Here is a 57,671-nt window from a genome sequence, read left to right as displayed (position 1 = left end):
TACCGGCAAGATAAGCACATACGCCCAGCGCTGCCGCCACCATCACGGTTGGCATAATGGCTAAGCCATCTAAGCCGTCGGTTAAGTTCACTGCATTACTGGAACCCACAATCACAAAATAGGTTAATACCACAAACATCAAACCCAGTTGCGGCATCACATCCTTAAAGAAAGGCACCACCAGCTGTGTTTCTTGCGGGCTTTGTGCGGAATAAAATAAATACGCTGCGGCCACCAGGGCAAACATTGATTGCCAGAAATATTTCCAGCGACCTGGCAGGCCTCGTGAGTTTTTCTCCACCACTTTGCGATAGTCGTCGACCCAACCAATAGCACCAAAAAACAATGTGACTAATAACACAACCCAGACAAAACGATTTTCCAGGTCACCCCACAACAGAGTACTGACAGCAATCGACAATAAAATCAGCACACCACCCATGGTTGGTGTACCAGCTTTACTTAAGTGTGATTTTGGGCCAACTTCACGAATTGCCTGACCAATCTGGTATTCGCGTAACTTACGAATCACCACAGGTCCCAATAACATGGACACAATTAAAGCGGTAATTACCGACAAAATCGCCCGTAATGTCAGGTAGTTAATCACACCAAAACCTGTGTGAAATTGTGCTAACCAGTCTCCCAGCCATAGCAACATATCAGTCTTCCTCTTCCCCAATACACAGCGCTTTAACGACTTGATCCATACCAGCGCTACGCGACCCTTTAATCAGCAATACATCGCTTGCCGAGGTCTGTTGTTGTAAATACGTTATCAGCTCATCACGGCTGTTAAACCAGATTCCGTTGGCTTGTGTATCATCCTGATTGATTTCGTCTTGACTGCGGTTAAACCGGGCAACGGTTTTTTTATTGTAATGACCCGTTGCGATCAGGTTTTTAATACCCGCTTGCTGTGCGTAAGCACCAACATCAGCATGAATGTTTTCAGCATCATCACCCAGCTCTGCCATATCCCCCAGTACCAGCCAGCTGTGTTCAGCATTAGCGAGTACATCAACAGCAGCAAAAACAGATGCTGGGCTGGCGTTGTAGCTGTCATCCAGAATACGTTGTTGCTGAGCACCATCACACCAGCGTAAACGACCCGAAAAAGCCTCCGCACTTTCCAGTCCGGCAATAATTTTTTCCATAGGCATAGCCAGCGCAACCGCGGCAGCAACAACCGCCAATGCATTACGCACGTTATGTTCACCTAATAACGGCAAACGCACAGTGTAAGATTCACCCTGCAAACACAGGTTGAATTCGCTGCCATTCAAACCAGTGCGCACGTTATCGGCACGCACATCCGCCTCTGTAGCAAAACCAAAGGTCAGAATATTCAACCCACGCTGTTGTGCTCGTTGGTGCCAGTCAGAGAAATACACATCATCACGATTCAGAATCGCGCAGCCACCCGGTTGAATAAAATCAATTAATTCACCCTTGGTTTTTACAATGCCTTCCAGGCTGCCAAAACCATCGAGGTGCGCTGCACTGGCATTGGTGATAATACCAACCTGCGGTAAAACAAATTGTGCGGTATAGCCAATTTCTTTTAAGCCACTGGCACCCAGCTCAATCATGGCCGCCTGATGTTGCGGCTGAAGCGCCAGTAATGTCAGTGGTGCACCAATGTGATTATTCAGGTTGCCTTGTGTCATCCAGGTATTAAATTGCTGGCTTAACACATTGGCCATTAATTGTTTCACGCTGGTTTTACCGGCACTGCCAGTCACCGCCACCACCGGGCCGGTAAACTGCTGACGCTGATATTGTGCAATTTGACCCAGCGCGAATAAACATTCCGGCACGTTAACCAATGGCAAATCCGGAAAATCGGCACTATCGATGTCTTCGTCTACCAATGCAGCGACTGCACCCGCCGCTTGAGCCTGAGCAATAAAGTGATGGCCGTTAAAACGCTCACCTTTTAATGGAATGTATAAGTCACCGGGCTGAATGGTACGGGTATCAGTGGAAACACCAGATATTTCACAATCGGCTCCCTGAATCAGGCTGCCATTCAGCAAAGCCATCACGTCGGATAAATAAAACGGCTTAAGCATCTTGACCTCCGGCTTTTTGAAACCCGAGGTTCAGCAAGACAGCTTCATCAGAATATGGATGTTTCACACCAGCCACATCCTGATAGTTTTCATGGCCTTTGCCAGCAATAACAACCAATTCAGCGTCGGAATTAACCGCCTCAGCAATGGCCTGAGCTCGATCATGTTGCGTGTGAAATTGCTCACTGCCCTTTGCTGTTAATACATCGGCAAAGATCTGCTGTGGATCTTCTGTGCGAGGGTTATCATCAGTCAGCCAAACATCAGCTCCTGAATTCACTGCCACGTCGGCCATTAAAGAACGCTTACTGCGATCACGATCTCCGCCACAACCAAATACCAAAGCCTGCTGTGCGGCTACACTCTTAAGTGCCTGCATTACATTGGCTAACGCATCCGGTGTATGGGCAAAATCCACGACGGCTAGCTGCGTTACTGCCGACGGAGTGCCGTTATTGATTACACGACGGTATAACGCCATGCGACCATCAACGGCATTCAATGTGGCGGCAGCTGCTAATAGCTCAGAAAAATCAAAACCCTGCAGACACAAGGCAGCAATCGCAGCAACCGCATTTGCCATATTAAAATCACCAATTAATGGCAACTTCACCATACCCTGCCCCCAGGGTGTGGTTAATTCAGACGTCAACCAGCCGGATTGATACACAGGCTGAGAATAAAAAATATCCGAGCCTTCTTTACGACCGTAGGAGTAGACTTTTTCAGCAGCATTTTCTGATTCATTTAATAACCGCTGACCATATTCATCATCGCTATTAATCAGTGCATATTGCAGTGGATAATCACGGAATAATTTGGCTTTTGCGGCAAAGTAACCATCCATATCACCATGATAATCCAGATGATCCTGAGTCAGGTTGGTCATGATAGCGGTATGAAATTCCAGCCCGGTAACCCGGCCTTGCTCTAACCCATGTGACGATACTTCTAACGCGACTAACTCTGCATTCTGTTCAGCCATGGCATACAAAGAACGCTTAACCACAGTAATATCCGGGGTGGTATTACGGGTGGCTTCTAAATCCGGCCAAATACCATTACCCAAGGTACCTATTACACCCGCGTTTTTATTTAACGTCGTGGTTAACTGAGCAATATATTGAGTGACAGAACTTTTGCCATTGGTACCGGTAACCGCAATTAAAGGCATCTGTTTATTTTGTGAGTAGCGTTGCTCCGATAAGGCAACAATTTGCTGTGATAATCCCGGTGCCGAAAAAACCGGAACACCACCATCAACTAACTCATAACCAACACATTCAAACGCAATTTCACCGTCAGCCAGTACCGCAGCCGCACCGTTTTTAACGGCATCCAGAATATGAACCCGACCGTCTTGCTGGCTGCCATGACGGGCAATAAAGACATCCCCGGCAGTCACATCACGGCTATCAATACGAATGTGTTTTATTTCTCGATCCCACTCCGGCGGAATGTAAGGATTCCCCTGAGTTAACTGCGATAATTTCATTGCCACGATGGTCATGCGGCGCCCCCTTTAGCAATCAATTGAGGGGCTGCTTTTTTCTTATTTACCACGATTGTTTTTGTCTTCTGATCATCCGGAGCAACCTGACGCAAACGCAATGCCTGCTCCATAATTCTGGAAAAAACCGGCGCTGCGACTTCACCGCCATAATATTCACGCCCTTGTGGCTCATCGACTACCACTACCAGCACCAGCTCTGGGTCTGAAACCGGCGCAACACCGGCAAAAATGGCGGTGTAAGCAGAATCTTCATAACCGTCACGGCCAACTTTATGCGCGGTACCGGTTTTACCCGCGACCCGGTAGCCTTTAACCATGGCACGACGACCGGTACCTTTTACCGAAATCACCGTTTCCATCATATCCAATACCTGGCGTGCGGTTTTTGCCTTCATCACCCGCTGACATCCCGGGGTATTTTCAGCCGCTTCAAGCATTAATAAACGCACCGCCTGACGACAGCCTTGCTGACTGAAGCTGGTATAAGCCTGCGCCAATTGCAACGGTGTTAATGACAAACCATAACCGTATGACATGGTGGCTAAACGCAAATCATCCATTTGCTCCGGGTACGGTAACGTACCCACCGCTTCGCCCGGAAAACCCAGTACTGATGCGGTACCCATGCCGGCATCGTGGAAAAAACGCCAAATTTTTTCCGCACCCAGGTTATGCGCCAGTTTTGTCACACCCACATTGGAAGATTTGGTAATTACACCGGTAATATCCAGCTCGCCATAATTACGATGGTCACGAATGGTTTTATGTTTAACCCGCATATAACCCGGCGCTGTATTCAGTACCGTCGACGGCGCATAACGGCCAGAATCTAATGCTGCGGCTACCGTAAATGGCTTCATGGTTGAACCCGGCTCAATTAAATCCGCCAGCGCCCGGTTTCGCATATGATTGGCTTTTAATTGTGAGCGGTTATTCGGGTTATAGGATGGCTGGTTCACCAACGCCAACACTTCACCATTACGTGCATCCAGCAACACTGCTGAACCGGATTTGGCATTGTGTGACGTCACTGCGGCTTTTAATTCACGGTACGCCAGATATTGCAAACGAAGATCCAGCGTTAGGTGTAAATCCTTGCCCGGCTGCGGCACATCATTCGCTTCGAGCTGTTTAATAACGTTACCGTATAAATCCTTAACAACCCGGCGCGAACCATTTTGTCCGGATAAATACTCATTAAAAGCCAGCTCAAGCCCCTCTTGTCCCTGACCGTCGATATTCACAATGCCCAGAGTGTGCGCAGTGACTTCAGAGGCCGGGTAATAACGGCGAAAATCATGATCACCGTATACACCACTAACGCCTAAATTTAACACCCGCTGAGCCAGTTCAGGTTCAACCTGACGTTTTAAATAAATAAAAGAGCGGCCTTTTCCGGCCGCTCTCTCTACTTTTTTCAGCAGATTTTTTTTATTAAGCCCGAGCGATTTAGCAAGCTGCGGTACTTGCTGTAAATTAATTTGCTGTGGATTAATCCATAAGGTAACAACCGGCGTGCTAACAGCCAGTGGCCGACCATGACGATCAACAATTTTTCCCCGGCTGGCAGGTTGTAATTCTGAACGTACAGTACGCTTTTCGCCCTGCTCAAATAAGAACGGCTGGTCAACCGTATGCAGCATGACCAACCGAACCAGCACCGCCAACAACAACGCGGCAAACACTGCCATCACCAGCGCAAAGCGCCAGCGGGCAATTCCGCTTGTTGTGGGTTGGGGTTCGGTTGTCATGCTTGCAAAAACCTCTTAAATAAATGGAACGTTTCTGTTTTAAAGTTGCCAGACTTGTACGTCTTGCGCTTCTGTCATATTGAGTTGCTTACGTGCTTGCTGATCAATTCGTCCGTGTGCGGTTAACGTGCTGATTTCCAGCAATAAACGCGTGTGTTCCTGTAACAACTCCAGGCGCTGCTGATCCAGCTGTTGCCACTGCGCTAATAAACCGCGGTGTTTATGTACCTGAGAAATCTGCAAAGCCGCAATAACCACAACCAGCAACCACAACATCCAGGGCAACACAGACAAACTTCGCTTTAGCCAGATATCCTGATCGGCCATTTGTTCAGCATCCATGCTTGCGCCTATTGTTTGTTTAAACGCTCAGCCACCCGCAATACCGCACTACGGGAGCGGGCATTGCGCTCAATTTCTTCTTTGGTTGGCATAATCGCTTTACCAACTCGCTTCATGGTTTTGCCCAACTGATCATCCGTTAGGGGAATACCCACCGGGACATCCTTGCCTTTTTCCTGGGCACGAATGAATCGCTTCACCATACGATCTTCCAGCGAATGGAAACTGATCACTGCCAGATGACCGCCAGAAGCCAATAATTCGACCGATTCACCCAGTACATTTTCCAGATCACCCAGCTCATTATTCACCGCGATTCGAATCGCCTGAAACGCACGGGTTGCCGGATGCTTATGACGCTCCCAGTTCGGGTTCGCCGCTTTTACAATTTCAGCCAATCGTAAGGTAGTGGTAATCGGTTCTTCGGCTTGTGCTTTTTTCAACCAATTAGCAATGCGTTTACCGTAACGCTCCTCGCCGTATTCTTTTAATACCCGGGCGATTTCCTTTTCCGGGGTTTGCTCTAGCCATTCAGCGGCGCTGATTCCGGCATCCGGATTCATACGCATATCCAAAGGGCCGTCACGTAAAAAGCTGAAACCACGTTCAGCATCGTCAAGCTGGGGAGAGGACACTCCCAGATCGAGCAAAATCCCGTCTACCTCAGAAATACCTAAGCGCGCTAATTCGGTTTTCATCTCGGCGAAACTGGACTGCACAATCTGAAAGCGACTGTCTTCCTGCTCTAACGCTTTGCCCGACTCAATCGCCAATGGATCTTTATCAAACCCAATCAAACGACCGTTATCGGATAACTTGCTTAACAACAAACGGCTGTGACCACCACGGCCAAAGGTTCCGTCAACATACACACCATCTGGATTGGTCACGCAACCGTCGACGGTTTCTTCCAGCAATACCGTGGTATGTAAAAAATCTTCTAAATTTGTGCCTTGTAAACTCATAACGACAAGCTCTGTAATTCATCCGGTAGCTGATCTGGCTGGCTCACCATATCCAGGTAGTCATCTCGACGGCTTTCCCATTGAGCTTTGCTCCACAGTTCCAGCTTTTTGCCCTGACCAACCAGCACACTTTCTTTTTCTAAACCGGCGTATTCCCGCAAAGGTTGCGGTAACAGCACTCGTCCACTGCCGTCCAGTTCCAGATCCGTTGCATGACCAATCAGCAAACGCTGAATACGACGGGCAACCGGGTTAAAACTGGGCAGCGCTTCAATTTTTTTCTGAATCTCTTCCCACTCATTAATGGGATACACCAACAAACAGCGCTCTTCGGTATCAATGGTGGCTACCAAACGGGCACCACAGAGCTCGGCCAGCGGTTCCCGATATTTGGTCGGGATCGCCAGACGCCCTTTAGCATCCAGATTGATCGTATGTAGCCCCCGAAACATATGCCTTCCGTTGTGACCTTCTGTTTATAAATTGGGTAATTCTTATTTTGCAGCGATAGTAAGCACTAACACCAGGTGTTTTACCCCGGTAATTCCATGAATCTCCACTGCAGCTTAAAGAGACTCCACAATTACCCACTATCATCCACATAACTACACTATAGGAAGCACCTATGCCTTTTGCAAGCCAGCTACCATGCTGTTATTGCAGAATTTTGCTTTATTTCACAATGACTTAGCTAAGTGGGAGAGAATGGTGGGAATTTGTGGAGGGTAAAATCTGAACAGACTGTTCCATCTAAGACGCAAAGTTAAAGTAACTTCTTAAGTTAGTGACCACCAACTCGATGATATATAAAATTTTGCTATATGAAGTGAATACTAACTTTACGATCGAGCATTTATGTAAGTAATTACCAACAACCAAGCCATAACACGGCTCTGCACGGGCATCCCCTCCTCCGACTTCCGCCGATCCACCAAGCTGGTTTATGATGCCGTTCACGCTAACTCTCGACCTCCGAGCAACTTTATACAACTTACCCTCAGACTATGAATATTCAGGCAATTCAGGCGGCCTCTCAAAAGCTGCGCGATAACAAACTCTTCGAACTGTTTGTGGTGTCCGTCATCATCATTTCAGCATTGCTGATTGGCGCCAAAACCTACGTCATCCCAGAGAAGATACTGCAAGTCGTGCTATGGCTGGATGCCAGTATCACCGTGATCTTCCTGTTTGAGATCATCGTGCGGTTTATTGCCGAGCCAAATAAAAAGCGCTTCTTCCATAATGGCTGGAACGTGTTTGACACTCTGGTAGTGGTGGTCAGCCTGATTCCGATTGAAAACAGCGATATGGCACTGATTGGCCGATTGGTACGGATATTCCGGGTATTGCGGATGGTATCGATCATTCCGGAGCTGCGCACCCTGCTGAACTCACTGCTGCGGGCGCTGCCGCAACTGGGTTATGTCCTGCTGCTGATGTTTATCATCTTCTATATCTACGCCGCCGTAGGCTCGACCTTCTTTGCTCAGATCAATCCTGAGCTATGGGGCGATATCTCTATTTCATTACTGACGCTGTTCCGGGTGATGACCTTTGAAGATTGGACCGATGTGATGTACGAAACCATGGGCACCTACCCGCTATCGTGGATTTATTACCTCACCTTTATCTTTCTGACCGCATTCGCCTTCCTCAATATGGTGATTGGTATCGTCGTGAATGTGCTGGAAGATGAACACGCCCGCGAGCGTGCGGAACAAGAGGAGGCCGAAGGCAAAGCGACCATTGAAGACTTACAGGCTGAAATTCAGGAGTTGAAGCAGCTGATTATTCAGCAGCAGAAGTAAGCAAGGTACTCGTATAGCGATTTCTTCTTTACTGGCCTCAGCGGTCAAAAATATTGGCCGCTAAAGTCACTACCGCTGCGCACTGATCGGGTATAGTGAGTACCATCACTCTAATAATAAAACCTACAAGGTACTCCTATGAAGCTGATCAAATGCGCTCTGGCGGTGGCATTAACCGCCAGTTTTTCTTTCTCTCAAGCGGCTGACATTGTCAATCCTCAAATCACCGATGGTGCTGACCAACATACTGCACATAATCCTCATGCCAAGCCAAAACCCGACGGTGCCCGTGATGTGATTGTGGTGGGCAACAACTGGGATGGCACCATTGATATTTACGACCCCCACACCTTTCAGCGTATTAAAAAACTCAATGCCGTACCGGATAAAGCCGAACGTCTGGAGGAACTGAATGGCAGCATCAAGCGCTGGATCACTTCAACCTTTATTAAAGAAGTGATTGGTGAAGGCAATCATCAGATGGTTGACGATATGTTTACCTCCAACGATGGCCGCTATCTGTTTATTTCCCGCCCCAGCTTTGCCGATGTGGTTGCTCTGGATGTGAACAGCGGTGAAATCAAATGGCGCACGCCCATCGAAGGCTCCCGCTCCGATCATGCAGCGATTTCACCCGATGGCAAAACCTTTCTGGTGTCTGCATCCACCGCACGTAAAGTCCACGCGATTGATACTGAAACCGGGGCCATTAAAGGTGGCTTTGAATCCGGTGATCAGCCCCATGAAAATACCTATTCTGCCGATGGCAAACTGATTTACCACGCCAGCATCGGCAAGGTTTATGTGCCTTTTACCACGTCCTGGCTAGATTGGATTAAAGGCGACCGCTATTTTCAGGTGGTGGATGCTGAAACGTACGAAGTCCTGCAACAAGTGGATATGGGAGAGAAGCTGGAAGAATTTGGTTTCCCATGGGTAGACAGTGCAGTGCGCCCTATGGCCGTCGCACCTGACGGAAAATTTGTTTATCTGCAGGTATCGTTTTACCACGGCTTTTTTGAATACGATATAGAACAACAAAAAGTAACTCGCCGTATCGAGTTGCCGGTTCCACAAGTGATTGCTGAAATGAGCACCCGCGATTATCAATTAAATTCTGCCCATCACGGCTTAGCCATGAACAGCAGTGGCGATAAATTATGCGTCGCGGGCACTATGTCGGGTTATGCCGCCATTGTTGAGCGCGATAGTTTTGAATACAAAACTGTTTCGCTGATGAAAGAGCACCCACTGGATGCCAAGCCATATTGGTCAACTGAAAGTGCCGATGGTAAACATTGTTATGTATCGGTGAGCCAGCAGGATCGTGTGTCGGTTATTTCATTTGAAACAGCAAAAGAAGTCGCCAGCTTCCCGGTGGGTGATCACCCTCAACGTATTCGTACCGGTCATTTGGTGATTGAACAACCGGATGATTTAGCGTTGGCTCAGTAATCATAACCTGTAGTTTTTAGCTAAAAAGCAAAGCACCAGACTCGCAGAGCCTGGTGCTTTTCTCATTCTAAACGCGGTCTTTGGTTAAGATGGGAAAGTAAACATAACAAAATAATGAAAAGGCGATGCCCCAACACACAACTGAAAGATTCCACCCCCATAACGCGAGTTGAAACATGGGAAAAAGGAAACGAATAAGCGCAGCGATAAAAATCAGAGCAAACGCGATACTGATTAATCGACTGGCAACCAGTGGCCTGCCGGTATGCCCTAATGACACCCGCGCAATCATCGCCAAAATCATACCACCTAAAGTGCCTACGGTTATCAGGTGAAAGGCATCGCCACTGCGGATGATAGGTGATGCCTCACTGATAAAAACGGCTATTAGCCCCATAGCCAGAAAACAGTACGAAAGGTGTAACGACCACAACAACGGAATATAAATGGTCTTCAAAGGCTGCCAATGTGATTGCCGATAAATGTGCAGAATACCAACCAGAAACACTAACCATTCAACGCCAAGGTCGGAAATTTCTCTGATCCAACCACTGAATAAATAACTACTGGCTGCAATAAACGATAACAACACTAACACCTGATCAAGACGAGGAGTTGGTTTAATATCGGTTTCCACTCCTGCCATACGACAGCCGTTACGGGTAAACATAGGAATAACCCGGCCGGATATAACAGTGATTATCACACAAAAAAATAAAATAACACTTTTGCTGATATGTAGAGCTTCGTTAAAAAAACCACCGTAAGACAGGTGAATAAATAATAGATTTAATCCAGTAATAATGGCCAACAATGGAATAATAAAATAGTTTCTCTGATTGACAGAACGTATTAACAAGCGGCTAAAGCAACTAATAACAATCAGCCACCAACTAGCTTGCAGCAACAAAATTGCCAATATCAATACCTTGTTCACAGCCCACCAAGGCTGCCAGATCAATAGCCGGATCAGTAACCAGATAACCACCAGTAACATCAGGCTTTTACCATGCAGACTACGCAACCCGGTCCAGGTTTGCACCGCGGTTAATAAAAAGGCGGCGGCAATTGTTAATGCAAACCCAAAGATCATTTCGTGAATGTGCCATAACACCGGGCTGAAAACCGGCTGCCAGGGAGACCAGGAATTTAATATGCCCATCCAAGCCACCAAGGCTAAAACGGAGACAATACTAGCAAGTAAAAAAAGCGGCCGAAAAGCCAGATGCCAAAGCGGTGCATCAGGATGAAATGGCTTCAAGCGGAAGTCAGGAAACATTTGATCAGTCTCACACTCAATCGTATCAATCCAACTGCGAATTCCATGCCAGACTATTTTTTCTTATATTTCAATGCATTACAATTAACACCACCCCAAAATAGTCATATTGACTACAAAAATAAAATGTCATTATGACTACATGATGTTATAAACACTCACTCACAATATCCCTATACTGCCCTCTTCCGAGTATCACGCGATGAGTCGTATCTCTCTGAACACCCTGATTGAGCTTGCCATCGACTTGAGCCATAGCCTGATCACAGACGACCGGTTTGAACGTTTACTGAGCCATATCCGCAAAGCCATTAACTGTGATGCCGTTGTCCTCCTGACGCTGCAAGGCGAGCATCTCAAACCGCTGGCGCAACAGGGGTTAACAGCAGAAGTGTTAGGGCGGCGTTTTGAGATTCAGCAGCATCCACGTTTTGTTGAAATCTGCCAGGCGAAGTCACCGGTGCGCTTCAGTAGTAAGTCGGAATTGCCCGACCCTTACGACGGCTTATTAATGGCAATGGAAGGTGATTTACCCGTGCATTCCTGCATGGGACTTCCCTTGCTGTTTGATGGCAATCTGATCGGGGTATTAACCCTCGACAGTCTGACACCTGACGAGTTTGATGATATTCCTGAACGTACACTGGATATTATTTCTGCCATTTCAGCTGCCGCATTAAAAAATGCGCTGACGTTAGAGTGGTTTAAACGTGATGCCAGCCACGCCAAAGCGGTTGTCGAAGAACTAACCCAAGAGGCATTAACCAAAGATGGGGGCGAACTGATCGGCGAAAGTGATGCCATGCAACGTTTAAAACGTGAAATTGATATTGTTTCCGGGTCAGATTTCACCGCACTGATTTATGGAGAAACGGGGGTTGGCAAAGAGCTAGTTGCCCGAACCATCCACCAACAATCACGGCGTCGTAATGGCCCTCTGGTATATGTGAATTGCGCGGCTCTGCCGGAAAATTTAATCGAAAGTGAATTATTTGGCCACGTAAAAGGCGCCTTTACCGGAGCCAGCCAAAGCCGGGCGGGAAAATTCACCATTGCCAACGGTGGTACTTTATTTCTTGATGAAATTGGCGAGTTACCGCTGGCCGTTCAAAGTAAATTATTACGAGCGTTACAAAGCCAGGAAATTCAGCCCGTTGGCCAGGATAAAACCCATCAGGTGAATGTACGGATTCTTGCAGCAACCAACCGAGATTTACAACAGGAAGTCGAAGGCCAGCGCTTCCGAGCCGACTTATATCATCGCTTAAGTGTCTACCCGCTAACCGTACCGCCTTTACGTCAGCGTAAACAAGATATTGTACTGTTAAGCGGCTATTTTGTAGAACTGATGCGCCGCAAATTAAAACTGACCCAGGTTAAATTTGATCACGATGTTATACCCTATCTTAATCGGTACGACTGGCCCGGTAATATTCGTGAACTTGAGCATTGTATTAATCGTGCTGCATTAAAAGCGCGCAGTCGTCAGCCGCATTCCGCGATGGTGACGATTAATCTGGTAGATATGGGAGAGCTGCATTCAACTATGATTGAAAATCCCCTTCCTAAAACAAACGCCATCATCGACACAAGCTTCAACATCGATATCAACGTCAGTCTGAAACAAGCAACCGAAGATTTTCAGCGCCAGATTATTTTACAAGCGCTGGAGTTAAATCAAGGAAACTGGGCCGCCGCCGCTCGTCAGCTGGGTATTGATCGTGCAAACTTATCGCGCCTGGCAAAACGGCTGGATATTCAGGTCATTAAAACTGTCAGAGACAATCGTTGAGTTTTATAGCCTGCAAGCGGGAAACTTGATCAGGAAAGCTGTCAATTTGTTTTAACGCCATTTTATAAGGTTTATGCAGGTGTTTTTTCAGGTAGCGGGTCGCGCTTTTGTTATCAATATTTTTTAACCGACAAAATAGCGCCAACACAAATACATTATCGAATTCGGTTAATGCCGGTTGACGATTAGCCATAGCGTTGTAACAGCTGCCACACCCTCCACGAATGGTATACGACGAGTTAGCCAGCAACACACCAAAGCCCATAAAGCCTGCTAATAATTCACTGGCTTCGGCAAATAATTCCTGCCCACCCGGTGGCAATACCCGCCCTTGTACCACCATATGCTGCGCTAATACATGAGCATAACTGGCGGCCATATCTTCGGGCTTTAACGTTTGTTGCGGATTATAAAATACCTGTAATGGCTGATCGGTGGGAATTAATTCGTTGGTCGTATTTAATTGTGAATCACGCGTTATGTGCTCCAACATCGGTTGTGGCGCAGGAGGCAGCTGACACTGAGGATCTGCCTGTAATTGTTGTGTCGATAACAACTGCAGCGGCCAGTGATTCAACCCGGCATAACGCTGTGTATGCTGAAAAATATTAGCGGCTTTTTCCTCTACGCTGGCAACACGCCCGGGAAAGAACTCATTGTTTGGCTGAATAAGTTGCGTGCGCTGAAAGAATTCCTCTGCATCAAAGGTTTGTAATGCCCAGGAAAATGTTTCGAACACCCACTCGGCGGTGGCCTGGTCAACTAAGGGTTTAGATCGGAAAAATAACGTCTTTACAATGCTGGGCACAACAATTACCTGAATAGTGTTATCAGAGATGGATCAAGATGAGGACAGCTTAGTCAGGAGAAAGTTCAAACATAACAGGCCAGTAATATTGACACTCATATAAACAGAGTATAACAATAACGGCCCCCTGAAACTGAAATAAGGATTTGTTTCATGAAAAAAATTCCGCTTCTTTTATTAACCTCTTCAATCCTGGCCGCCTGTGGCGGCGGATCTGGTGGCAGCTCTGACCCACAACCACTCCAGGAAGACCCGACAACGAACCCTGATGGGCAACAAGGGGGTCAGCAAGAGCCTGAAGAAAAAACGGAACCTGAGCAGGTAACCAGCAACAACATTTCTGACGCAATCAGTATTCCGAACGCCCAGCAAGTTGAGGTATCAAGTGACTCCATACCTGATTCGCTGGATTCTGTTGACTCATCGAATGTGGAATCAGTCGTTGTAACCGCAAACTCCAACTATCAGCTCGCCTTGAGTGTGCCTGAGGATCAGGTACCCAGCGGTAAAAAAGTAGGTGGATACATCATTGAGTTGCCGGATAGCAGCCAGCTGTTCATTCCAGCACAACAGTCAAGCAGTCAAGCATCAGCTTTTACAACGTCTTCTGCAGCCCTGGCTGATACCAAGAAATCCAAAGCCACAAAATACTTAAGACCGGCGATCACAACACTCGAGTCACCGGTAATCAATGAAAATACCGCGATGACTGGCACGACTGAAGTCACCATTCAGGGCTGGAGCATCGATGACTTCAACCTTGAGTCAAGCCTTGAAGACCTCAAGTTACGAATCTACCCGCTGTTGGTTAACGAAAGCATCACAACCGTTGATAGCATCGATGATATTGATCTGACAGACGAAAGTAATTGGGTGGGTATTCAGGAGCTGGCTCTAAATGTTGAAGCCGTTGCCACAGCACCAATCCAGATTTCATTAACCTGGAATACACAAACTGACCTTGACCTGTGGGTTGTTGAGCCAAACAGCAATAAAATTTATTACGCGGATAGGTTATCCAAAAGTTCATTAGGCTGGCTGGATTACGATAATACCGAAGCTTATGGGCCTGAAAATATTACTTTCCAGTATCAAATGCCAGAAGGTGAATATAAGGTTTTTGTTCACTATTTTGATGGGGATGCCGATACTGATTATTCAGTGGTTGTTGCGCAAGGTGATGAAGTCGATCGTTATACCGGCAGCTTTGATGCAAACCAAAGCAATGGTAATGCAGATGAAGATCTGAATGCCGATGATGCCAGTGTTGATGCTATTACGACCATTAATGTAGACAGCACTTTAAACGCAACATTGTCAGCAAAAGTGCCGCTAAATCAATACACTGGCACTTGGAAATTGCCTGAAGAGTCATCAAGTGAAGGCTATCTGGTCATTCGTGACGATTTGATCATCGCCTATTACCTGGAAACTTACCAAGATACTACTCGTTGCATCGGTTACCCGTTGTCAATCAGTTATTTGCCAACGGGAATGCGTATTGAGAATGGCCAGCTACAAGCCAGTGACGCGTTTTTCGCTGACATAGACGAAGAGTCATTTACTTACCGCTATCTAACTCTGGGCCAGGCGACATTACCAGAAAACTGCACGATAGCAGTAGCTGACAATGATGATGAAGACAATGAGGGATCTATCTCTGATAATCCTGAGCCTATAGAAATCAATTAACCCGGCTCGCAGAGCATTACAAATACTGTAATGCTCTGCCTTTTACCTTTTAACTCATGGAATCGCTTAACGCCCCCACCATGCCTGCCGTCAGCTGCGCCAAGTCCTCATCACTCATCACAAACTGCGGCATCACGTACACCAGCTTACCAAACGGGCGGATCCAGATACCACGTTCGACACAAGCCGGTTGCAGAGTTGCCATATCCACCGGCTGTTTCATTTCGATCACACCAATGGCACCCAATACACGAACATCTGCGACGCTGGTTAATTCACGTGCCGGCGCCAGACCTTTCTCCAAGCCTTTTTCGATACGAGAAACCTGAGCCTGCCAATCGTTTTCGATTAATAAATCGATGTTTTCACACGCCACCCGACACGCCAGCGGATTACCCATAAAAGTTGGCCCATGCATAAAACACCCGGCTTCGCCGTTGCTGATGGTTTCTGCCACATGAGTGGTTGCCAGCGTGGCCGCCAGACTCATATAACCGCCGGTAATGGCTTTACCAACACATAAAATATCCGGGGTAATATCACCGTGTTCGCACGCGAATAACTTACCGCTGCGACCAAAGCCGGTGGCAATTTCATCGGCAATTAATAACACATCAAATTCGTTACATAATGCCCGTGCCTGGCGTAAATATTCCGGGTGATAAAAACGCATGCCACCCGCGCCCTGCACAATCGGCTCAAGAATCAGAGCGGCAATGTCATTGTGATGCTGCTCCAGCTTGTGACGCAGCGGTAGAATATCATCCGGGTTCCAGTCACCATCGAATGGCGTTTGTGGTGCCGGTACAAAAAACTGCTGCGGCAAAATGCCGGAGAATAAATGGTGCATACCCCGCTGCGGGTCACACACAGACATAGCACCTAAGGTATCGCCATGGTAGCCATGCTCTAATGCCAGTAAGCGATTTTTATTGGGCTTGCCGCGCGCGTGTTGATATTGAATCGCCATTTTAATGGACACTTCAACTGACACCGAACCGGAATCGGCAATAAACACTTTATCCAGACCATCCGGCGTGATGCTAACCAAGCGCTTGGCCAGTTCAACCGCTGGCGCATGAGTTAAGCCACCAAACATCACATGACTCATGTGTTGTAGTTGTTCGGCCGCTGCCGCATTTAAACGTGGATGATTGTAGCCATGAACCACACACCACCAGGATGACATGCCATCAATCAGCTCACGACCATCTTCCAGCGTTAAACGTACACCACTGGCACTTTTCACCGGCCAGATATTGCCCGGCGTGGTCATTGAACTGTACGGATGCCAGATGTGCTCACGATCAAAATCCAGATCGACGCTGCGTTGAAAGTCAGACATATACACTCCTGAGGCCAGATGATCGGTGATTTATTCTCTCGGTCATAATGATGACGACTAACCCGCATCCAGTAAACCTACAAACGACAGTCTAGTTGACCACTGGTTTGGCGCATTTATCATGATTACCTTCCATGATTGAGGAATCCCCTGCCCAATGAGCTGGAACCAACGCATTCAACACGCCCTGCAACAGCGCGATGAACAGCATCTGCGCCGCCGCCGCGTCTCATTAGACAGCCCGCAGCAAGCGATGGTAGAAATTAACGGCCAACAGCTGATCAACTTTTGCTCAAATGATTACCTTGGTCTGGCGTGTGAAGGTGGTGAAGCACTGGCTCAAGCAGCCCACAAATGGAACCTCGGCAGCGGTGCCTCCCATCTGGTGTGTGGCCATACTCAAGCACACCATGAATTAGAACAGGCACTAGCCGATTACACCGGCTACCCACGTGCCTTGTTATTCTCCAGCGGTTTTATGGCCAATGTTGGTACCATTGCCGCACTGGCACAACGTGGCGACCTGATTTTTCAGGATAAACTCAACCACGCTTCACTACTGGATGGTGCTCAATTAAGCCGGGCTAAATTATTACGTTATCGCCATGCCGATTACACTCAGCTCAATAATATGCTTGAAAATGCAACCGAAGACAGCGGTGAAAAGCTGATTGTCAGCGACAGTATTTTCAGCATGGATGGTGATTTGGCCGATGTCCGCCAGCTCAGTGATATTGCCGAAAAGCACAATGCCCTATTGATGATTGATGATGCCCACGGTTTAGGCATTCTTGGGTCAAAAGAAAAAAATCAGGGCAATGGTGTTCGTGATCATTTTGCCTTAACACCGGAACAGTTACCGGTTTATGTTGGCACACTGGGTAAAGCACTTGGCGGCTATGGTGCCTTTGTCGCTGGTAGTGAGGAATTGATCGATTATTTAATTCAGTTTGCCCGACCGTATATTTACACCACGGCACTGCCACCCGCACTGGCAGAAGCCATGTTATTTAATCTGGAATTAATGAGGCAGCCTCAACGGCGCGAACAATTAACCCAGCATATTCGTTATTTTCGCCAGCGGGCTGGTGAAATTGATCTGCCGCTAATGCCATCCGAATCGGCCATTCAGCCTTTATTAATTGGTGATGCGGATAAAGCACTGACATTAAGCGAAGCCTTAAAACAGCGAGGCTTGTGGGTGAGTGCTATTCGCCCACCGACGGTGCCTGCAGGCAGTGCTCGCTTGCGCATCACTCTAACCGCCAATCATACCCGCGAACAAATTGACGCCTTGCTCACTGCATTAGAGCAGGTGATGCAATGAACTGGGCTATGTTACATAACGACAATACCCAAACCTTGTATTGCTGGTTTCCCGGCTGGAGTTTTCAGGCCAGTGTTTTTGAGCCATTGTACCGTGATATTCCAGCGACACATTTAGGGATAAATTACCCAGAAAAAGGGGAGTTGATTGAGTTCGCTCAGCAATCGGCCCAAGAGTTAGTACAGTTTATTCAAATAAACCAAAGCACAACCTCGTTTAAAAATGTCATTTTTATTGGCTGGTCATTAGGTGGCGCCCTAGCGGTACATTGTGCTCAGGCGTTTCAGCAATTATCGGATATGCCAATTGCATTAATAACACTGGCAACGGGCGAACGGTTTTTACAAGAGGCCGGCACTTCAGAACTCAAACCGTCAACACCTACTATTTCAGCACAAGGCATGGAACCGAAAACATTTGCCACTTTTTCTGCCAGCTTAGAAAAGTTTCCGACCAAAACCGCCAAACGCTTTTTAGGTTTATGTACCCAATACGCTGACAATGCTCGGGAATTAATGCGTGAGCTTGCCAATCGTCAAGTCAGCGATGAAGCCACATTGATTCATTCGTTGAGCTGGCTGAATTACCAGACACTGCCAGCCTTACAGGCTCAGCAGTTGCACGGTTATTCAGAGCAGGATGGTTTTAATCCACGCCAACTCTCCCCGGCTTTTTATTGTGACGAAAAAAGTCATGTTTTTTTTCTAACTGAACCCGGCAAAAACAAGGTTTTACAGACTCTCCACCAGCTGGAAGCTCAAATATCAGGAGTAGCGTATGACGGTGATTAATCTGGATGCCCTGACCAATCAAAATAAATGGGCAAAAGACACACATCAGACTCGTGATAAAAAACAAGTTGCTCGTCAGTTCAGCCGCGCCGCCAACAGCTATGACCAGGCAGCTACCATTCAGCAGCAAGCGATTGAGCGGTTATTAACCTTTTTACCGCAGAAGCCCAATAACGATTTAGGCCACTGGCTGGACATTGGTTGTGGCACGGGCGCTGCATTTAAGCCGTTATTGAATACTGGGATTCGTCATGTTACCGGTGTCGACTTGGCTGAAGGTATGCTGCAGTTTGCTCAGCAACAATTTTCCCAGTCGTCGCTGATTCAACAGTTGGAATTTGTTCAGGCTGATGCCGATGTTTTACCCTTTCACGATGCGAGTAAGCAGGGAATTTTTTCCAGCCTGATGCTGCAGTGGAGTGAAAACCCATTACACACCTTACATGAGTGGCAACGGGTATTAGCGCCCGATTCAACACTCGCCATTGCAACCTTATTACCCGGTACTCAGCAGGAATTAAGTGATGCCTGGCATCAGATTGATGAGCGCCCACATGTGAATCAATTTGTTGAAAAACAGCGGTTGCTTAATATTTGTGAGCAATTAAACCTGGAAGTGATTTCTCAACATCAGGAATGTTTAACCGAGCATTATGATTCGCTCACTGAGTTATTACGCAGCTTAAAAGCCATTGGTGCAACGAATGTGAACTCGGGCCGAAAATCTGGCCTTGGTGGCCGTGCCGCTTTGAGGTTGCTTGATCAGTTTTACCCGCGTGATGAGCACGGAAAGTTACCGGTGAGTTATCAAGTGCTTTGGCTGGTTTTACGCAAAAGTTAACCATATTCACAAGGCCAATACTTTCAGCCGCCGCCCCGAAGGCACATCCCTGTGCCTGCCGGGCTACCGCAACATCCTGTTGCTGCTATTGAAAGCATCGGCCTCGTAAATATTTGATGATTTAAATCTGTCCATTGGGGAGATGATGGGATAACGAATGAAACGCTACTTTATAACCGGTACTGATACCGATGCCGGAAAAACCCTGGTCTCTTCCGCGCTGCTGCAAAAAGCGCAGCAACAAGGCCTCACAACATTCGGTTTAAAACCGGTTGCCGCCGGTTGTGAATCTGTCAAAACGGATAATGGTCTTCAATGGCAAAATGAAGACGCACAGCTGCTGCGCCAATACAGCACCGAACAACAGGAATACTCACGTCATAACCCTATTGCCCTTCAAGCGGCCATTGCCCCTCATATTGCCGCAGAGCAGGAAAACACCGCCCTCTCCTGCAATGATTTGTTAACCGCCTGCCAACCCGGCTTAAGCGTAGCGGCTGATTTTCAACTGGTTGAAGGCGCTGGCGGCTGGTTAGTCCCTCTCAACAACACTGAAACACTGGCCGATTTTGCGGGTGAGCTGGATGCCGAAGTGATTCTGGTAGTGGGTCTGCGCCTGGGCTGTATCAACCATGCGCTACTCAGTGCCCAGGTGATTCAGAACTGCGGCGCCAAACTGGTTGGCTGGGTCGCGAACAGTCTATCCGCTGATATGGAGGCTCAAGCCGGAAACCTGGCCTTTCTGCGCCAGTGGTTTGAACATCGTCAAATCCCGTTACTCGGCCATACACCTTATGTTGCGGGCATCGACCGAACACAACCGGAGCAGCTACAAACCATTACAGATTGCCTGACGTTGCCAACAGTTTAATGCGTGAGCTTTGCTATGCTTAATGTGCACAGCCACCAGGTCGGTCGAAAGATCGGCCACTTAAGCAGACCAGAAGAGACGTATGGAAAGCACGTTACGCATTGAGCAAATCCAGCATTTTGTTCCCTTCGATGAATTGTCCGAAGCAACCATCGAGGAACTCATGCCGCACTTTCGCTACCACCAACTGAACAGCAAACAAATTCTGTTCAAACGGGGCGTTGAAGATGACGAGTGCCATTTTTTGCTCAGTGGTGAACTGGATCTGGCGGACGATCAGTTCAATATCACCAAAATTCATGGTGAAGAAGATGAAAATTTCCTGGCGCTCGACAGCAGCCACCCCGTTCATCGCTGTGCCGCCATCACTCAGTCCGCCTGCAGCTTCTTCTCGATCAAACGCCAGTATCTGGAACTGATAACCACCTGGTCTGAGTTACGTCAATCTTATGAAGAGCAGGATGAAGAAGCCGACTGGCTCGAAGCCTTACTCACCTCCCGGCTGTTTAACCGAATTCCACCCGCCAACATTCAGCAGCTGCTGATGCGCTTTAATGAGCGCCGTGTTGCGTTGGGTGAAGTGATTATCAAAGAAGGCGATAGCGGGCAGGAGTGTTACGTCATCAAATCCGGTAAAGCTGTAGTTACCCGCATGAATAATGGCAAGCCTGAAACCCTGGCCGCCATTACCACTGGCACCTTATTTGGTGAAGATGCGCTAAACAGTGCCTTACCACGCAATGCGACCGTAACAATGTCGAGCGATGGTGAACTGATGGTATTAACGCAGGACGATTTTAATCGCCTGCTGAAAAACCCGGTACTGGAATACCTCAACGAAGCGCAGTTACACGAATTGATTGAAGATGGAGACACGGGCACCATAGTGATTGATGTCCGCACCCGCCAGGAGTCCATCGCCCATCCGCTCCCCAAAGCCAGGAACATCCCTTTGGCCAAACTGCGCAGTGAACTACCTGGGCTTTCTCCTGAGTTTGTTTATGTGACTACTGGGGAAGCCCGTGGCGAAGCGGCGGCCTATATTCTCAATGAGGCTGGCTTTCAAACCAAAGTGCTGCGTTTTGATGAGCACCTCAGCGATTGATCTTCAACGCTGAAAAACAGGCATAAAAAAACCCGCACTTGCGGGTTTTTTTAGCATCTGAAAACGCTTACAGCTTGTCAGACTCAGCAGACAGGTACTCAGCAACGCCTTCCGGAGAAGCATTCATGCCTTTGTCGCCTTTATTCCAGCCAGCTGGGCAAACTTCACCGTGCTCTTCGTGGAATTGCAGTGCTTCAACCAGACGTACCAGCTCATCGATATTACGGCCCAGTGGCAGGTCGTTGATGTTCTGAGCACGTACCAGACCTTCTTTGTCGATCAGGAAAGCACCACGCAGAGCAACACCACCAGCAGTCTCAACGTCGTAGGCTTTACAGATACCGTGATCAATGTCTGCAGCCATAGTGTACTTAACCTGACCAATACCACCGGCATTGATGTCAGTGTTACGCCATGCGTTGTGAGTGAAGTGAGAGTCAATCGATACAGCGATCACTTCAACACCCAGCTCTTTGAATTTGTCCATACGGTGGTCCAGAGCGATCAGCTCAGACGGACATACAAAGGTGAAATCCAGTGGGTAGAAGAATACAACGGCATATTTGCCTTTGATGGTTTCAGACAAAGAAAACTCATCAACAATGCTGCCATCGCCCAGTACCGCTGGTACAGTGAAATCAGGGGCTTGCTTACCTACTAATACGCTCATCTTAAAACTCCTTTATTGATTTTTCTGGTTCAATACGTTGTGATCGCAATCTGCTAAATCGGAGCTGATATCATACATGGCACTTCAGGCTAATCACACATTTATTCTGGCATTGATGCTTTCACTGCTGGTTCATGGTGCCGTGGTATTTTATCAACGCGCGGAAGAGCCAGCACAGACGGCCAGAGTCCTTCAGGCACAGCTGATGACGCAACCACTGCAGTCTCCCGATAAAAAAAATCAAACCGAGCAACAAGAGCAAAAAGCGACCAGCATCAGTACGGAAGACTCGACTCAACCACCCGAAGACATTCCTCAACCGGCGCCACAACCGGAACAGGCAGCAGCCGAGCCTGAAACACCAGAACAACGGGAAGTCCCCCCTCTCCAACCTCCAACAGAGGTAGTGACGGCAACTGATAGTGAGAAAAAAATCCGCTCACCTGAGCAGATGACACCGATTGAGCGGCCACAACCCACATCGAAGGAAAGTGAAAACCAAAGTGCGATTGAAAAAACCGAAGAGAAACACAAAGCTCAGACTCAGCAAATCAGTGATCCGGTCGAGCGTGATTATGTTCAGCGATTATTGGAACACTTAAACCGTCGGTTAATTGCTCCGGCAGAGATGAGCGGTAAAGTCCGCCTACGGTTAACGATTCAGTATCGGCAAATTGCCACACAGGTTGAGATTATTGGAAGCTCCGGCAATCCGGTCACTGACGACTGGGTAAAAAAAGCGGTGTTGGCCGCAAATCCTTTTCCGCCAACACCCAATGAGCTACCTCAACCCTTTATCTTTTCTCCAACCCTGGATCTGGATAGTTATCAGAAATAATATTCCAGAGAGACTAATTACAAACACTGCAACTCGACCTTAAACCAAACGCGCTATCCAACTGCTGGCAAGACAGAGAAACACCTTGCTGGTTATTCTGGCCGGCGTATAAACAAGCCGCTGAACAAAAGCTACTGGCCTGAATATCGTTCGGACCTGACCAGGCACTGTCACAATCAATGGAGTCGCTATTGCCATCACTGCCAGAGCCACTATCATAGTTATCGCTATTCTGAATAACTGTTGCACCATTAGCATCAACCTTCACCTGAGCCACTTCGGTGTAGCCACTTCCTAAAATATTTGAATAATACTTTTCGTGACCATCGGTATATCGGGTCAGAGAAGAAAGCTCATAACGTTCCCCGTTGATCATAAAGCTGGCATCCAGTGCAATTTCAGCCTCGTCTTCTCTCGAGCTGCTTTCAGACTGGATGGCACCATTAACTTTGAGCTCAATATCCAGCAACTCTAAACCACCCTGATCAAAGCTGGATGACGTCGAATATTCTTTATTGTAAATAACAAAATTAAAGAGCTCTTCAGGTGAGTCATACCATCTCTCATCAATTAAAACCGGCTGACTGAATGATTCGGGCAACGACTCATAATGCCTATCATCAATATAATGCAAGCGTCGATACTCACCTTCTATTTGCGAAAAGGATAAATAAAAACTGGCATTATCCTGATTAAGTACGGTGCCATTGCCTAAAACTTCCGGACTATTGTCTTTATCCAGTTTCACCTCGACGGATAAGCGCGTAACCACCCCAATATCACTCTCTTTGCGATCAGCTGGATCTTTGCAACACTTGCTCAAGCTGACGTATGAAGAACCTGAAACCAGGTTATTGTCTGGGTCAACCGTAATGATCTCGATATTTGTTTTGAATGAAGTGCCGCTTTGATCATAAGCATTAGTTGATTGTGAAGCAGAGCCTCGCCGGTTCACTTTAAAACCACTGCTGGCCGTCTGGTTTCTGGTTAACGAAAGTTGAAAATAATTCGGTGAGCTAGTGAAATCAGCTTGTTGTAAACCATCTTGGTTACTATCACCCTCACCTGAGCCAGTATCAGCTCCAGAATCCGGACCACTGTCTGACTCCGCACCACAGGCAGTTAACATCAGCACCAACATCAGAGCAAACGTATTACGTAACATGCTATTTCCCTACAGATTATAGAATCACGCCATGCTAAATTTCACACATCGATGCGGCTACCCCAAAAAACCGGGGTATACACTGACTAAAAATTATGGCAATAAAATAGGCCAGATAACGATAAACAGGAACCCTGAAAACGATGTCACGTCGTCCAGTTAGCCAGGAAGTGCAGGCAGAAGCGCCAATAAAGAACATCGCACCACAAGACCAACATCTGGTTCAGTTACTTTTTGAAGCCAATCATCAAATCAATGGCTGGGATACTTTCCTGACGACATTTGCTGATCACTTTCAATTACGCTCTTGCCATTTATACGCTTACAACCCAACAACGATGGACATACGCTTTCAGGAATGGGCCGGATCGCCACCGAATGAGCATTTTTATCAACTGTATGTCGAGGAATATATTCACCTCGATCCATTGCAGGCCGCCCTTCATCAATGGCCAGTGCAAACCTTTTATTCCACCAGCTTACACAGCCCAATCAATGAGATTGAAAACTCTAAGTTTTTTAAAGGTTGGTGTGACCCTCAGGACATACTGGCAGGCTCTGCTTGTGCGTTTATACGTGAAGATCAATGCATCCTTGCAATTAATCACACACGATCACATAGCGTTGGGCACTACACAACAGAAGAAATTGAACGCCTTGACGCCTTAGCACCATTAATCAAAAAAGCACTGGATTTGCGTTTAATGATTGCCGATTGCACCAAAGACTCCGACCGATTACAGCAAGCGGTTAATCAGCTTCCGTTTGCTGCCGCGCTGTTTAATGAGTTTGGTGAAGCGGTGATGATTAATGAGCAGATGCGAACGCACTTTTTTGATCAGGATAGGTTTTCTCTGGGCGCAAATCGCCAGGTCTGTTTTGGCAGTAGCGAAGTGACCCGCGATATATATGTAAATATCACAGAAAGTATCTGTCAGGCCAAAGGCACCAGCCTGGTTTATACACCTCAGGATGTTATTTTTAAGAAAGGTGATACTCAGTTCAACCTTCAGGCACAGGCATTAACAGAGCACAATGAAGAGCAGCAACAAACCTTTATTGGTGCCATTGTTTATGCCATTGATTTAAACAACCAATATGAAATTGATCCACTTAAATTGAATAAGCTGTTTAACTTTACCAATAGTGAAGCTCGCTGTTGCCAGTTGCTTGCAAAAGGAATGGCGGTAAAACACATTGCACAAACACTGGAGAAATCGGTTGAAACCGTCACAGAGCAGCTTACCAGCTGTTATCGTAAGAGTGGAGTTCGTGGCCAGGTAGAGTTAGTGAGCTTAGTGCGTGCGTTACCCGGCTAAAGCCAAAACTGTTTTTCAGGCTAACAACCCGGCAAGCTGGCCATCAAACTGATGAATTGCAACTGGGTTTTACTGTTGGTCTTGTTGTAGCAGGAGCGCAACTGCTCACGTACCGTATGCACACTACGCCCTTCAGACTCAGCAATTTCAGTTACCGACTTACCACAAACAAACAGATAAGCGCAGCGTGCTTCCCGCTGAGTCAGCCCGAACAAGTCACAAAGCTTATCTTCACTCATAGCATCCAGTAATTTTGAACTAAGCAAGTAGAGAAGCCATTCCCCCTGTTCATCCTGTTGCAGCACCATCTTCGCCTGACTGCCATCAGTAAGCACCATGTCAAATTGATATATGGCTGCAAGGTCATTTTCAACAGTAGCCTGCTTTTTCAGAGCAGTATTATTTGCGAAAGCTTTGACCGTACCGTGCACTAAAGATGGAATATTAGCAGGCATTAAACTTTCAGGATTTAATACACCAGACTCTGTTAAACGACGCATTTTATCGTTCTGCACAATCAGCTTTCCAGACTCATCCAAACTTGCTACCGGTATCCGAAACTGATTAAAAACAGCCTGAATACGCATACGATCAAGTTCACTGGAATTTTTCGCGGCCTGCAATCTGTGCTCTAACTGAACGGCACTCACCACATAAGGCATCAGATTATTTAAGCGGATTTCATCGCAATCCTTCAGAACCAGAGCCACAGTGCAGTACTGATCAACCGCAACAACCTGGCAATGCGCCCCAGCAATATGAATGGTTAAATCACCCCGATCAACACAAGGCTGAATGACTTCAGATAACGTACTGGGGTAATCCGGTTGGCGGCATTGAAAACCGTCAGTAGCAGAATACCCCAGCACTGACGATTCTGCTGGCCAGAAGCGAAATACGGCACAGTAATCCAACGACCATAAAACAACTAACTTCTCGGCAAATTTTTGCCAAAAATCAGCCGCATCAACCTCTAACAAATACGCAACCAACTCCTGATCCGTAGCACAGGCTTCAGAGGCATTCGATAAGGTCGTATTTGTGCCGTTCATCCGTTGATTCACATACTGAAGTTAAATGGCCTTACAGCATGCCTGAATAATTCTGTTAAGGCCAAAGTCCCTGATTCTAAAATGACTTAGCTCCAAGGTAACTTAGATCCCAAGTCACTTAGATCCCAAGTCACTTAGATCCCAAGTCACTTAGATCCCAAGTCACTTAGATCCAAAGTCACTTAGATCCAAAGTCACTTAACTCCAAACCTCGTTAGTCCTGGTCAGGCATTTTCCCCAGATAACGGTACAGCACCGGCACCACAATCAGAGTCAGTAAAGTTGATACCAGTAAGCCACCAATAATGGCCCAGCCCATCGGTGACCACATACTGGAACCGGATAATGTCAGCGGTAATAAACCACCAATTGTCGTTAATGTCGTTAATACAATCGGTACAAACCGCGTACGGGCAGAGGCGGCAATCGCTTCTAATTGCTCCATGCCTTCGCGGCGCATCTGGTTTGCATAATCGACCAGAATAATCGAGTTATTTACTACAATTCCCACCAGCGACGTTAAACCAATAAAGGCGGTAAAACTGAAGGTATAGCCGGTTAGGAACAGCGCTAAAAATGCACCAATTAACGCAAACGGAATGGCAGCAAAAACAATCAGTGGCTGAATAAATGAGCGGAACTGCAACACCAATACCGCGAAGATACCAAACACGGCCAGAATCAGCGCTTTTGCCATACCACCAAATGCTTCTTTACGGTTTGCCTGTTCACCGCCCACGGCATACCGTACGCCATCCGGCCAGGCGTATTGATCCAATTGCTCAATCACCTTATTAGTGACCACCTCAGTTGTGAAACCGGGCAACACATCCGCCGTGATACGAGCCATACGTTCAGTATCGTAATGTTGGAAGCGAGCAATACTGGTTTCAGGCTTCACTTCAGCAACTTGTCGCAATGGCACCAGCTGGCCTGTGGCCGTGGCGATCTGAATATCATCAAAGGTCGCTAATTCAGGGCGTGGGTATTCGGATAGGCGTAATACCAGGTCGTATTCTTCACCGTCATCATCACGGTATACACCCATTGGTAACCCCACCAGTGCGGTACGAATTGTTCGGTCGATACTGTTCAGCGGAATACCCAGCATGGCGGCTTTATCGCGATTAATATCCACCTTTAAATCGACTTTGAATTTGCCAACTGGATTATCCACACCCACAATGCCCGGCGTTCGATCCATAATATCGGCAATATCTCTTGAAACCGCCTGAATTTTATCCAGGTCTTCCCCAATAATACGAATAGCCACCGGGGCTTCAACCGGAGGGCCTTGCAGCAGTTCTTTTACGATAATTTGTGCACCGGCAATATTACCCAACTCGTTGCGCAAGGCTGCTACCATAGGCTCAACCGTTGGCAAATCTCCCTGCTTTAAGGTGACAAACAGCTGAGCATAATTCACCGTTTGTCGTGCCGGGAAAATGTTGTAATACATACGTGGATTACCACGGCCAACGTTCTGAGCAATATCCACGACCAATTCATGCTCAGAAACAATGGCTTCAACCCGGTCAGCCATGATTTGAGTTTGTTCAAAACCCGTGCCTTCCGGCATATCAATATTCACCAGAATCATTGGTTTTTCAGCTTTCGGAAACAGGCTCACGCCAATAAACGGGAATAGCGATAAACTGCCAAATAATAAAGCAAAAGAAATAACCAACACTTTGGCCGGATGTCTGAGAGCACGATTCAGCCAATGGTTATAAGGGCCAGCAGCTATGGTTTCCAGCTTGGCTTGTGCTTTAGTGGTTTTGCTCGCTGCCGAACCTAAACGACTGGCAATGAGTGGCGTCAGCGTTAAAGCAATTAACAATGAAGCAAACAATGTTAATACCACAGTAACCGGCATCGCCCGCATAAACGTACCAGAGCCGTTTTGCATTAATAACATCGGGAAAAACGATAAAACCGTGGTTAACGTACCACTGGCAACGGCCCAGGCCACCTGAGAACTGCCTGCAATTGCTGCTTCTTTCGGAGAGTCACCATCGCGTAAATGGCGTGCTACATTTTCCACCACCACGATGGCGTTATCGACCAATAACCCTAGTGCAATCACCAGCCCTACAATCGACATTTGTTGCAGGCCAAAGCCGGTTAAATCCACCCAACCAATGGCAATAAAAATCGACAGAGGAATCGCCGTCACCACGACCAGTGCCGGTTTAAAACCGAGCACAACCACAGACAGCACAGCGACCAGAATCAGCCCCTGATTTAAATTATCAAAAAAGCCACTGATTTGTTTTTTAACGCTCTGGCTCTGATCCATGACCGTATGAACTTCAATATTGTCAGACAGGCGTTTTTCAACATACTGATCCAATGCCGCCTGAATACCTGCCATCACATCAAAAATTTGTGTGCCTTCACGCTGCACCACCGAGATAAACACCGCCCGGCGGCCATTTAATTTGGCGCGGTAACTGGGCAAACTTTCGGTTAACGAAATCTCTGCAATATCGCGCAAATAAATAAAACGTCCAACAGTACTGTCGTTGCCAGCATTGAGGCTACGGGCACGAACGACCGTCTCACCAATGGCATCCAGTGATTCATAATCGCCACTGGTACGAACCGTGAAGCGTCGTGGCCCGGCGTTGGCATGACCGCCCGGTAAATTTTGCGCAGCCGTTGCAACCGCACGCTGAATTTCATCCAGGCTGATGCCCATACCATTAACGGTTTGCTGATTGACCTGAATCTGAACTTCTAATTTAGGCAGCGCATCAACATCCACCCGCTTAACACCAGAAACTCGCTCAAGTCGCTGCTCCAGTGCTTCAGCGTGACGTTTTAATTCTTTATAGCTGACAATCTCAGACACCAATGCCAGCTGCAATGTATTCACATCTGAGGGTGAAATTTTATTAATGCTTAAATCGACAATACCGTCTGGCAATTGATCCCGCACCTGAGCAACGGCCGACACGACGTCATCGTATTTATCTTCGGGATCAGTACCGTATAAAAACTCCACCCGAATAACCGCCAGGCCATCTTCAACACTGGTTTTAATATCTTTCAGGTCATCCAACTCATTAATGGCAGATTCAATCGGATCGACCACCAGCTTTTCCATATCCAGAGGTGTGGTGCCCGGGTTCACGACTTTAATAATGGCTGCCGAAAAATCGAATTGTGGATCTTCAGAACGAGGCATGGTGAAAAACGACACCCCCCCCAACAACACCAACAATAAAAACATCACCAGAGTAAACTGGTGATTACGAATAGCTAACGCCGGTAACTGCATGGTTTATCTCCGCTTCCTGACGTTATTGGTTGGCAATGGCTTGATTCAGAATATTCAGTTTGCGGCCAGGCTGAACATAAGGCGCACCAGCAACAATCACCTGAGTCCCTGCTTCCAGTCCGGTAACCACTAAATATTCGCCATCCAGACCAATCAGCGGTAAATGACGACTGACCGGCTCACCATCTACCACGGTATAAATATCCACACCACCCGCTTCACCTTTCACCATCGCAGAAACCGGTAATAAAGATGCCTGAGTTCGTTCGCTCGGCATAATCGACGCCTTACCAACAAAACCGGCTAACAGTGTGCGCTGAATTCCCTGTTGATTATTGCCAGACAAACGCAGCTCCACCTCAAAGGTTTGCGTGGCATCAGCACGGCCTGCTAATTCACTGATGTGCGCAGCAAAGATCTCACCCGGATACGCATCAAACCAGACGGTCGCTTTATCATTTAACGCCAGGCGGACAATATCGCGATCGGTTACGCCTGCCCGTAATACCCAGCCGGTGTTGCTGGAAGCAAAAACAAATGCAGGCTTACCAATCGATACCAGCTCATTCGGCTCAATAAAGCGCTTTAAAATACGACCGGCAGAAGGCGCACGAATAACGGCATGGCGCTGGTTAAAGCGGGCGACGGTTAAATCGGAACGTGCCACATCGACCTGAGTTTCCGCCTGCTGCAAACGATCAATGGAGAGTGCATTAGACCCCTGCAACGATTTAAAACGTTCCAGATTACGCTCAGCATTACCCAATACCGATTCGGCCTTGGCCACCTGCGCATCAATCTCTTCCAGATCAAGCGACGCTAATACCTGTCCTTTTTTCACCCATTGACCATCGTCGACGACAACTTTGCGAACTAAACCCGCGATTTTAAAAGCCAGCGTCTGCTCTGATTTATTCTCCAGCAAACCACTGATATGAATGTCGCGGGCATATTCCACCACCTGAGATTCCATCACCTCAACCGGCAGTGGTGCCTGCGACCACGACGGCATACTGAACACGCTCAGTAACAACACAGGAATACACAAGGAACGAATGCGGCGCTGGCTCAGCGAAGAAAATAAATCTGCAATGAAAAACATAAATTGCCTCTTATAAATTGCCGATTAATGTGGCTCGATATATTGCATGTTTACGATGAACACATGTTATGACATCCATGTTTACAGCGTCAACAACTCGATTGACAGCAACACCATACTTGGATTGAATGACAGGCAGAGACTCAGATGGACCCATTGATGAACACCCCTTCCACACCTACCGCCGACAGCGGCCTCAATAACGACAGTCATAACAGCGAGAAAAGAGGCCCGGGCAGTTACCACCACGGTAATTTGCGGGCAGCACTGCTGCAGGCCGCGGTTGAGCTGATTCGTGAAGCCGGTGTTGAAAAGCTGAGTTTGCGAGGCCTGGCACGCAAGGTGGGGGTTTCTCAAACCGCTCCGTACCGCCACTTTCAGGACAAAAACCACCTGTTGGTTGAAATCGCTAAACAAACCTTTGAAGAATTGGCGCAAGCTACCCGCGCTTTAATTGATCCGAGCTGCTCCGCAACCAAAAACATTGAAGCCGCTGGCAAAGCGTATCTGAACTTTGCCATTCACAACCCTGAGCGCTACAAACTGGTTTTTGGCCCCAGCATCGAAAATCGGGCGGAATACCCAGACCTGATTGACTCTGGGCAAAAAGCCTTTGGCATTTTGAAGCAACTGGTCGAAGCCGGTATACAACAACAAGAATTACTCGATGAAGATCCGCAGATTCTCTCAACCACCTGCTGGTCAAACATTCATGGTTTTGCTGCACTCGCGATCGATGGCTTTTACGATCGCCAGGTCGCTTTTTCAGACTTTGACACCTTACTGAACAGCCATGTTCGTCTCAGCATTCGTGGCATTGTTCGCTGATCTGAATTCACAGGCATCCGATCAGTACTGAGCAACTCAACCGAATCACCCAAAACTTAACTACCCAGACAACTTCGCATGTAATAACGGGACTGAAAGCCCGGATATTCACTGGCCTCAGGCCCACCAAACCAATTTGTGTACCATGGTGCAACTTTGTAACCAAAAAGGATGATTAAGCTCGACTTAAGCGCTATACTGCCCGACCTTTTTTTATGGTTGCCCGACAATCACTCACTGAGCAAACGCTGAGTACACATACCGTGTGAAAACAAGCGCCGGGCAAACAAACACGAACAGGCAGGACAGGACTCTATGGGTAATCAAGCGGCGGGAAAGCAAACGGCTCTGTACGCCAAGCACGTTGAGGCCAACGGTAAGATCGTTGATTTTGGTGGCTGGGATATGCCAATTCATTATGGCTCTCAGATTCAGGAACATAACGCCGTACGCGAAGATGTGGGTATGTTTGATGTATCCCACATGACCATCGTTGATGTAAAAGGCAGCGATGCCAAAGCCTTCCTGCAAAAACTGCTGGCCAACGACGTCGATAAGTTAAAAGACACTGGCAAAGCGTTATACACCGGCATGCTGAACGAAGATGGCGGCGTCATCGACGACCTGATCGTCTACAACATGGACGGCTGGTACCGTACGGTTGTGAATTGTGCAACGCGCGAAAAAGATCTGGAGTGGATGGACAAACAAAGCAAAGGCTTTGAAGTCTCTTTAACTGAGCGCCCGGAATTGTCGATGGTGGCGGTGCAAGGTCCAAACGCCATTGCCAAAGTGAAACAAGTTAAGCCGGAATCAGCTGAACTGGTTGGTAGCCTTAAGATCTTCCAGGGTCTGCCACAGAGCGACTGGTTCTTTGCCCGTACCGGCTATACCGGTGAAGACGGCTTAGAAATTATGGTGCCAGAAGCCGAAATCGCTGATTTCTGGCAAGCACTGGTCGATGCCGGTGTTCAGCCTGCTGGCCTGGGCGCGCGCGATACGCTGCGTTTAGAAGCCGGTATGAACCTGTACGGCAACGATATGGACGAAACCATCAGCCCATTACAAGCAGGCATGGGTTGGACCATCGCCTGGGAACCAGCCGAGCGTGACTTTATTGGCCGTAAAGCATTGGAAGAAGAGAAAGCCAAAGGCGATATTCCAAAGTTGGTTGGTCTGGTGCTGGAGACCCGTGGTGTGATGCGCTCTCACCAGAAAGTGGTTGTCGATGGCATCGGTGAAGGTGAAGTGACCTCAGGTACCTTCTCCCCTAGCCTGCAGCACTCGATTGCAATGGCGCGTGTACCTAAAGGTACCGGCGATAGCTGTGAAATTGAAATGCGTGGCAAGTTGATTCCTGCCCGCGTTGTGAAACTGCCGTTTGTACGTAACGGTAAGAAGGTTTTTGAGTAAGCCCAAAGAATTCCGATAACGACGCGTCAGATTATTTTCTGCCGCGTCTTTATCCACCAACTTAATACGAACTTAAAAAGCGTCAGACCGTACGGAGAAAACTGATGAGCAATATCCCTACAGAATTAAAATACGTTGCATCCCACGAGTGGCTGCGTAAAGAAGAAGACGGCACCATCACTGTTGGTGTTACCGACTTCGCACAAGAACAGCTGGGCGACGTAGTATTCGTTGAGCTGCCAGAAGTGGGCACCGAAGTTGCCGCTGACGATGACATCGCAGTTGTTGAGTCTGTAAAAGCCGCTTCCGACATCTACGCACCCATCTCTGGTGAAATCGTAGCGATCAACGAAGACCTGGTAGACGCTCCGGAAAAAGTAAACGAAGACCCATACGGCGAAGCCTGGTTCTTCAAGATCAAGCCAGCGAACGAAGGCGATTACGACGGCCTGCTGACTGCTGATCAATACGAAGCTGAGTGCAACTAATACCTTAGGTATCTGAGTTTCCGTAAATATCAAAAGCCTCGGCCTTGCTTCTGCACAACCGGGGCTTTTTCTTTTCTGACATAAAGACGTACGAGACATCCCATGACCACATTGTCTTTAAACACTCACACCTTGAAAGACTTGGAACAACGCGACAACTTTGTTGGCCGCCATATTGGTTCCGACGGCGCTGGCATTGATCACAGCGAAGAAAACGCCATGCTGCAAAGCATTGGTGCTGACTCTCTGGACGCACTGACCGCAGAAATTGTACCGGCTGATATTCTTCAGGAGCCATTCCTGGATATCGCTGACAGCCGCACCGAGTTTGAAGCCCTGAACTACCTCAAGTCTCTGGCTGCAAAAAACAAGGTCTTTAAAAGCTACATCGGCATGGGTTACCACGACACCATTATTCCACCGGTGATCCTGCGTAACGTGATGGAAAACCCGGGTTGGTACACGGCGTACACGCCTTACCAGCCGGAAATCGCACAGGGTCGTCTGGAATCTCTGCTGAACTTCCAGCAAATGGTAATCGACTTCACCGGTATGGAACTGGCTAACGCCTCCCTGCTGGACGAAGGTACTGCCGCGGCGGAAGCCATGGCAATGATCAAACGATCCGTACGTAAGAACAAATCCAACACCTTCTACCTGGATGAAAACTGCCTGCCACAAACCATCGACGTGGTGAAAACCCGTGCCGAAGCATTCGGTTGGGACGTACAGGTAGGTCCTGCGGCTGAAGCAGCCAACGCCGATGTATTCGGTGCGCTGCTCCAGTACCCGGGCGTAGACGGTGAAGTGATCGATCTGACTGATGTGATTGCGGCTCTGCACGAAAAGAACGCCATGGCAGCGGTTGCTTCCGACCTGATGGCGTTGATCATGCTGAAAGCACCAGGCGAAATGGGCGCCGACATCGTACTGGGTAACGCCCAGCACTTCGGTGTACCAATGGGCTTTGGTGGCCCGCACGCTGCGTTCTTCGCCACTAAAGACAGCTTCAAGCGTTCGATTCCTGGCCGTATTATCGGTGTTTCGATCGACGCTCAGGGCAAACCTGCGCTGCGTATGGCGCTGCAAACCCGTGAACAGCATATCCGTCGTGAGAAAGCCAATTCCAACATCTGTACTGCTCAGGTGCTGCTGGCAAACCTGTCTGCGTTCTACGCGGTTTACCACGGTCCTAAAGGTCTGCAAACCATCGCTGGTCGCATCCACCGCCTGACCGATATTCTAGCGAAAGGCTTGCAAAGCAAAGGTATCGAGATTACCAACAACCAGTGGTTCGACACCTTAACCGTGAAAGTGGCTGACCGTGATGCGGTTCTGGCACGTGCTGAATCCGCTGAACTGAACCTGCGTATCGACGCTAACACTCTGGGTGTGACCCTGAGTGAGAAGACTTCTGCCGAAGACGTTGCTGAACTGTTCGACGTAATCATTGGCGAAGGCCACGGCCTGGACGTTTACGCACTGGACGCTGACATCGTCGCCAACGGCAGCACCAGCATCGCAGCAAACGTTACCCGTAATACTGAATTCCTGACTCACCCGACCTTCAACAGCCATCACACTGAACATGAGATGCTGCGTTACATGAAGCGTCTGGAGTCAAAAGACCTGGCAATGAACCACAGCATGATCACGCTGGGTTCTTGTACCATGAAGCTGAACGCCACCACCGAAATGATTCCGGTCACCTGGCCTGAATTCGGCAATATCCACCCGTTCGCGCCTCAGTCTCAGACTGAAGGCTACGAGCAGATGATTGCTGAGCTGGACGACTACCTGAAACAAGCGACTGGCTTACCGGCTATTTGTATGCAGCCGAACTCCGGTGCACAGGGTGAATACGCGGGTCTGTTAGCGATTAAGAAATACCACGAGAGCCGTGGCGAAGGCCACCGTAACGTGTGCCTGATTCCTCGCTCTGCCCACGGCACTAACCCGGCATCAGCGCAAATGGCCTCTATGCGTGTGGTTGTGACCGACTGTGATGAAGACGGCAACGTTGATTTCGCCGACCTGAAAGCCAAAGCGGAAGAGCTGGGCGATCAACTGTCTTGCTTAATGCTGACCTACCCATCGACCCACGGTATTTATGAAGAAGGCGTCCGTGAAATCTGCGACCTGATTCATGAGCACGGCGGCCAGGTATACATGGATGGCGCTAACCTGAACGCTCAGGTAGGCATCACCTCACCGGGTCATATCGGTGCTGACGTAACCCACATGAACCTGCACAAAACCTTCGCGATCCCACACGGTGGTGGTGGCCCGGGTATGGGTCCGATTGGTGTGGCAGCACACCTGGCACCTTTTGTGGCGAACCACGCGGTACGTCCGATCGATAACGAATCCAAAGGTAACGGTGCGGTATCCGCAGCGCCTTACGGTTCTTCTTCGATCCTCAACATCAGCTGGATGTACATTACCCTGATGGGCGGCAACGGCCTGCGTAAAGCGACTCAAACCGCACTGCTGAAAGCCAACTACCTGGCCAAGCGTCTGAGCACGCACTACCCGATTCTGTACTCTGGTCAGAACGGCCGCGTGGCACACGAATGTATTGTTGACCTGCGTCCGATCAAAGCCGAAACCGGTATCACCGAAGTGGATATCGCTAAGCGTCTGATGGACTATGGCTTCCACGCTCCAACCATGTCGTTCCCGGTTGCGGGTACCTTTATGATTGAGCCGACCGAGTCTGAGTCTCAGGCTGAGATTGATCGTTTCGCCGACGCTATGATTGCGATTAAAGGCGAGATTGATGCGGTTGTACGTGGTGAGTTAGACGCGGAAAACAACCCGCTGAAAAACGCACCTCACACGGCTGAAGTGGTTACCGGTGATTGGGAACGTCCTTACTCCCGTGAACTGGCAGCTTATCCGGTTAAAGACCTGGGCGCACATAAATTCTGGCCAAGCGTTGGCCGTATTGATGATGTGTACGGTGACCGTAACCTGATTTGTTCTTGTCCGGCGATTGAGAATTACGAGGACTGATCCTCGTTCTTCTTAAAAACGGAAGACATTAAAAAACTCCGCTAGCTGAGAAGTTAGCGGGGTTTATTTTAAATCATATTAGCGTCAATAATAGACGCTTGAAATTCTTTACCAAAGATAGACTGTTTCAATTGTTGTCGCTTAATGTTTCGCAAACTTTCATCAGATAACTGAAGTATTACTTCTAACTCTTTAGAATAAATTGCTATTTTTTTTCTACGAGCTTGCTTCAAAGTGCCACAATTTAAATTCAACACTCGGATCGTTTCATCAGCCTTCTTCGCATCTCCAGCGCACAAGCCTTCTCTTTTATTTACGGCACCAGATTTATCAAATTGAAGGTATTTCAAAGGGTCTTCTGTATCTGGCTTGATTAGATCGTTAGGATCATAATCCCCAGGGCCACTCTCACCTTCTCTGTCTTTATAGTGACCGCAATGTGGAGCGTTTGTAAGTCCGCAACATCCAAATAAATTAGTCCAATCAAAGGTCATATACTTGTAATGAGCAATACCATTTTTTTCTCCCTTGTGGAAAAAGTGTTCAATATGCCCATTACCTCGCACTGCCTTTGATTCACAGTAACAGCATGTACCGAATTGCATGAGATCAATTTTTTCCCAGATCTTTTTTTTATGGGCCTTGGTTACGTCCTTATCCCATGTATGAATTCGGTAGCTAAATCGCCCTAATACATCAGGTCTTCCAGATCTACTTAACTTTTTCAAAGTACAACCATCCTTGTATAATCTTTTAATCCTCTAAACGCATTTGGGAAATTCGAATATTACTTTCACATTCCTCTACAATAGGATGATCTTCTCCAAAATGCTCTTTAATCTTCAAAAGCATTGACGAATAACGCTCGATGTCATTGCTCCTTAGGTATCCATAGAAAGATTCTACCCATTGAGCTTCTTCTACATTTTCCGGAATTGAAACAGTCCCCATAATCTCTGCCAGAATATCTGAACTTGTGACGCCCTTAGTTTGGAAGTCAGGGGTTTTAGCAACTAGCGCACCAGTTCCATCATCTATAACTTGGCGGATGCACCTCGCCTCTACAGTAGACAGAACTTGAGGACTATGAGTGGTAACTATAAATTGTAAGTTTTCAAAAACGTCTTGAAGGTTTAGTAATACTGATTGTTGCCAAGATGGATGGAGGTGTAGGTCAATTTCATCAATAAATACGATACCTGATGCACTCAGGGGGTTTTCCATATGAGGATTAAGTCCGATCATCTTCAAAGCTAAATCCCCCACCAAAGCCAGCATAACTTGTTGGCCTTTCGATATCTGTGTCACATTGACCGCAACTCCAAAGCTATCAACAATTAGCCTGAGAAAACCAGAACTTCGATCAATACGCAGTGATTTTATACTTGGTACAACCTTCTCAATCGCATCATTCACAAGCTCCAGATTACGAGAGTACTCCTTCGAAAAAGATTTTTCGTATAAGCTAGAGAGTTCTTCTTTCTTTAACTCAAGTCGTTTTACTAATCTGTCTTCTGGATCGACTTCCTCTCCATCATACATATCCGCAATCAAAGATTTTAGATTTTCAATCTCTTCTTGAAGCTTGGAAGTTTCAGAGTTTGAACTCAAGTTGTGAAGCATTATGTACTTTTGAGCAAATTCAGTAGATATATCCTGCTCATTACCGAAGCCTTGATAAGCTTCAAACCGATTACTTCGAATATCTGAATGAAAGGTTTCAAAATTGTGGGCTGATAACTTTGTTGAACTCCTAGTTACGTTGTAATTTGCAAACACAGGAAGGTCTAATTGTTCAAGACCATTAATTAACCTATACACAGACCCTAGGTCTTTTACCTCAACATAATTCCCATCTTTTTTAGCAGGTAAACCTTCGACTGGCTTCGCCACAGAGACATTAAATATGCTATTCCTGTCCAAAATTAGCTTAGCCCTGATTTCCGAAAAATCATCACAATGAACATTAATATCACTATCTAAAATGGTCTTTCCATTAACTTTCTCTCGCTCGATATTGTTAACCAACCAGGAGAGAGATCTAACAACTCCATCTAAAATGGCTGTTTTACCACAACCATTATCACCAACAATGACAGTAATATCGCTCTCAAAAGATATAGAAAACTCTCTTAGCTTCCTAAAATCCTTAAAATCGGCACTTCCTAAAAGACAAGAATTACTTCGAACTATCTTATCCATATCACTAATACATTTACGTATAGTATCCGGATCATCTTCATTCTTAGGATTAATACAGTGCTTATATAACTGATATATCGATTGGAGGTTTCCTTTATTGGCTTTTTTAACCAATTGGAATTTTACCCTATCCTTTCTAGCCATTTTTTATTTCCATTATTTTATCAATGACATCAACGGAGTATTTTTCACCCAGAGACTTTACAAAGTTTGGTTCAACATACTTTGAGAACGACAGTATCCCCTGAAGGTAAGTAACTTCATCATCAGCAGCATTTCCCGAAATAAATTTAAAGACTAGATGTTTGATATATCTTTTTCGATCCCGACCAAGAGATAGCTTCCCTTCATTAGTAATAGTTATGCCAGTCACATGCCTATTATGTGCTTTAGATGAAAATACAGTTTTTCCAGAGTTTACGATAATATTTCTACCAAAAACTCGTTTTAATACAGATTCAACAATACGAGGAACTTGAAACAATATGCCTTTACTTTCTGTTGAAAACGTTAAATCATCGGCATATCTACTATAAATAATTCCATTATCTTCACAGTATTTCGCGATCTCACTATCAAAGAGATACATTATAAAATTCGAAAGATAAGGAGAACTAGGTGCACCAACACTAAGGATCAAACCACGCCTATTAGTTTTCCTCTGATTCCAAAAAAGAAGCTTTTCCATTGTAAAGCGATCAAACTCATCAAAAGCAAGGCCATTGTCTTTACAAACTTTCCAGAATAGAGAATTTGATATTGAATTGAAGAAATTCTCCAAGTCCATCTTTAACAAATACCTGCCATTTCTATGATGATAAGCGTTATCTTTGATGCTTATTCCTTTTCTATATGCCATAGCAGCAGAATGGACGGGGAATTTATCGAGACCGACGAAGATTCTCTGATACTCTTTCAATTCTGCAACAGGTTGCGCAATAATTCGAAATCCAGAGGTTCTCTTCGGTATTTTATAAACTTTGTATTTATTTGGAGCATTTCTTAGGAAAGATAATACTTCCTTTTCTGTTTTTTTTGACTCTCTAGCTATGTTGGCTATTAAGCTCATATCAACGTCCAATAGAAAATAAAACGGCCTAGGGGATCACTCCCCTAAGCCGACTCTTTACTAGAAGGTCGCGAGATATCGAAACCTAAACGAGGAACGAGTTTAGGTTGAGATATCTCGCAACCATAAAGCCGTTCAATAAGTTAGAGTCTGGCTAAACACCCGACTAGACAATTAAGTCCAACACTAAAGAGTAGTTTGAGTCTACCTCAACTTATACACAGCATCAATTTGCAGGCAGTGAATTTCGCCCCAACGCCCGCATCACAGCTTCCGGCTCTTTATCCACAGTACTCAATAGCATCACCAATGGCGAAAATCACTGCCTCTGGGGTTCGCTCCACTCACCCCAGCCTACGAATGTAGCGGTGGTTTAGCGATTAGTAGGTTGGGATACCCAACTTCAACCAAAATTAATAGTGATACCTAAGCTGCGCTATCAGCACAGCACCGTCTTCCACCTTATAAACCAACCGGTGCTCATCATTAATCCGGCGTGACCAATAGCCCATTAAGCCATGCTTTAACGGCTCTGGCTTGCCAGTACCTTCAAACGGTGTGCGTTGAATCTCTTTGATTAATGCATTAATCCGTTTCAGCATTTTCTTATCGGTGGATTGCCAGTAGAGGTAACTTTCCCAGGCTTTGCTGGAGAAGATCAGTTTCATCCTTCGATCCCCAATCTTCAATCAATCTTCGAGTAGAACACGCTCTGCACTCTGCCCACTCTCTAACTCAGCAATCGATTCCAGCAGATTCCGGGCGTTGGCCGGTGAGCGTAACAAATAGGTGGTTTCCTGCATTGCCTGATAGTCTTCCAGAGACATCATCACCACAGGTTCTTCACTCTTGCGGGTAATAATCACCGGAGCATGATCGTTGCAGACCTGTTCCATCGTTTTTGCCAAATTAGCGCGGGCAGCGGTATAGCTGATAGCGTCCATCGTTTCTCCATCGAACCACCAGGCCCGAACCAACACTGTACATTATTCCGTACAGGTTAAATTTTAACCGTATAAAAATCAATCTTTGCATTGTACCAACTAAGTTTGACACGCGGAGCGGGGGAGCCAGATAAGCTGAGCCCTCTTCCCGACTGGCACATCTTTCATGCTGAGCTAAAGTCTGAAGAGACTAAGACCATCTGGAGCCAACTATGCCTCTCGTTCGCCTGATTTATGCCAGCAAAAAGACCGAAGACTGGAACGATTCTGAGTTGGAATCGGTGATTAAAAGCGCTCAGGAGCACAATCACCGCCACCTGGTGACAGGTTGCCTGTGCTTTAACCGGAAGTACTTTATGCAGTGCCTGGAAGGGTCACGTTCTCAGGTCAATCTGATCTACAACCGCATCATCCAGGATAAGCGTCATAAAGAAGTGGAACTGATGTGTTATCAATACATTGATGAGCGTGATTTTGGCGAGTGGGATATGTATTACGTGCCAGATTCTAAGATCACTCAGGAGCTGATTCTTAAGTATTCCGGTGTGAATGATCTGGACCCTTATGCCATGACCAATACCGGGGCGCTACGCTTCCTTAAGGAAGCGGTTGAGCAGACTTCCGGTATTCGCACATAACAGCGGATAACTCGTATTACGCTGAATGTTGCTTTTCATCTCTGGCCGCAGAATAAATTCCGATTGCGGCCAATAGCCCCAACAAAATCCCGGCACAAGAAACAACAAACCCGCCAAACGCATCATGCGAATTCGGCTCCAGACTCATACTGATCTGCATCACCAGACCAAACGTTCCCATAACGCCCAGGCTGGCCACATAACCGATAATACGCCCGGGTTTACCACCGACAGAATGCAGTGCTGCTGCGGTTATCAACCAACCGGAAGACAATAATGCGGGAATAAGTTGAAAGCCCTGAAATAACATTGCCAGCAGCGATAACAGCACTAACACCAAAAATATAACGGAGAGTGTTTTTCTGAAAGTTTTCATCATTCCCTCGCGTGTCAGAAAAAATAGTCAGACAAGAATGATTTCAATATAACAAGTGATGGCGAAAAACGTCAGAGTGAAGAAGTAAAGAAAAGTGGAGAGGTAAAGAAGCGTGGGGAACAAGCGCTGCAAAAGTCACAGCGCTTGTTTCTGGGAGGATGGTCAGAAGAACAGCTTTTGCAGCTCTTCGCCTGGCTCATCTGCACGCATAAAGGCTTCCCCGACCAGAAAAGCATGAACATTGTGGTCACGCATCAACTTCACGTCGTCCGGCACCAGAATACCGCTTTCTGTCACCAGCAAACGATCCGATGGAACGTCTTTTAATAAGCCCAACGTTGTATCTAAGGTCAGCTCAAACGTGTGCAGGTTACGATTATTGATACCTACCAATGGTGTCGACAGTTTTAGTGCGGATTGCAACTCTTCACCGTCATGCACTTCCACCAGCACATCCATTCCCAGCTCTTCTGCTAAGCCAGCCAAATCTTGTAATTGCATATCGCTTAATGCCGAGACGATCAGCAGAATGCAGTCTGCATTCAATATACGTGCTTCGTAAACATGGTATGGGTCGATTAAAAAGTCTTTACGGATCACCGGTAATGAACAGGCATTACGAGCGGCGACCAAATAATCTTCATGACCTTTGAAATAGTCACGATCGGTTAATACCGATAAACAGGCCGCACCGCCTTGCTCGTACGATTCTGCGATTTTTCCCGGAATAAAGTTTTCGCGCAGCACACCTTTGGAAGGAGATGCTTTTTTAATTTCAGAAATAACCGCTGGCAAACCCGCATCCACTTTGGCTTTCATAGAGCGATAAAAACCACGCAGTTCAGATGCATCACGATCTGTTGCTTGCGCTTTAATTTCGGCTAACGGCGCTGTTTTGCTGCGTGCCGCAATCTCCTGTTCTTTTGTCGCCAGGATCTTTTTTAAAATAGTTGGAGTGTTCATTGTGTTCTGCTCTGTTACGCCTGGCCGTCTTCAACAATATAAGTTGAGAAACTCACCAGCTCGAGAATTTTCTCATACGCCATACCGCTGTAGATGGCATCTTCCGCCATATCAACACCGTCTTTAAAGCTGACCGCTAAGCCCGCGACATAAATCGCTGCACCGGCATTAATCGCTAACATATCCGCTGCTTTTTTCGCCGCGTCGCTATCACGCTTACGCAGTGCATTTTTAATTAACGCCAAGCTTTCTTCAGCGCTGTTCACGCTCAGACCAGCTAAGTCCTGACGTTCCAGACCGACATCTTCAGGCTTAATTTCAAACTCGCGAATTTCGCCATTTTTTAATTCGCAGGCGTAAGTTTCCGTCGCCAGAGAAATTTCATCCAGACCGTCTTTGGAATGAACGACCATAATATGACCCGCACCCAAGCGCTGTAATACTTCGGCAACCGGGCGCACTAAGTCTTTACTGAACACACCAATTAACTGGTTTTTCACACCAGCCGGATTGGTCATCGGGCCAAGCACGTTAAAGATGGTACGCAGACCTAACGCTTTACGTGGGCCAATAGCGTGTTTCATGGCACTGTGATGCTGTGGTGCAAACATGAAGCCCACACCCAGTTGATTAATGCATTCAGCAACCTGATCAGAATTTAACGCCAGGTTAACACCCGCCGCTTCTAATAAATCAGCACTGCCTGAGCTGGAAGACACACCACGGTTGCCATGCTTAGCCACATGGCCACCCGCAGCGGCAACAATAAAGGAGGACGCGGTGGACACATTAAACAGATTGGCACCGTCGCCGCCGGTGCCAACAATATCGACTGCATTGTCAGCTTCGACTTTTACACCGCTGGCCAGCTCACGCATAACGGTAACGGCACCCACAATTTCGTCGATGGTTTCACCTTTCATACGCAGCGCAACCAAAAATGCGCCGATTTGAGCGTCGTCACATTCACCGGTCATAATCTGGCGCATAACCGCGGTCATTTCGTCGGTGGTTAAATCCTGCTGCTCAACCACACGGGCCAATGCTTGTTTAATGTCCATGTTTTCTCCCGTGTTTAAATCGTGGTTTTCAGGAAATTGGCCAATAAATCATGGCCATGTTCGGTCAGAATGGATTCCGGGTGGAACTGCACACCTTCAATGGCCAGTTCTTTATGACGCACACCCATAATTTCTTCCATACTGCCATCTTCATTTTCGGTCCAGGCGGTAATTTCCAGACAATCCGGAATGGTGTCTTTATCAATGACCAGCGAGTGATAACGGGTGGCGTTATAGCCTTCGGTTAACCCGGCAAACACACCCGTATTTTTATGGTGAATCGGCGAGGTTTTACCGTGCATCACCCGGCCAGCGCGAATAATATCGCCACCAAATGCCTGACCAATACTCTGATGACCTAAACAAATCCCGAGGATCGGTAATTTACCGGCAAAGTGTTTAATCGCCGCCATCGAAATACCCGCTTCATTCGGGGTGCATGGCCCTGGCGAAATCACTAAATGATCGGGATTTAATGCTTCTATTTGTTCGATGGTAATTTCATCGTTACGGAACACTTTTACATCAGCGCCCAGCTCAGCAAAATACTGAACCACGTTGTAAGTAAACGAGTCGTAATTATCGATCATGACTAACATAATGTGGTCTCCTATTCCTGATCCAGTCCGGCTTCTGCCATGGCCACCGCGCGGAACATCGCACGGCCTTTATTCATGGTTTCTTTCCATTCCAGACGCGGCACAGAGTCCGCTACCACACCGGCGCCAGCCTGAATATTCAGCACACCATCTTTAATCACAGCAGTACGGATCGCAATGGCGGTATCCATATTGCCGTTCCAGCTTAAATAACCCACTGCGCCGCCATAAACACCGCGCTTGGTGGATTCAAATTCATCGATAATTTCCATCGCTCGGATTTTAGGCGCACCACTCAACGTGCCTGCCGGATGCACCGCTCGCAATACGTCCATCGCGGTAATGCCGTCTTTCACTTTACCTTTGACGTTGGAGACAATGTGCATCACATGGCTGTAACGCTCCACGACCATCTGATCGGTCACTTCGACTTCGCCGGTTTGTGCCACACGACCGACATCGTTACGGCCTAAATCAATCAACATCAAATGTTCGGCAATTTCTTTCGGGTCAGCTAATAATTCCGCTTCCAGCGCCTGATCTTCTTCTTCGGTTTGACCACGGTAACGAGTACCAGCGATTGGACGAACCGTTACCTCACCATCTTCTAAGCGTGCCAGAATTTCCGGAGAAGAGCCCACCACATGAAAATCGCCTAAATTCAGGCAATACATATAAGGAGAAGGGTTTAATGTGCGTAACGCGCGGTAAATATTCACCGGGTCGCCGGAATACGGCACCTGCATTCGCTGAGAAATTACGCACTGCATAATGTCACCGGATAACACATATTCTTTGATGTTATCCACTGCATCCATAAATTCCTGTTCACCAAACATAGAACGGAAATCACTTTCGGCGACATTTTTAGGTTCCGCCAGCGGCTGACCAATATCACCCTGGTAGGGTGTACGAATTTGCTGACGCAGTTGTTCAATGCGTTGCTCGGCTTTTTCCAGAGCATTTTCAACCGCAGGATTAGCCATCACAATTAAATGCAGCTTACCGCTGAGATTATCGAAAACCACCACTTCTTCCGACACCATCAATAAAATATCCGGCGTCTGCAGATCGTCTTTCGGGCAGCTTGCCTTTAATTTAGGCTCAATATAACGAATGGTGTCATAGCCAAAATAACCCACTAAACCGCCGTCAAATTTTGGCAGGCCGTCCAGTGTTGGCACCTTAAACTGCTGCTGAAATTCGCTGATGTATTGCAGCGGATCTTCCACCTCGAACTGTTCGACGATGTTACCGTCTTTTTCGATCTGGATTTGCTGACCATACACTTTCAGGATTTCACGGCATGGCAAACCAATAATGGAGTAACGCCCCCATTTTTCACCACCCTGAACCGACTCAAGTAAGTAGGTATAAGGCTGAGCAGCCAGCTTAAGAAACGTTGTTAACGGCGTATCCAGGTCAGCCAGTACCTGGCGTGCGACCGGTATACGGTTATAGCCCTGTTCAACCAGGGTCTGGAATTGTTGCGGTGTCATATAAAACCTTTGGAGACTCGTTTGGTTAACACGGTGGCAGCCGATTTTCAGGCACAGATCCACATCACAGAAAAAGTGACTGCGTTAATACCATCGCTGGGTCAGATGCTGACCCTGCTGTAACGGGCGGTTGTATTGGAAAAACACCGCGATCTCCGATAATCAGGGGAAATGTGATTGGGTGGTGAAACTATACCAGATAAGGCGCTTGCGACAAGCGTCAATCAGCTGGCAATGGGCATAATCAATTACGCCAATCGAGACAGGGCCAATGACGTTGCAGCGCCATATCCCGCAGCGCTTCATTTGGATTTAACACAACGGGCTGTGCGACTTTTTCAAGTAACGGGGCATCGGAGTGACTGTCGGTATAAAAAGCGGCATGACTAAAATCCAGCCCCCGATCAGCAAGAAACTGACGCGCCAGTTCTACTTTTCCTTCGCCGTAACACATGGGTTGCTGCAGCCCCAGAATTTCTCCCGACTTCTCCCACAAGCGATTACTGATGACATGTGGAATACCCAATTCTTTGGCGTACGCTCTGGCAACGACGTCATCAGAGCCAGTAATCATGACCAGTTCGGTTCCCTGACGCTTATAAGCAAACAATAAAGACGCGGCCTGTGGGTAAATATGGAAATTGCCACGTTCGGTGAAGAACTCGTCAACCCGTTGCTGGTACTCTGACAGGGTCATGCCCCGCGTTCGGGTGCGATAATAGTTAGATAAGCGAGAATGAGTGACGCTGCCTTTTTTATAGGCACGGTACAGCGAAGCCAAGGCCTGCATGGCTTCAACCATCGCCCAACGCTCGCGCTTAAAGCGCCATTTAATCCAAAGGCTGTTCGCATCTTTATTAATCAGAGAATCATCGAGATCAAAAAAGACAACAGGCAAATCATATACCCGCATCCGCAACGCTCGTTAATAATGAGCCGTGAAGACTATCACAGGCTATCATCAACCCCCAATGCAGCAAGACGCCAATGGGTCAGAGTGGCCGAAGAAATGCATTGCGGATACGCCACTGCGAGCTGTTCCAACCCTTGCCATAAGGCACTGGCGTGCGTGTCCATACCAAATAACTTCAGCGATGCAATAATGCGAGTTAAACGCTTGTGGTTATGGTTATCCGGCGTCATCCAGTGAAACTGAGCTACGTCATCAGGCACCAACAACTCAAAGCCTTGAGGGGTTTCCCGCAATAACACGCCATAAAACTCCAGCATGCGTAACAGTGAACGATGAAGTTCTAACTGCAGGTCATGATCCAATCGAAATGCCTCCGCCACAGCATCAGAAACGACGGGCGCTTCGGGGTTATAAGCGCTGAGGCTGGTCAGTGGGAATAACCACTGAATATAGTCATGACAGCTCTCAAGCTCATTATCAGAGAAAGCCAGAATTCCAGAAAGTGTCCTGCCACGATGGTCGGTGTTCTGGCCCGAATAAAAGGCGATCAGAGGATGCATAATGTGCTCGCAAGGTCCGTGTTACATCTCAGTATAGACAGAAACCAGGAGTTGCCCGCCTGCTCAAAACAAAACTACTGGAACTTCTGGTGCGTTATAAATAGTTGACCTAAGGCATGGTCATCCGTCGCTGAATCATCCATTCTTAAAACGGACTTAACAAAAGGAGCGACCATGAAAGGTTTGGAAATCAGCTTTCGCGACATCGAACATTCAGACGGTATTGAGCAAACCATTCGGGAAAAATCAGGCAAACTCACCTCCACATTTGATGACATCACGGGTATCCGGGCGGTTGTTGCTATGCCACACAACCACAGCAACAAAGGTAAGCTGGCGCATGTATCACTGGAAATCGGCTTGCCGGGTGAGACGGTAGCCATCACAAATGACAATCACGACAACACCGACCATGAAGATATGTATGTTGCGGTACGTGACGCGTTTGACAAAGCACAACGAAAAATCCGCAAAATCCACGACAAGCGTGTCGACAAAAACCGGCGTGCAGCCACGGTATAAGCAAACAGCAGACACAAAAAAAGCCACCCGAAGGTGGCTTTTTTTGTGTCTGAGATTCAGAAACGCAATTAAGCCGTTTCGAACATCTCTTCTTCCAGCTCGAACAATGGCTCAGAACCGCCTTTTACAGCAGCAGTCAGACCAATGTAACGTGGCAGCAGACGCTTAACGTAGAAGCGTGCCGTCGATACTTTCGCTTTGTAGAACTTGTCGTCTTGCTTATCCAATGCAACAGACGCCATTTTTGCCCACATGTAAGCCAGAGCGGTATAACCAAATACCATCAGGTATTCAACGGATGCTGCACCAATCTCGTTTGGATTGTTCTGAGCACGATCGATAACCCATTGAGTCAGGTCGTTCAGATTTTCCAGAGCGGCTTTCAGAGGCTCGATAAACTCAGCCATCGCTTCGTTACCCGCTTGTGTTGCAACAAAGTCATTCACATCCTGTTCAAACAGTTTGTAGAATGCACCGTTGTTACCAACGACTTTACGACCCATCAGATCCAGTGCCTGAATGCCGTTAGTACCTTCGTAAATCTGGGTAATACGGATATCACGAACGTGCTGCTCCTGACCCCATTCACGAATAAAGCCATGACCACCGAAGACTTGCTGACCAGCAATCGCTGATTCCAGTGCATTGTCTGTCAGGAACGCTTTAGCAACTGGAGTTAACAGTGCCAGCATCGCATCTGCGTGTTTTTTCTGATCAGCATCATCAGAGAACTTAGCAATATCTAACCACTTAGCCACGTAAGTGGAGAATGCACGGCCACCTTCTGTGAAAGCACGGGAAGTCAGCAGCATGCGACGTACATCAGGGTGTACGATGATTGGGTCAGCTGCTTTATCTTTCGCCTGAGCACCCGTTGGCGCACGAGACTGAATACGGTCACGAGCGTATTCAACAGCGTTCTGGTAAGACGCTTCTGCCGCACCGATACCCTGGATACCAACACCCAGACGCTCGTAGTTCATCATAGTGAACATTGCTGCCAGACCCTGGTTTTCTGCACCAACCAGCCAGCCTTTTGCACCGTCAAAGTTCATTACACAAGTAGCAGAACCTTTAATACCCATTTTGTGTTCGATAGAACCACAGCCCATGGTGTTACGCTCACCCAGAGAACCGTCTTCGTTCACCAGGAACTTAGGTACTAAGAACAGAGAAATACCTTTAGGGCCTGCTGGTGCATCCGGCAGTTTTGCCAGTACCAGGTGGATGATGTTCTCAGCCATGTCGTGCTCGCCCCAAGTAATAAAGATCTTGGTGCCAGTTACATCAAATGAACCGTCAGCGTTAGGAGCTGCTTTGGTACGGATAATACCCAGGTCAGTACCCGCGTGTGGTTCGGTCAGATCCATCGCACCAGCCCATACACCGGAGTACATGTTTGGCAGATACTTTTCTTTCAGCTCCTGAGAACCATGAGCATTCAGAGATAAACAGGCACCTGCCGTCAGCATTGGCGCCAGGCCAAATGCCATGTTTGAGCCCTGAACCATTTCTTCCATCTGGCCTACCAGAGTTTTTGGCATACCCATGCCACCAAACTCAGGGTTACCACCCAGGCCGTTCAAACCTGCTTCAATATATGTCTGATAAGCTTCTTTGAACCCTGGAGCAGCGGTTACTTCGCCGTCTTTCCAGGTAGAGCCTTGCTCATCACCTTCACGGTTGATAGGTGCCAGAACCTGGCTGGCAATTTTGCCACACTCTTCCAGGATCGCTTCAGCGGTTTCTACATCCACCACACCTTCCAGACCAGCCAACGAACTCCACAGTTTGTCAGCTTCAAAAACCTCGTTCAGGACAAAGCGCATGTCGCGCAATGGTGCCTTATATTCTGCCATGATTCACCTCGTGTAGATTGTTCGTTTGTCATTGGCTCCAGCGACGCCAATCAACAAAACGCCGCTATTGTAACGGCTGAAATCAAATTGCCTATACCCAAATGCAAAAAACCGCGCAGACACATCAATGTGTTGCGCGGTTTTTCGTCATAATCTGAGCAGATTAGAATGCAAAGTGTTCTGCATCCAGATCCATCAGAGTGTCAGAACCTGCAACCATGGTCGCTGCATGAGAAGCAGTACGAGGCAGGATGCGGGTGAAGTAGAAACGAGCGGTTGTCAGCTTGGCTTTGTAGAAATCTTCTTCTGTAGTGCCAGCCGCCAGAGCGTCTTGTGCCGCTTTAGCCATCTTAGCCCACAGGAACGCCAGCGTTACGTAGCCAGAGTACATCAGGTAATCTACAGAAGCAGAACCAACTTCGTCACGATCTTTCATAGCGTTCATGCCAATCTTCATGGTCAGATCGCCCCACTCTTTGTTCAGCTTAACCAGTGGCTCAACGAACTGCGCCATGGCTTCGTTTTCTGCATTTTCTTTGCAGAAAGTGTGAACAATCTTAGTGAAGTTCTTCAGGCTTTGACCCTGAGTCATCAGTACTTTACGGCCTAGCAGGTCAAGTGCCTGGATACCGGTAGTACCTTCATAGATGGTAGAGATCTTAGCGTCACGTACCAGCTGCTCCATACCCCACTCAGCGATGAAACCGTGACCACCAAATACCTGAACACCCAGGTTAGTGGCTTCGTAACCAGTTTCAGTCAGGAATGCTTTAGCGATTGGCGTCAGGAAGCCCAACAGTTCATCGGCAGCTTTTTTCTCTTCTTCAGAGTTGCCTTTATGAACGATGTCATTTTGCAGTGCAGTCAGGTAAACCAGTGCACGACCACCTTCAGCAAATGCTTTCTGAGTCAGCAGCATTTTACGAACGTCTGGGTGAACGATGATTGGGTCAGCTGCTTTCTCTGGTGCCTTAGGACCAGTCAGAGAACGCATCGCCAGACGGTCTTTGGCGTATGCCAGAGCACCCTGGAAAGAACCTTCAGCCGCAGTAACACCCTGCAGAGCAGTACCGATACGAGCGGTGTTCATAAAGGTGAACATGCAGTTCAGACCTTTGTTCTCAGGGCCAATCAGGAAACCTTTAGCGCCATCGAAGTTCATCACACAAGTAGAGTTACCGTGGATACCCATTTTGTGCTCGATAGAACCACACACAACGTCGTTGCGATCCGCTACCGCGCCATCCGCAGAAACGTTGAACTTAGGAACGATGAACAGAGAAATACCTTTGGTACCTTCTGGTGCACCTGGCAGACGAGCCAGAACGATGTGCACAATGTTCTCAGCCATGTCGTGTTCACCGGCAGAGATAAAGATTTTAGTACCAGAGATAGAGTAAGAACCGTCAGCATTTGGCTCAGCTTTGGTTTTCAGAATACCCAGGTCAGAACCACAGTGAGGTTCGGTCAGACACATGGTACCAGTCCACTCACCACTTACTAATTTCGTAAGATAAGTATCTTTCTGCTCTTGAGTACCCCAAGAAGAGATGGTGTTCATTGCACCGTGAGACAGACCCGGGTACATGCCCCAAGACCAGTTAGCAGTACCAACCATCTCAGAGATAACGTTGCTCAGAGACTCTGGCAGGCCTTGACCACCCACTTCTTCGTCGTGAGACAGTGTTGGCCAACCGCCTTCAACAAACTGCTGGTAAGCTTCTTTAAAGCCAGTAGGAGTCGTTACAGAGCCATCTTCGTGACGAGTACAGCCTTCTTCGTCACCAACACGGTTCAGAGGAGCAATTACATTTTCACAGAATTTAGCACCTTCAGTAAGAATGGCATCAACCATCTCTGGAGTAGCGTTTTCAGCATAAGCTGGCAGGCTGGCGTAATGACCTGGCACATCCAACACTTCGTCCATAACGAACTTAATTTCACGCAGGGGAGCTTTATACTCTGGCATAGCGACTGACCTCTTTGCCTAAATCTAATCTTGCAGCTTCATGCTGCTGGTTATTAATGCGATAGTTTCAAAACTATCTTTTTTCAAACAAGTGTTTGAAACATACGTTCGCCTATCCTCAATGTCAAGCCTGAGCAGCATAGCAATCACAGACTTTTTTCTTCGAAGTACGGCAAAAGAAAGAACAAAGGAAAAGATCATTAATGCCAGAAGTGACATTCAGGACAGATTTATTGGAGAGTAAAGGCGCTGAAGACCAGCAGTATCAGGCAACTGCGTTGATAAGGTCGCCAGCTTTGGGGGAATCCGGAACAGAGATATCCAGTAAAAATTCATTAATGCGGCGCATTCGGGCATTTTGTTCAGAGAAGACTTCTGACACAGGCACCTTATCTTCTGAATCAGAAGCTGTTGCTTCTTGTTTTTCTTTTTCCTCCTCAGCCTGCTTCTGCTCTTGCGATGTTTGCTCAGCGGAGTCAGCGCGTAATTCACGTTGCTGACTACTGATTTCAGCCCGCGCCTCAGCGGCCTGTTGTGCTGCCAGAGCCGCTACCTGTCGATCTTGAGAAGAAGGTTCTGCCGGAGCCAAAGCAGCACGCTGAACCTGTTGCATTTTTTCCAGCGTCGCCTGAGGATCTCCGGGAATCACACCCACATCAATGGGCACTTCTCCCGCCACCGCATAACGCACACCATCCGGGCCACGCTGGTAGGTGTAACTAGGGGTTCCGGCCAATTGACCACCTACAGCAGCATGAGCGGCTTCGTGTGCTTTGACTTCGGCATCACGGCTTTTTAACTGGCGAATCTGAGCAAGATCAGCTTCCTGTTGCTTTTGTTCTGCTCTTTCCTGACGTGATTCGCGCTCTTGGCGAATATCACTTCTTGAGCTGTCTGTATCTTCAGGAGATGAATCATCTGTTTGAGTTGCTTGAGGAGCAGCTGAGTCACGCTCACTGGCACGGCGTCCGGCATCACTGATGGACACCTCTTCAACCGGAGCAAAAGCAACCGAGTCGTTATTTTCAGCGCCATCAACACCAGACACAGCAGAACCGGCGGTGATATTGACCGATACCGCTGATGCTGAAGTCTGATTATTATTGGTCGCTATTTGCATAGTGCTCTCGTCTGAGACCGTGCTCTATCAAGCCTGCACGTCAATGATGGAACCCAGTGTTCTGTCCGCTGCCTGCAGGACTTTGGCATTTGCTTCGACAGAACGTTCACCTTGTTTCAGATCTGTTGCCGCTTCAGCCAATTTGTCCGCACCTTCGACCGGGCGCTCTGTTGTTGCATCCACAACATCCTGAGCCGCACGACGTACTTGATCGGTGCCTTGACTAATGCCAGCCGAAGCCGTTGTAAACGCTGAACCGGCCGTTGAACCTATATTCATAACAAGCTCCTGTTTAACACCACTATCGACACCCATTTCGGGTGACTTTAAAAATCACTGTTTATATTTTAAACAGCAAAAAACACAGAAGCCAGCTTATCGCTGGCTTCTGTTAGATTGAAAAATTATATCGCTAAAGTTTTGCGTAATTGGCCGGTCAACTCGCGGCTGCATCATAAAACATGGCATTGGGATCGGATTTCGCTGCTGGCTTAAGAATCTCGTCCAGCTCCTTAGGCTGCTTTGTCACCTTGTGATCAGAATTAATACCTAATTTGCGGAACAGATCCTGATCTTTGTTCGCCGCCGGGTTCGGTGTCGTCAGCAGGCACTCGCCATAGAAGATAGAGTTGGCGCCCGCAAAGAAACACATGGACTGCATTTCTTCCGTCATTTCTTCACGGCCAGCACTTAAACGCACATGAGACTTTGGCATCATAATTCTGGCAACAGCAATGGAGCGAACAAAATCCAGAGGATCAAGATCACCTTCGGCTTCCAGTGGTGTACCTGCCACTTTCACCAGCTGGTTGATGGGTACAGAGTCCGGATGTTGCGGTAAGTTGGCTAACTGAACCAATAACCCGGCACGGTCTTTCTGTTGCTCACCCATGCCCAAAATGCCTCCAGAGCATACTTTCATGCCGGCATCACGGACGTTTTGCAACGTCTCCAAACGGTCAGAATAGGTACGGGTAGTAATGATATCGCCGTAGAACTCAGGCGAGGTATCCAGATTATGGTTGTAATAATCTAAGCCGGCATCGGCTAAACGCTGGGATTTGTCTTCATCCAGCATGCCTAATGTCATACAGGTTTCCATTCCCAGATCTTTCACACCTTTAACCATCGCCAGAACATAAGGCATATCTTTTTCACGAGGTGAGCGCCAGGCTGCCCCCATACAAAATCGATCAGAGCCTGCGGCTTTTGCCGCTTTGGCTTTTTCGATTACCGCTTCGACTTCCATCAGCTTTTCTTTTTCAAGCTTGGTGTCGTAACGAGCACTTTGCGGGCAATAAGCACAATCTTCCGGACAAGCACCGGTTTTAATAGAGAGTAAAGTGCTGACCTGTACCTGGTTCGGGTCGAAGTGTTGACGATGGATGCTATGAGCCTGGAACAATAAGTCATTCATTGGCAAGTTCAACAGCGCTTCAACTTCTGCCACCGTCCAGTCATGACGTAATCCATTCTGTTTTTCAGCCAACTGACCCATACCCAAATCCCAATCACCGTAAATAATAGTTATCGATTCATACTAATTAACCTCGGGACGCGGTCAACTTTGAAAACAATAACAGGGAACATTAGTGCATTTTTTAAACAGCTGTTAAATTCATACCAGATTTGTGAACTTTGTCTGCAACCAACAAATCAATCGTTATTTATCTGCCAATTGTGCCAGGAACAATTACCAATCCTGCATTCCCCATGCTCTCAGTGCTCCGAAGAGTTGTTCAACAGTTCCATCGCACACCAACGCTGTGGCCAATGCCAGACTAACCCGCCGGCATTTGACTATACGATTTGTCAGTATCGTTATCAGCCCCCCGTCAGTCATTGGATTCTTAAAATGAAAGATAAACGACAGTTTATCTGGGCAGAAAAAATCGCGGCACTTATGATTGCCAACTCACCAACATCGCTTGAGAATGTGGATTGTTTGACGTTTATTCCATCTCACACCGCACGCTTACTGTATCGCGGCTTTAACCCTGCCGAGCTGCTTGCCCGAGCAATCAGTCATCACTTCCAGATTCCGTTAAAAGCCGACTTGCTAATAAAAACCGGTGGTAAAGATCAAAGGCAGCTCAATCGGCAACAGAGACGAACTAATTTGCGCAAAAGTCTGAGCAGCACCCATGCAAACCTGAGCGGGCAACATATTTTGATTATTGATGATGTGATGACCACAGGCGCGACTTTAGAAGTCGCTGCATCTTTGCTGAAACGACAGGGAGCAGGTTTAGTTGGCGCATGGACATTTGCCCGAACCCCAAAACTCAACAAATCAATACTGTTTCCGGCATACTAGCGTCCTTATTTTCAGTAGTTAACCATTATGTCTGATCACCCTTATAGTCGGCTGACGCCTGAAGCCGTTATGGATGCCGTCGAATCCCTTGGCTTTTTGTGTGATGCCCGAACCTTTGCATTAAACAGTTATGAAAATCGGGTCTATCAGGTCGGTATCGAGGAAGACGATCCGCTCATTGTGAAGTTTTATCGCCCAGGGCGCTGGAGCAAAGCCTGCATTCAGGAAGAACATGACTTCTTGTTGGAGCTTCAACAACAAGAGCTGCCGGTTATTGCACCGTTACAAAGGAACGGAAAAACTCTGTTTGAGTTTGACGGCTTTTATTTTTCAGTATTCCCCAGACAAGGCGGGCATGCTCCCGAAATCAGTAATGATGACGATCTGGAGTTATTGGGTCGCTGGCTCGGCCGCCTGCATTTAATTGGAGAGCAGCACAGCTTTACACATCGCCCCCGGATTTCAGGCGTTGCTGACCTTGAGCTGGCTGCCCAGCAGGTCTTGTCCAGTGACATCATGCCGAGTGACTATATTCCCGCTTATACATCCTTAATTAAAGATTTGTGCGCTGAAATTCAGCACGCATATATCCCATCGGAAATAACCCATATCCGATTGCATGGCGACCTGCACAGCGGCAATTTATTATTGCGCAATGACTGTTTACACCTGGTCGACTTTGATGACTGCTTAACTGGCCCGGCCATGCAGGATATCTGGATGTTGTTAAGTGGTGAGCGTCATGAACAACAGCAACAGCTTGCAGTGATCAGCGAAGGCTATGAACTGTTCAGGCCCTTCCCGGCGTACGAGCTACCACTTGTTGAATCCTTACGAACGCTACGAATAGCTCGATACGCAGCCTGGTTATGCCTGCGCTGGAATGACCCGGCGTTCCCTGAAGCATTCCCGTGGCTAACCAGCCATCAGTTCTGGTCGCAACATACCTTATCGTTACGAGAACAACTCGCGGCACTCAGAGAACCTGCGTTACAACTGCCAAACTTTAATTGTTGAGGAGATTACAATGAAAAAAATATTATGCGTCAGCTTGTTACTGACCACGACTTGCCTACACGCAGAACAACCATCTTTGGATATCAGCAAACTCTATGTTGGTGCCAATTTGACCCATAATGTAATCGACTCACCTTTTGGTGGCCGTGATCTGGATGCCAATGGCGTTGGCTTGTTCGCGGGTTATGAATTCGATAACGATATGGATCAGATCAATACTTATCTGGAAGTCGGCTACAGCCAAACGGATGACTTTTTTGATAACGAAGATATTAATGGTCTGTGGGTATCGGGCTTGTTGCAGAAAACTCTGCCAGAAATTGACCCTCGTTTGTCTGTTCTGGCACGTTTAGGTCTGGACTTTGGTGATGATGATGGATTATTCCTTGGAGCTGGCGGCGCTTTTCAGTTAACACCACACTTTTCTATGCGCGCGGAATACATCAACAAAGATGCAACAACCGTGTATCAGTTAGGTGGCGTTATCCACTTCTGAATAGCCTAAGAAAAACTAGGGCACCTCCGAATAATTCAGAGGTACCCTAGCCCCCATAAAAAAACGGATGCCGAGGCATCCGTTTTTTTGTTTCATCAACCAGTCTGTTAACGACGACCTGAGCGACGTAATGCAGCTGGGGTATAGTCTTTCGAATTACGCTCGAAACCAAATTTATAAGAGCTGTCTTCTTCGTTATCCAGACCCATAACTAAATAACGACCAGAGTTTAGATCATACAGAGTTTCAACAGCGTACCAAGGTACTTTCGCATCGTAGAACATCAGGTTATGTGCTTCTGCCACACGCCACAGCTCACCACGACCATCGAAGTGATCAATAGCTGATGCCTGCCAGGTATCTTCATCAATATAGAATACACGCTTGCCATAGATGTGACGCTTGCCATCTTTCAGGGTCGCTTCAACTTTCCACACACGGTGTAATTCATAACGAGTCAGGTCCTGATTAATATGACCAGCCTGAATGATCTCATCATATTTAACGTTTTCACTGTTCAGCTTGTAAGCATTGTATGGGATATACAATTCTTGCTTGCCTATCAGTTTCCAGTCGTAACGATCCGGTGCACCATTGTACATATCGAAGTTATC

At 47.4% G+C, this 57,671-nt stretch carries 53 protein-coding genes (2 of these 53 running past the window's edge); 20 read left to right on the top strand and 33 right to left on the bottom strand.

The features are described from left to right. The 7 genes in view from mraY to mraZ are tightly spaced (at most 39 nt apart) and all read right to left on the bottom strand, a layout consistent with a single transcriptional unit that may run on beyond the window. Positions 1 to 661, bottom strand: partial view of a phospho-N-acetylmuramoyl-pentapeptide-transferase gene (gene mraY / locus KFF03_RS04660; protein WP_255859219.1) — the 5' portion only. Its footprint begins 422 nt before the window's first position; 661 of the gene's 1,083 nt are visible here — the first part of the coding sequence; it begins with the start codon at positions 659 to 661; its stop codon lies beyond the left edge, outside the window. A 1-nt stretch (position 662) separates the two neighbouring features. After that, entirely contained in the window at positions 663 to 2,075 is a 1,413-nt protein-coding gene (gene murF / locus KFF03_RS04655; protein ID WP_255859217.1) for a UDP-N-acetylmuramoyl-tripeptide--D-alanyl-D-alanine ligase, read from the bottom strand. Next, entirely contained in the window at positions 2,068 to 3,585 is a 1,518-nt protein-coding gene (locus tag KFF03_RS04650) for a UDP-N-acetylmuramoyl-L-alanyl-D-glutamate--2,6-diaminopimelate ligase (protein WP_255859215.1), read from the bottom strand. Before KFF03_RS04650 ends, murF begins: the two co-directional genes overlap by 8 nt. Beyond that, positions 3,582 to 5,339, bottom strand: a complete 1,758-nt coding sequence (locus KFF03_RS04645) for a penicillin-binding protein 2 (protein WP_255859213.1) — start codon at positions 5,337 to 5,339, stop codon at positions 3,582 to 3,584. Before KFF03_RS04645 ends, KFF03_RS04650 begins: the two co-directional genes overlap by 4 nt. A gap of 39 nt (positions 5,340 to 5,378) precedes the next feature. Then, on the bottom strand, positions 5,379 to 5,681 hold the full coding sequence (ftsL, locus tag KFF03_RS04640; RefSeq protein ID WP_255859211.1) for a cell division protein FtsL: 303 nt from the start codon (positions 5,679 to 5,681) through the stop codon (positions 5,379 to 5,381). An 8-nt stretch (positions 5,682 to 5,689) separates the two neighbouring features. Then, a complete protein-coding gene (gene rsmH, locus KFF03_RS04635; RefSeq protein ID WP_255859209.1) occupies positions 5,690 to 6,646 on the bottom strand; it encodes a 16S rRNA (cytosine(1402)-N(4))-methyltransferase RsmH in 957 nt (318 codons plus the stop codon). Beyond that, positions 6,643 to 7,098 carry a division/cell wall cluster transcriptional repressor MraZ gene (mraZ, locus tag KFF03_RS04630; protein ID WP_255859207.1) on the bottom strand — a complete coding sequence of 152 codons (456 nt, stop codon included), beginning with the start codon at positions 7,096 to 7,098 and terminating at the stop codon, positions 6,643 to 6,645. The genes rsmH and mraZ overlap by 4 nt, the downstream gene beginning before the upstream one ends. Positions 7,099 to 7,650: 552 nt before the next feature. Here mraZ and KFF03_RS04625 point away from each other — a divergent pair. After that, positions 7,651 to 8,454 carry an ion transporter gene (locus tag KFF03_RS04625; RefSeq protein WP_255859205.1) on the top strand — a complete coding sequence of 268 codons (804 nt, stop codon included), beginning with the start codon at positions 7,651 to 7,653 and terminating at the stop codon, positions 8,452 to 8,454. Between the two features lie 138 nt (positions 8,455 to 8,592). Continuing rightward, on the top strand, positions 8,593 to 9,909 hold the full coding sequence (locus KFF03_RS04620; RefSeq protein ID WP_255859203.1) for a YncE family protein: 1,317 nt from the start codon (positions 8,593 to 8,595) through the stop codon (positions 9,907 to 9,909). A 67-nt stretch (positions 9,910 to 9,976) separates the two neighbouring features. On the opposite strand, the gene KFF03_RS04615 is transcribed toward KFF03_RS04620, so the two are convergent. Further along, on the bottom strand, positions 9,977 to 11,188 hold the full coding sequence (locus tag KFF03_RS04615) for an NnrS family protein (protein WP_255859201.1): 1,212 nt from the start codon (positions 11,186 to 11,188) through the stop codon (positions 9,977 to 9,979). A gap of 202 nt (positions 11,189 to 11,390) precedes the next feature. On the opposite strand from KFF03_RS04615, the gene norR reads away from it, so the two are divergent. Further along, positions 11,391 to 12,980, top strand: coding sequence for a nitric oxide reductase transcriptional regulator NorR (gene norR, locus KFF03_RS04610; RefSeq protein WP_255859199.1), 1,590 nt, complete (start codon positions 11,391 to 11,393; stop codon positions 12,978 to 12,980). Here the strand turns inward: norR and KFF03_RS04605 are convergent. Beyond that, positions 12,964 to 13,788, bottom strand: a complete 825-nt coding sequence (locus tag KFF03_RS04605) for a hypothetical protein (protein WP_255859197.1) — start codon at positions 13,786 to 13,788, stop codon at positions 12,964 to 12,966. The genes norR and KFF03_RS04605 overlap by 17 nt on opposite strands. Positions 13,789 to 13,941: 153 nt before the next feature. On the opposite strand from KFF03_RS04605, the gene KFF03_RS04600 reads away from it, so the two are divergent. After that, a complete protein-coding gene (locus KFF03_RS04600; RefSeq protein ID WP_255859196.1) occupies positions 13,942 to 15,480 on the top strand; it encodes a YfaP family protein in 1,539 nt (512 codons plus the stop codon). Between the two features lie 49 nt (positions 15,481 to 15,529). Here the strand turns inward: KFF03_RS04600 and bioA are convergent, their stop codons facing one another. After that, the gene (gene bioA, locus KFF03_RS04595; protein WP_255859194.1) at positions 15,530 to 16,825 is read right to left on the bottom strand and encodes an adenosylmethionine--8-amino-7-oxononanoate transaminase; all 1,296 of its coding nucleotides are present in this window, start codon (positions 16,823 to 16,825) and stop codon (positions 15,530 to 15,532) included. Between the two features lie 157 nt (positions 16,826 to 16,982). Here bioA and bioF point away from each other — a divergent pair, with 157 nt between their 5' ends. The 5 genes from bioF (at position 16,983) to KFF03_RS04570 (ending at position 21,760) form a co-directional block, all read left to right on the top strand. Then, complete coding sequence (bioF, locus tag KFF03_RS04590; protein WP_255859193.1) at positions 16,983 to 18,152, top strand: 8-amino-7-oxononanoate synthase; 1,170 nt, start codon at positions 16,983 to 16,985, stop codon at positions 18,150 to 18,152. Then, on the top strand, positions 18,149 to 18,943 hold the full coding sequence (locus tag KFF03_RS04585) for a thioesterase domain-containing protein (protein ID WP_255859192.1): 795 nt from the start codon (positions 18,149 to 18,151) through the stop codon (positions 18,941 to 18,943). The genes bioF and KFF03_RS04585 overlap by 4 nt, the downstream gene beginning before the upstream one ends. After that, positions 18,930 to 19,784 (top strand): malonyl-ACP O-methyltransferase BioC, encoded by an 855-nt coding sequence (gene bioC, locus KFF03_RS04580; RefSeq protein WP_255859191.1) that lies wholly within the window; start codon positions 18,930 to 18,932, stop codon positions 19,782 to 19,784. The genes KFF03_RS04585 and bioC overlap by 14 nt, the downstream gene beginning before the upstream one ends. A 157-nt stretch (positions 19,785 to 19,941) precedes the next feature. Then, positions 19,942 to 20,655, top strand: a complete 714-nt coding sequence (gene bioD, locus KFF03_RS04575) for a dethiobiotin synthase (RefSeq protein WP_255859189.1) — start codon at positions 19,942 to 19,944, stop codon at positions 20,653 to 20,655. A gap of 82 nt (positions 20,656 to 20,737) precedes the next feature. After that, positions 20,738 to 21,760, top strand: a complete 1,023-nt coding sequence (locus KFF03_RS04570) for a cyclic nucleotide-binding domain-containing protein (RefSeq protein ID WP_255859188.1) — start codon at positions 20,738 to 20,740, stop codon at positions 21,758 to 21,760. A gap of 67 nt (positions 21,761 to 21,827) precedes the next feature. Here KFF03_RS04570 and KFF03_RS04565 read toward each other — a convergent pair whose 3' ends face one another. Further along, positions 21,828 to 22,430: a peroxiredoxin gene (locus tag KFF03_RS04565; RefSeq protein WP_255859187.1), complete on the bottom strand. Its 603-nt coding sequence runs from the start codon at positions 22,428 to 22,430 to the stop codon at positions 21,828 to 21,830. Positions 22,431 to 22,506: 76 nt separating this feature from the next. Here KFF03_RS04565 and KFF03_RS04560 point away from each other — a divergent pair, with 76 nt between their 5' ends. After that, positions 22,507 to 23,268 (top strand): TonB C-terminal domain-containing protein, encoded by a 762-nt coding sequence (locus KFF03_RS04560; RefSeq protein WP_255859186.1) that lies wholly within the window; start codon positions 22,507 to 22,509, stop codon positions 23,266 to 23,268. A 13-nt stretch (positions 23,269 to 23,281) separates the two neighbouring features. Here KFF03_RS04560 and KFF03_RS04555 read toward each other — a convergent pair whose 3' ends face one another. Continuing rightward, the gene (locus KFF03_RS04555) at positions 23,282 to 24,433 is read right to left on the bottom strand and encodes a hypothetical protein (RefSeq protein WP_255859185.1); all 1,152 of its coding nucleotides are present in this window, start codon (positions 24,431 to 24,433) and stop codon (positions 23,282 to 23,284) included. Between the two features lie 143 nt (positions 24,434 to 24,576). On the opposite strand from KFF03_RS04555, the gene KFF03_RS04550 reads away from it, so the two are divergent. Continuing rightward, entirely contained in the window at positions 24,577 to 25,752 is a 1,176-nt protein-coding gene (locus KFF03_RS04550) for a helix-turn-helix transcriptional regulator (protein WP_255859184.1), read from the top strand. A 20-nt stretch (positions 25,753 to 25,772) separates the two neighbouring features. Here the strand turns inward: KFF03_RS04550 and KFF03_RS04545 are convergent, their stop codons facing one another. The 3 genes from KFF03_RS04545 to KFF03_RS04535 form a co-directional block, all read right to left on the bottom strand. After that, positions 25,773 to 26,804 (bottom strand): helix-turn-helix transcriptional regulator, encoded by a 1,032-nt coding sequence (locus KFF03_RS04545; protein WP_255859183.1) that lies wholly within the window; start codon positions 26,802 to 26,804, stop codon positions 25,773 to 25,775. A gap of 214 nt (positions 26,805 to 27,018) precedes the next feature. After that, positions 27,019 to 30,087 (bottom strand): efflux RND transporter permease subunit, encoded by a 3,069-nt coding sequence (locus KFF03_RS04540; RefSeq protein ID WP_255859182.1) that lies wholly within the window; start codon positions 30,085 to 30,087, stop codon positions 27,019 to 27,021. A gap of 22 nt (positions 30,088 to 30,109) precedes the next feature. Further along, positions 30,110 to 31,189, bottom strand: coding sequence for an efflux RND transporter periplasmic adaptor subunit (locus KFF03_RS04535; RefSeq protein WP_255859181.1), 1,080 nt, complete (start codon positions 31,187 to 31,189; stop codon positions 30,110 to 30,112). A 159-nt stretch (positions 31,190 to 31,348) separates the two neighbouring features. Between KFF03_RS04535 and KFF03_RS04530 the strand changes: the two genes are divergently transcribed. From KFF03_RS04530 to gcvP, 4 genes are all read left to right on the top strand, one after another. Beyond that, positions 31,349 to 32,017: a TetR/AcrR family transcriptional regulator gene (locus KFF03_RS04530; RefSeq protein ID WP_255859180.1), complete on the top strand. Its 669-nt coding sequence runs from the start codon at positions 31,349 to 31,351 to the stop codon at positions 32,015 to 32,017. Positions 32,018 to 32,332: 315 nt separating this feature from the next. Next, positions 32,333 to 33,430, top strand: a complete 1,098-nt coding sequence (gcvT, locus tag KFF03_RS04525) for a glycine cleavage system aminomethyltransferase GcvT (protein ID WP_255859178.1) — start codon at positions 32,333 to 32,335, stop codon at positions 33,428 to 33,430. A 104-nt stretch (positions 33,431 to 33,534) separates the two neighbouring features. Beyond that, entirely contained in the window at positions 33,535 to 33,918 is a 384-nt protein-coding gene (gene gcvH, locus KFF03_RS04520) for a glycine cleavage system protein GcvH (RefSeq protein WP_068658004.1), read from the top strand. 102 nt (positions 33,919 to 34,020) lie between these two features. Then, on the top strand, positions 34,021 to 36,933 hold the full coding sequence (gene gcvP, locus KFF03_RS04515) for an aminomethyl-transferring glycine dehydrogenase (RefSeq protein WP_255859177.1): 2,913 nt from the start codon (positions 34,021 to 34,023) through the stop codon (positions 36,931 to 36,933). A gap of 68 nt (positions 36,934 to 37,001) precedes the next feature. Here the strand turns inward: gcvP and ptuB are convergent, their stop codons facing one another. The 5 genes from ptuB to KFF03_RS04490 all read right to left on the bottom strand — a co-directional run bounded on the left by ptuB (position 37,002) and on the right by KFF03_RS04490 (position 41,148). Continuing rightward, a complete protein-coding gene (ptuB, locus tag KFF03_RS04510; protein ID WP_255859175.1) occupies positions 37,002 to 37,661 on the bottom strand; it encodes a retron Ec78 anti-phage system effector HNH endonuclease PtuB in 660 nt (219 codons plus the stop codon). A 25-nt stretch (positions 37,662 to 37,686) separates the two neighbouring features. Continuing rightward, positions 37,687 to 39,279 carry a retron Ec78 anti-phage system effector ATPase PtuA gene (gene ptuA / locus KFF03_RS04505; protein ID WP_255859174.1) on the bottom strand — a complete coding sequence of 531 codons (1,593 nt, stop codon included), beginning with the start codon at positions 39,277 to 39,279 and terminating at the stop codon, positions 37,687 to 37,689. Beyond that, entirely contained in the window at positions 39,272 to 40,204 is a 933-nt protein-coding gene (locus tag KFF03_RS04500) for a retron St85 family RNA-directed DNA polymerase (RefSeq protein WP_255859173.1), read from the bottom strand. Before KFF03_RS04500 ends, ptuA begins: the two co-directional genes overlap by 8 nt. Positions 40,205 to 40,617: 413 nt before the next feature. Continuing rightward, positions 40,618 to 40,872 carry a Txe/YoeB family addiction module toxin gene (locus KFF03_RS04495; RefSeq protein WP_255859171.1) on the bottom strand — a complete coding sequence of 85 codons (255 nt, stop codon included), beginning with the start codon at positions 40,870 to 40,872 and terminating at the stop codon, positions 40,618 to 40,620. A gap of 21 nt (positions 40,873 to 40,893) precedes the next feature. After that, positions 40,894 to 41,148 (bottom strand): type II toxin-antitoxin system Phd/YefM family antitoxin, encoded by a 255-nt coding sequence (locus tag KFF03_RS04490; protein WP_255859170.1) that lies wholly within the window; start codon positions 41,146 to 41,148, stop codon positions 40,894 to 40,896. Between the two features lie 212 nt (positions 41,149 to 41,360). Here KFF03_RS04490 and KFF03_RS04485 point away from each other — a divergent pair, with 212 nt between their 5' ends. Beyond that, positions 41,361 to 41,786: a BLUF domain-containing protein gene (locus tag KFF03_RS04485; RefSeq protein WP_255859168.1), complete on the top strand. Its 426-nt coding sequence runs from the start codon at positions 41,361 to 41,363 to the stop codon at positions 41,784 to 41,786. A gap of 16 nt (positions 41,787 to 41,802) precedes the next feature. Here KFF03_RS04485 and KFF03_RS04480 read toward each other — a convergent pair whose 3' ends face one another. The 7 genes from KFF03_RS04480 to KFF03_RS04450 form a co-directional block, all read right to left on the bottom strand. Further along, positions 41,803 to 42,165 carry a hypothetical protein gene (locus tag KFF03_RS04480; protein ID WP_255859167.1) on the bottom strand — a complete coding sequence of 121 codons (363 nt, stop codon included), beginning with the start codon at positions 42,163 to 42,165 and terminating at the stop codon, positions 41,803 to 41,805. Positions 42,166 to 42,324: 159 nt separating this feature from the next. Further along, entirely contained in the window at positions 42,325 to 43,125 is an 801-nt protein-coding gene (trpC, locus tag KFF03_RS04475; RefSeq protein ID WP_255859165.1) for an indole-3-glycerol phosphate synthase TrpC, read from the bottom strand. A gap of 14 nt (positions 43,126 to 43,139) precedes the next feature. After that, complete coding sequence (gene trpD / locus KFF03_RS04470) at positions 43,140 to 44,186, bottom strand: anthranilate phosphoribosyltransferase (RefSeq protein ID WP_255859164.1); 1,047 nt, start codon at positions 44,184 to 44,186, stop codon at positions 43,140 to 43,142. A gap of 14 nt (positions 44,187 to 44,200) precedes the next feature. Beyond that, the gene (locus KFF03_RS04465) at positions 44,201 to 44,785 is read right to left on the bottom strand and encodes an aminodeoxychorismate/anthranilate synthase component II (protein ID WP_255859162.1); all 585 of its coding nucleotides are present in this window, start codon (positions 44,783 to 44,785) and stop codon (positions 44,201 to 44,203) included. Positions 44,786 to 44,796: 11 nt separating this feature from the next. Next, a complete protein-coding gene (gene trpE / locus KFF03_RS04460; protein ID WP_255859161.1) occupies positions 44,797 to 46,284 on the bottom strand; it encodes an anthranilate synthase component I in 1,488 nt (495 codons plus the stop codon). 244 nt (positions 46,285 to 46,528) lie between these two features. Beyond that, positions 46,529 to 47,182: an HAD family phosphatase gene (locus KFF03_RS04455; RefSeq protein WP_255859160.1), complete on the bottom strand. Its 654-nt coding sequence runs from the start codon at positions 47,180 to 47,182 to the stop codon at positions 46,529 to 46,531. A 50-nt stretch (positions 47,183 to 47,232) separates the two neighbouring features. Beyond that, positions 47,233 to 47,757, bottom strand: coding sequence for an opioid growth factor receptor-related protein (locus tag KFF03_RS04450; protein WP_255859159.1), 525 nt, complete (start codon positions 47,755 to 47,757; stop codon positions 47,233 to 47,235). Between the two features lie 174 nt (positions 47,758 to 47,931). On the opposite strand from KFF03_RS04450, the gene KFF03_RS04445 reads away from it, so the two are divergent. Continuing rightward, complete coding sequence (locus KFF03_RS04445; protein WP_255859158.1) at positions 47,932 to 48,279, top strand: HPF/RaiA family ribosome-associated protein; 348 nt, start codon at positions 47,932 to 47,934, stop codon at positions 48,277 to 48,279. A 68-nt stretch (positions 48,280 to 48,347) separates the two neighbouring features. On the opposite strand, the gene KFF03_RS04440 is transcribed toward KFF03_RS04445, so the two are convergent. From KFF03_RS04440 to bioB, 5 genes are all read right to left on the bottom strand, one after another. After that, on the bottom strand, positions 48,348 to 50,138 hold the full coding sequence (locus KFF03_RS04440) for an acyl-CoA dehydrogenase C-terminal domain-containing protein (RefSeq protein ID WP_255859157.1): 1,791 nt from the start codon (positions 50,136 to 50,138) through the stop codon (positions 48,348 to 48,350). Between the two features lie 163 nt (positions 50,139 to 50,301). Further along, positions 50,302 to 52,107, bottom strand: coding sequence for an acyl-CoA dehydrogenase C-terminal domain-containing protein (locus KFF03_RS04435; protein ID WP_255859155.1), 1,806 nt, complete (start codon positions 52,105 to 52,107; stop codon positions 50,302 to 50,304). Between the two features lie 265 nt (positions 52,108 to 52,372). After that, complete coding sequence (locus KFF03_RS04430) at positions 52,373 to 53,227, bottom strand: putative metalloprotease CJM1_0395 family protein (protein ID WP_255859154.1); 855 nt, start codon at positions 53,225 to 53,227, stop codon at positions 52,373 to 52,375. Positions 53,228 to 53,254: 27 nt separating this feature from the next. Beyond that, positions 53,255 to 53,506 (bottom strand): hypothetical protein, encoded by a 252-nt coding sequence (locus KFF03_RS04425; protein WP_255859152.1) that lies wholly within the window; start codon positions 53,504 to 53,506, stop codon positions 53,255 to 53,257. A 157-nt stretch (positions 53,507 to 53,663) separates the two neighbouring features. After that, complete coding sequence (gene bioB, locus KFF03_RS04420) at positions 53,664 to 54,725, bottom strand: biotin synthase BioB (protein ID WP_255859150.1); 1,062 nt, start codon at positions 54,723 to 54,725, stop codon at positions 53,664 to 53,666. A 357-nt stretch (positions 54,726 to 55,082) separates the two neighbouring features. On the opposite strand from bioB, the gene KFF03_RS04415 reads away from it, so the two are divergent. The 3 genes from KFF03_RS04415 to KFF03_RS04405 are packed head-to-tail and all read left to right on the top strand — an operon-like array spanning position 55,083 to position 57,057. After that, positions 55,083 to 55,544 carry a ComF family protein gene (locus KFF03_RS04415; RefSeq protein WP_255859148.1) on the top strand — a complete coding sequence of 154 codons (462 nt, stop codon included), beginning with the start codon at positions 55,083 to 55,085 and terminating at the stop codon, positions 55,542 to 55,544. A 27-nt stretch (positions 55,545 to 55,571) separates the two neighbouring features. After that, positions 55,572 to 56,561 carry a serine/threonine protein kinase gene (locus tag KFF03_RS04410; RefSeq protein WP_255859146.1) on the top strand — a complete coding sequence of 330 codons (990 nt, stop codon included), beginning with the start codon at positions 55,572 to 55,574 and terminating at the stop codon, positions 56,559 to 56,561. A 10-nt stretch (positions 56,562 to 56,571) separates the two neighbouring features. Continuing rightward, positions 56,572 to 57,057 carry an outer membrane beta-barrel protein gene (locus tag KFF03_RS04405; RefSeq protein WP_255859144.1) on the top strand — a complete coding sequence of 162 codons (486 nt, stop codon included), beginning with the start codon at positions 56,572 to 56,574 and terminating at the stop codon, positions 57,055 to 57,057. A 107-nt stretch (positions 57,058 to 57,164) separates the two neighbouring features. Here KFF03_RS04405 and KFF03_RS04400 read toward each other — a convergent pair whose 3' ends face one another. After that, a protein-coding gene (locus tag KFF03_RS04400; protein ID WP_255859143.1) for a DUF1329 domain-containing protein crosses the window boundary here: on the bottom strand, positions 57,165 to 57,671 show its end. Its footprint extends 861 nt past the window's final position; only the last 507 of its 1,368 coding nucleotides appear in the window; its start codon lies beyond the right edge, outside the window — the gene reads right to left on this strand; it ends in the stop codon at positions 57,165 to 57,167.

It is taken from the genome of Bacterioplanoides sp. SCSIO 12839 (assembly GCF_024397975.1).
Taxonomy (GTDB): domain Bacteria; phylum Pseudomonadota; class Gammaproteobacteria; order Pseudomonadales; family Oceanobacteraceae; genus Bacterioplanoides.
This window is presented reverse-complemented; position numbering and strand designations above follow the sequence as displayed.

Coding starts and splice junctions, on each gene's coding strand:
- murF (WP_255859217.1), bottom strand. CDS start 2,075: ATGCTTAAGCCGTTTTATTTATCCGACGTGATGGCTTTGCTGAATGGC.
- KFF03_RS04650 (WP_255859215.1), bottom strand. CDS start 3,585: ATGACCATCGTGGCAATGAAATTATCGCAGTTAACTCAGGGGAATCCT.
- KFF03_RS04645 (WP_255859213.1), bottom strand. CDS start 5,339: ATGACAACCGAACCCCAACCCACAACAAGCGGAATTGCCCGCTGGCGC.
- ftsL (WP_255859211.1), bottom strand. CDS start 5,681: ATGGATGCTGAACAAATGGCCGATCAGGATATCTGGCTAAAGCGAAGT.
- rsmH (WP_255859209.1), bottom strand. CDS start 6,646: ATGAGTTTACAAGGCACAAATTTAGAAGATTTTTTACATACCACGGTA.
- mraZ (WP_255859207.1), bottom strand. CDS start 7,098: ATGTTTCGGGGGCTACATACGATCAATCTGGATGCTAAAGGGCGTCTG.
- KFF03_RS04625 (WP_255859205.1), top strand. CDS start 7,651: ATGAATATTCAGGCAATTCAGGCGGCCTCTCAAAAGCTGCGCGATAAC.
- KFF03_RS04620 (WP_255859203.1), top strand. CDS start 8,593: ATGAAGCTGATCAAATGCGCTCTGGCGGTGGCATTAACCGCCAGTTTT.
- KFF03_RS04615 (WP_255859201.1), bottom strand. CDS start 11,188: ATGTTTCCTGACTTCCGCTTGAAGCCATTTCATCCTGATGCACCGCTT.
- norR (WP_255859199.1), top strand. CDS start 11,391: ATGAGTCGTATCTCTCTGAACACCCTGATTGAGCTTGCCATCGACTTG.
- KFF03_RS04600 (WP_255859196.1), top strand. CDS start 13,942: ATGAAAAAAATTCCGCTTCTTTTATTAACCTCTTCAATCCTGGCCGCC.
- bioA (WP_255859194.1), bottom strand. CDS start 16,825: ATGTCTGACTTTCAACGCAGCGTCGATCTGGATTTTGATCGTGAGCAC.
- bioF (WP_255859193.1), top strand. CDS start 16,983: ATGAGCTGGAACCAACGCATTCAACACGCCCTGCAACAGCGCGATGAA.
- KFF03_RS04585 (WP_255859192.1), top strand. CDS start 18,149: ATGAACTGGGCTATGTTACATAACGACAATACCCAAACCTTGTATTGC.
- bioC (WP_255859191.1), top strand. CDS start 18,930: ATGACGGTGATTAATCTGGATGCCCTGACCAATCAAAATAAATGGGCA.
- bioD (WP_255859189.1), top strand. CDS start 19,942: ATGAAACGCTACTTTATAACCGGTACTGATACCGATGCCGGAAAAACC.
- KFF03_RS04570 (WP_255859188.1), top strand. CDS start 20,738: ATGGAAAGCACGTTACGCATTGAGCAAATCCAGCATTTTGTTCCCTTC.
- KFF03_RS04565 (WP_255859187.1), bottom strand. CDS start 22,430: ATGAGCGTATTAGTAGGTAAGCAAGCCCCTGATTTCACTGTACCAGCG.
- KFF03_RS04560 (WP_255859186.1), top strand. CDS start 22,507: ATGGCACTTCAGGCTAATCACACATTTATTCTGGCATTGATGCTTTCA.
- KFF03_RS04555 (WP_255859185.1), bottom strand. CDS start 24,433: ATGTTACGTAATACGTTTGCTCTGATGTTGGTGCTGATGTTAACTGCC.
- KFF03_RS04550 (WP_255859184.1), top strand. CDS start 24,577: ATGTCACGTCGTCCAGTTAGCCAGGAAGTGCAGGCAGAAGCGCCAATA.
- KFF03_RS04545 (WP_255859183.1), bottom strand. CDS start 26,804: ATGAACGGCACAAATACGACCTTATCGAATGCCTCTGAAGCCTGTGCT.
- KFF03_RS04540 (WP_255859182.1), bottom strand. CDS start 30,087: ATGCAGTTACCGGCGTTAGCTATTCGTAATCACCAGTTTACTCTGGTG.
- KFF03_RS04535 (WP_255859181.1), bottom strand. CDS start 31,189: ATGTTTTTCATTGCAGATTTATTTTCTTCGCTGAGCCAGCGCCGCATT.
- KFF03_RS04530 (WP_255859180.1), top strand. CDS start 31,349: ATGAACACCCCTTCCACACCTACCGCCGACAGCGGCCTCAATAACGAC.
- gcvT (WP_255859178.1), top strand. CDS start 32,333: ATGGGTAATCAAGCGGCGGGAAAGCAAACGGCTCTGTACGCCAAGCAC.
- gcvH (WP_068658004.1), top strand. CDS start 33,535: ATGAGCAATATCCCTACAGAATTAAAATACGTTGCATCCCACGAGTGG.
- gcvP (WP_255859177.1), top strand. CDS start 34,021: ATGACCACATTGTCTTTAAACACTCACACCTTGAAAGACTTGGAACAA.
- ptuA (WP_255859174.1), bottom strand. CDS start 39,279: ATGGCTAGAAAGGATAGGGTAAAATTCCAATTGGTTAAAAAAGCCAAT.
- KFF03_RS04500 (WP_255859173.1), bottom strand. CDS start 40,204: ATGAGCTTAATAGCCAACATAGCTAGAGAGTCAAAAAAAACAGAAAAG.
- KFF03_RS04495 (WP_255859171.1), bottom strand. CDS start 40,872: ATGAAACTGATCTTCTCCAGCAAAGCCTGGGAAAGTTACCTCTACTGG.
- KFF03_RS04490 (WP_255859170.1), bottom strand. CDS start 41,148: ATGGACGCTATCAGCTATACCGCTGCCCGCGCTAATTTGGCAAAAACG.
- KFF03_RS04485 (WP_255859168.1), top strand. CDS start 41,361: ATGCCTCTCGTTCGCCTGATTTATGCCAGCAAAAAGACCGAAGACTGG.
- KFF03_RS04480 (WP_255859167.1), bottom strand. CDS start 42,165: ATGATGAAAACTTTCAGAAAAACACTCTCCGTTATATTTTTGGTGTTA.
- trpC (WP_255859165.1), bottom strand. CDS start 43,125: ATGAACACTCCAACTATTTTAAAAAAGATCCTGGCGACAAAAGAACAG.
- trpD (WP_255859164.1), bottom strand. CDS start 44,186: ATGGACATTAAACAAGCATTGGCCCGTGTGGTTGAGCAGCAGGATTTA.
- KFF03_RS04465 (WP_255859162.1), bottom strand. CDS start 44,785: ATGTTAGTCATGATCGATAATTACGACTCGTTTACTTACAACGTGGTT.
- trpE (WP_255859161.1), bottom strand. CDS start 46,284: ATGACACCGCAACAATTCCAGACCCTGGTTGAACAGGGCTATAACCGT.
- KFF03_RS04450 (WP_255859159.1), bottom strand. CDS start 47,757: ATGCATCCTCTGATCGCCTTTTATTCGGGCCAGAACACCGACCATCGT.
- KFF03_RS04445 (WP_255859158.1), top strand. CDS start 47,932: ATGAAAGGTTTGGAAATCAGCTTTCGCGACATCGAACATTCAGACGGT.
- KFF03_RS04440 (WP_255859157.1), bottom strand. CDS start 50,138: ATGGCAGAATATAAGGCACCATTGCGCGACATGCGCTTTGTCCTGAAC.
- KFF03_RS04435 (WP_255859155.1), bottom strand. CDS start 52,107: ATGCCAGAGTATAAAGCTCCCCTGCGTGAAATTAAGTTCGTTATGGAC.
- KFF03_RS04430 (WP_255859154.1), bottom strand. CDS start 53,227: ATGCAAATAGCGACCAATAATAATCAGACTTCAGCATCAGCGGTATCG.
- KFF03_RS04425 (WP_255859152.1), bottom strand. CDS start 53,506: ATGAATATAGGTTCAACGGCCGGTTCAGCGTTTACAACGGCTTCGGCT.
- bioB (WP_255859150.1), bottom strand. CDS start 54,725: ATGGGTCAGTTGGCTGAAAAACAGAATGGATTACGTCATGACTGGACG.
- KFF03_RS04415 (WP_255859148.1), top strand. CDS start 55,083: ATGAAAGATAAACGACAGTTTATCTGGGCAGAAAAAATCGCGGCACTT.
- KFF03_RS04410 (WP_255859146.1), top strand. CDS start 55,572: ATGTCTGATCACCCTTATAGTCGGCTGACGCCTGAAGCCGTTATGGAT.
- KFF03_RS04405 (WP_255859144.1), top strand. CDS start 56,572: ATGAAAAAAATATTATGCGTCAGCTTGTTACTGACCACGACTTGCCTA.